Genomic DNA, 55,017 nt, shown 5'->3' with positions numbered 1-55,017 from the left:
ATCCAAGAGGATATATAGCTCTTTTAGAATTTACACAGAATTAATTACAGTCTCGGTAGATGAGAAGATTCCTTTTCTTCCATGGACGGTATTGCCTTATTGCTTCTGGTTTCCGCTGATCGCTGTTTATCCTCTGGTGGTTTTCCAGACGGATCCTTATTCATATTGCAGTTACTTGATGACCATGGTAATAGAAATCGTGTTTAGTGTAGCATGTTATTTGATCTATCCCACTTCTTTTCAGAGGCCGGTGCCGCCAGATGGCTTCTGGGGGGATTTTATGAAGCTTATTTATCATGGCAGCTACCGTGGACTGAACTGTGCACCAAGCCTGCATTGTTCCAGTTGTTTTCTGATTATCTGTACTTCTTTTATATGTGTGGGAATGAACCCGTGGATTCGGATAGTGACAGCTTCGATTGCTGTCATGATCGTATTGTCAACTCTTACAACCAAACAGCATACGTTAATCGATGTGCTGACGGCAGTTCCCCTTTTTCTGATCAGCAGGATCCTGGGAATTATGTTGGCTGACCAATATTACGTACAGTTGCTCACATTTATTGGAAAATAAAATGTAACCGCACACCCTTCAATATTAGGATGATCATCTTATTCAGGCATTTGTATGATCGGCATTGGCCATATGGTAGATCTTTTCCATATCTTTCATATTCAGCTGCATGAACACTCCAATGGTACGTGTATCCTCAAAGCTGCAGCGAAAGGCAAGATCATGGATCTGGCTGTCGGTCAGATCCAGTCCAAGCTGATGAAGGCTGGTAGGCATCTGGATGGAATGGAAGAAGTCTTCCATAGCCTGAATGCCCTGCAGGGCTGTTTTTTCAAAATCCAGCCCACAGGGAATGTGAAATACATTTGTGGCAAATTGGGCAAAGCGCTCCGGATTTTCTTTGTATACGTATCTGGCCCAGCTTCCCCATAAAGCAGAAAGACCTGCACCATGGGTCACATCGTATTGACCGCCCAGTTCATGTTCAAGTTGATGGCAGGCCCAGTCGCCGCCGCCTGTTCCACAGCCGGTAAGACCATTGTGAGACAGGGAACCGGCCCACATGATCTCTGCCCGTGCATTGTAATTCCCCGGCTCATTCATCAGGATCCGGGCGTTATAGATAACTGTCTGCATAAGAGATTCGCTGATGCTGTCAGTTATTTCCATTGTTTCAAGATTTACGAAATATCGTTCCATAGTATGCATCAGAATATCGACACATCCGCTTTCTGTCTGATACTGAGGAAGTGTATAAGTAAGCCGTGGATTTAAAATGGCAAATTTAGGACGGCACAGATCGGTTTTTACGCAGCCACGTTTTAACCAGCCGTCTTCGTTGGTGATCACAGCGGAACTGCTCATCTCACTGCCGGAGGCTGCGATGGTAAGGATCACGCCAATAGGAAGACAGGCTGTTGGAGTTTCTTTCTTCAGGAAAAAGTTCCACACATCGGTCCAGGGATTGGCAGCTCCATACCCAATGGCTTTGGAAGAGTCGATCACACTGCCTCCACCAGCCGCAAGGATAAAATCCACCTGCTCTTCCCGGCACAGACGGATCCCTTCGTAGACTTTGGAAAGCCGGGGATTAGGTACCACACCGCCAAGGGTAACATAGGATACGCCTGCTGTATCCAGACTGTCTGTAATCTCTTTTAAAAGGCCGGATCGGACTATGCTGCCGCTTCCGTAATGAATCAGAACCTTTTTATAATTGCCCTGCTTTAAAAGTTCCCCGATCTGGTAATGAGTATCTTTTCCAAATATGATACGGGTAGGAGTATAGTATTCAAAATTTCTCATAATAATCCTTTCACGTAATAATCGATGGTTTTTATATTTACATCCACTTATGTGCGAGCACAGGTGGCTTCAGACCTTTTGACACTGTAATCATCATATTCTTATTAAATCAAAAAAACAGGAATTAGTCAAAATAAATTGCAAAATCTTCATAAGAGCTTCATAAGAAAAGAAATAAATCAAAAAGTTCTTGTGAGACGGACAAATGTCTTTTTACTGTTGACATATACCATGAAACCATATATACTATAATTTGGTAACGCTTTAAAAGAAAAGAGAAAACTACCCTTATGTTATAGGAGGAGCAGGAATGTATTCATTTGAAGAAATCCAGAAAGTAGATCCTGAGATTGCAGGGCTGATCAAGTCAGAAGTTGAAAGACAGAACTCCCATATTGAGCTGATCGCATCCGAGAACTGGGTGAGTAAAGCAGTTATGGCAGCTATGGGAAGCCCTCTTACCAATAAATATGCAGAAGGATATCCTGGGAAAAGATTTTATGGTGGCTGTGTTTGCGTGGATGAAGTTGAGACTCTTGCTATTGAACGGGCAAAGAAGCTTTTTGGCTGTGAATATGTAAATGTTCAGCCGCATTCCGGTGCACAGGCCAATATGGCTGTATTTTTTGCAATGCTGAAGCCTGGAGACACAGTGCTTGGCATGAATCTGAACCATGGAGGGCATTTGACACATGGAAGTCCGGCAAATATGTCCGGAACTTATTTTAAAGCAGTTTCCTACGGTGTAAATGATGATGGTGTGATCGATTATGAAGAAGTTGCCCGTATTGCCAGAGAATGCAGACCTAAGCTGATCGTGGCAGGTGCAAGTGCTTATGCAAGGATCATTGATTTTAAGAAATTCCGTGAGATTGCAGATGAAGTAGGGGCATATCTGATGGTTGATATGGCACATATTGCAGGACTTGTGGCAGCAGGACAGCATCCAAGCCCCATTCCTTATGCAGATGTGACTACCACCACCACTCACAAAACACTTCGTGGACCAAGAGGGGGTATGATCCTCAGTGATGCGGCCACTGCCAAGAAGTTTAATTTTAACAAAGCAGTATTTCCTGGGATCCAGGGCGGTCCGCTGATGCATGTGATCGCAGCAAAGGCTGTTTGTTTTAAGGAAGCACTGGAACCGGAATTCCAGGAATACGGAAGAATGGTAGTAGAAAATGCAAAGGCTTTATGTGCTGGTCTTATGAAGAGAGGTGTGGATATTGTTTCTGGAGGAACAGACAATCATCTGATGCTTGTAGATTTAAGAAATCTGGGAGTAACCGGAAAAGAGATGGAGAACCTTCTGGATGCAGTGAATATTACCTGCAACAAAAATGCCATCCCAAATGATCCTCAGTCTCCATTTGTAACAAGTGGTGTACGCCTTGGAACACCGGCTGTTACATCCAGGGGAATGAAGCCGGAGGATATGGATGTGATCGCAGAAGCCATAGCTTTAATGCTGAAAAGCAGGGATCATCAGGAAGAAGCAAAGGCACTGGTGAAAGGACTTACCGATAAGTACCCACTGGTTGGTTAATTTTTTACAATTGCAAAGAACATTACAAAGAACCTTTTGGATTAGACGGGAATGCTCTGATACAGAAGGTTCTTTTATGTGCAGGCCTGTCTTGATTTTAAAGGGCGTGAATGTTAAGATAAGGAGAGTTGACAGAGATTCAGGAGGAACTTGATTTATGAATAAAAGAAAATGGATATCTGTGATAGCTGCGTTCTGGAGTGCCGCTGCTATTGCCCTGTCAGGAGAGTTTGTAGAAGCCAATGGCCTTTTAAGGACACTGAATAGTGAATTAAATGGGATACGTTTGGACAAACTGATCGTATTGGCAGCGCTGGTTGCGTTTTATTATAAAGTGTGGGACAGGTTCGTGGAAGAGAGTAAGTGGATCACCCATCTTTTGGCTGCGTTCTTTTCGGTGTGCATGCTGATCGGTATCAGTTATTCCACGCAGGGAAGCTGGGTATTTTTTATGGGTAACCGTAAGCAGATGGTGATTGCTTTCCTTACTTTTGCAGGGTATTTTATTCTGTTTGACGTGACTCTAAGCATATTTTATGGCTGGCTGTCCAGATTGAATCTGTATCAGATCAGGGCAAAGAAGCCGTTGCCTGCATTTGCTCAAAAGCATAGCCACTTGTGGGCGTTCCTTGTCATTTATCTTTGCTGGCTGCCGTGGATCATTATATTTTTCCCTGGCTCTGTTCCTGCAGATGGATACAGACAGCTGGATATGTACTTTGGCGGTGAGAAGTTTACTACAAGGCATGCCTGGGTGCTGACTATGTTTGTAGGACTGCTTATGAGTATTGGCAGGCTGATCAATGATAATATGGGAGTTTTTCTGATCATACTGGTCACATCCCTTCTGGAGTGCTACTGCTATTCCGGTGTATGCAGCCGTTTAAAAAAATGGAAAGCACCAAAGCAGCTGTATGTAGGTTCTGTACTGTTTTTCGGTCTGATGCCTATGTTTGGTACTTATGCCCAGACTGTGATCAAGGATAGTATGTTTAGTGCAGTATTTGCCCTTTATATGGCATTGTATGCAGAATGCGCTATTCCTGCGCTTCAGAAAAGAAGCGGCAAAAGACTGTCATCACAGCTGATACAGCTTGCCATTGTGGGGATACTTACCTGTTTCTGCAGGAATAACGGAATTTATATGGTCTTTGTTTCCATGGTTTTCCTGATCTTTTTTGTGGCAAAGAGACAGAGACTGGTGGTTCTGGCGCTGGCGATTGCAGTGTTTGGATGTTATTCAGTTTCTGAGAAAGCGGTGGCACCTGCTCTTGGTATTTCTTCTATTTCCAGCAGGGTTTATTTTTCCATTCCTTTCCAGCAGACTGCCAGATATGTACGGTCTTATCCGGAGGATGTTACAGAAGAAGAGAAAGATGCCATTAACCAGATCCTGAATTATGATCAGCTAGCACAAAGATATAATCCGGAGTTGTCTGATCCGGTAAAAGCCACTTACCGCACCGGGAATATTACAAAAGAAAAGCTGATGAATTATTTCAAAGCCTGGTTTTCCATGTTTAAAAAGCATCCTGGGGTTTATATTGAAGCAACCCTTCATAATACTTACGGATATTTTTATCCATTTTACCATAATACGGCACAGGGACCTTACCGGTTATATAATAAAACCTTTACAGAGTATCAGTTTGAATATGACTATGTGTTCCCAAATGAGGCCAGGAGTGTGATGGCTCAATATGCATATTTGTGGAGAAATGTTCCCGGGTTTGCCCAGATCAGTAATTCCGGTGCATATACCTGGATGCTCCTGATCCTTGCAGGCTACCTGTTTTACAGGAAGCGTGGAAAGGGGATATTGGCTTTGGCAGCACCGGCTTTGAATGTAGCTATCTGTGTTGCTTCTCCGGTAAATGGAATGTTCCGCTATGTGCTGCCGCTTATTGCATGTATGCCGGTAGTTGTGTACTGGTGTATTGGATACGGAGAAAAGGAATTTACAGATAAATCAGAAGAAAGCAGGTGATTGCTTGGAAAAAATTGTGATCATAGGGGACGGACCGGCAGGGATTTCTGCTGCCTTATATGCAGCCAGAGGGAATATGGAGCCATTGGTGATCAGTATGGGAAGCAGTGCCCTTGATAAAGCCGAACTGATCCAGAATTACTATGGCCTGTCAAAGTCCATGACAGGGAAAGAACTTCATGAAACCGGGATTTCTCAGGCCAGAGAGCTGGGAGTCCGTTTTATGGAGGCTCAGGTTCTGGGAGTCAGCGGATTTGATACTTTTGAAATTAAGACAACGGCAGGGAATCTGGAAGCAGAATGTGTGATCCTGGCAACTGGCAGCCAGCGTAAGACCCCAGGGATCCAGGGATTGAAGGAGCTGGAGGGCAGAGGTGTCAGCTATTGTGCAGTATGCGATGCTTTCTTCTATCGTGGAAAAGAGGTGGCAGTGCTGGGAAATGGAGAATTTGCTCTTCATGAAGCAGAAGAACTGGCACCCATGGCATCGAAGGTGACTATTTGCACCAATGGAAGTGCACCGGATTTTTCCGGAGAGGCAAAATTTCCTGTTAATACAGCAAAGATCCAAAAGATTCAGGGAGATGACCAGGTTACGGGGATTTGTTTTTCACCGGAGGTCAGTGCAATGGATACAGAATCTGCTCAGGCAAATATCCTTCCTGTGGCAGGCGTTTTTGTGGCTTCCGGAACTGCAGGCAGTGCATCCATTGCAAGGCAGATGGGGGCAGTCCTTACAGAAAAGGGCAATATACAGGTCAATGAAAATATGGAAAGTACCATTCCCGGACTTTTTGCGGCAGGAGATTGTACAGGTGGACTTCTTCAGGTGGCAAAGGCTGTTTATGAAGGCGCGAAGGCAGGACTTTCTGCGGTACAGTATGTGCGCACAAGAGCCAGGGATAAATAATAGAAGTACCAGTAAAGACCAAAAGTCTGCCGGATCATCTGAAAAGATAAGATTTACGGTATCACAAAAACAAACAATAAGGAGGAATGCTTTATGGTAAAGACAGTTACAGTACAGAATTTTGAAGAGGTAGTTCAGTCAGAGAAAACGGTTTTGCTTGATTTTTGGGCAACCTGGTGTGGTCCATGTATGCGTCAGGGGCCTATCGTGGAAGCACTGGGAGAAGAAGGCTTTGCAGTAGGCAAGGTAGATGTGGATGCACAGCCGGAACTGGCACAGAGATTCCGGATTATGAGTATTCCTACATTGATCGTTTTTAAAGACGGAAAAGAATACAAAAAAATGATCGGCCTTACATCTAAAGAAGAACTGAAGGCCCTTCTTCAGGAATAAAGGTCCAGACGGATATGAAGATCATTCTTGCTGCATGTAATGCAAAATACATCCATTCCAATTTGGCAGTATATGATCTGCAGGCTTATGCCAGGCAGTATCAGCAGCATATTCTTTTAAAAGAATATACCATCAATCAGCAGAAAGATGAGATCATGAAGGATTTATACGAGGAAAAGCCGGATGTGATCTGCTTTTCCTGCTATATCTGGAACATCTCGTTTGTAAAGGAACTGGCGGAAGACCTGAAAAAGGTGCTTCCGTCTGTACCTTTTTGGGCAGGCGGGCCAGAGGTATCCTTTGATGCAGAAGCCTTTCTTGCGGCCAATCCTGCATTTGACGGTGTGATGGTGGGCGAAGGAGAAGAAACCTTTCTGGAGCTTGCCGGATACTATGTGGATCATAGGAAAAGCCTGGAACAGATCCGGGGGATCGCATTTCGTAAAGAAAACCAGGTTCTCCATAATGGATGGAGAGAAATCATGGATCTTAGCAAGGTTCCTTTTCCATATAAGGATCTGCAGGATTTTGACCATAGGATCATTTATTATGAAAGCAGCAGGGGCTGTCCTTTTTCATGTAGCTACTGCCTGTCTTCTGTAGATAAAAAACTGCGATTCAGAAGCCTTGATCTGGTGCGGAAAGAACTGCAGTTTTTCCTGGATCATAAGGTGCCACAGGTAAAGTTTGTGGATCGTACCTTTAACTGTAAACATGATCATGCCATGGCAATCTGGAAATATATTGTTGAACATGATAATGGGGTCACTAATTTTCACTTTGAGATTGCAGCAGATCTTTTGCGGGAAGAAGAGCTGGAATTGATGGCCACCATGCGTCCGGGACTGATTCAGCTGGAGATCGGTGTACAGTCTACCAATCTGCAGACGCTTGAGGCTATTCACAGAAAAACAGATTTTTCAAGGATTTGCCAGATTGTGGAAAGAATCCACAGCTTTGGCAACATCCATCAACACCTGGATCTGATCGCAGGACTTCCATATGAGGATTATGACAGTTTTCATCATTCCTTTAATGATGTATATGCATTGAGTCCCCAGCAGTTTCAGCTGGGTTTCCTTAAGGTTCTGAAAGGGTCCCTGATGAAACAAATGGAAAAAGAGTATGGCATTGTACATAAAGAAAAAGAACCCTATGAGGTGCTTTCCACTAACTGGATTACTTATGAAGATGTTTTAAATCTGAAAAAGGTGGAAAACATGGTGGAAGTGTACTATAATAGTGGACAGTTTGAAAATTCATTAAAATATGTGGAGACTTTGTTTCCTGACAGCTTTACCATGTATGAAGCTTTAGGCAGGTTTTATGAGCAAAAGGGATATGACTGTATTTCCCATAACCGGCTGCGCAGATATGAGATCCTTCTTGAATTTATAGAAAGCCTGAAGCAGGGAGATGTACAAAAAGGTGCAGACGCACTTGTGTTGGATCTGTATCTTCGGGAAAAGCTGAAAAGCCGTCCATCCTTTGCAAAAGACCAGAAAGCAGAGGAGAAAAAGATATGGGCATACCGAAAACAGGAAAATATTCCAAAGACAGCTCATATCCAGGTGTTTTGGGATGGAAGGGTTCTTTTGTTTGATTATGAGAAAAAGGATCCGCTTACAGGTAATGCACTGACAGAAGAAATCAGATTATAGGAGGTTCGATGTGATGGGAATGTTTGATCCGAAGAAAAGAAAACTGATCACTGCGGTGATCGCTATCATTCTTGTGCTGGCAATGGTGGTTCCTACTGTGCTCTCTCTCCTGCTGTAAACAGGATAGGGGAGGAAAGCAGATGAAACTTAAAAAACAGGTCATGGAAGTGCTGCAGCAGGAAATAACAGGGAGACTGAAGCCAGGGGATGAACTGGTAGTTATTGGTGCTGTGGCTTTGGAAGGCACAAGACTTTTGGCGAAAGATAAAAAGACAAAGCTGGAGATGCGCTTTTCCCAAGGGTTTATCCAGGATATGTTATACGCCAGGGAGAGATACGGTGTCCAGGATTTAACAGAAAATGGCTTTGTGTGGAAAATGGCAGAGGCAGCAGGGGCAGATGTGATCTATCCTATGGGTGAAGGCGGATTTTTAAGCGGCCTCTGGAAAGTAGCAGAGGTATCCGGCACAGGACTTGTGGCAGATTTCAGGAAGGTTCCCGTTCGTCAGGAAACTGTGGAATTATGCGAGGTACTGGATCTGAATCTTTACAGGCTGCGCTCTGATGGCGCCTTTCTGGCAGGTATCCCATCAGGAGAGGGACTGGTGAGAAAATGTCAGGCGGCTGGACTTCCTGCTGCGGTGATCGGACAGGCAAATGCGGGAAATGACCGCCTGTTGTACAGCGGTGAGAATTTCCGTTATCTTGACCGTCCGGCAGAAGATGAACTATACCAGCTGGGAGTCAATCCCCCAGCTGATATAGCCTCCGGCAGGATTGCAGAGGTGCGCAGGAGAAGTATGTCATGCAATTGCATGACGCGCACCTCGCAGCAAGAATGCCGAGGCATTCTTGGATGATCCCCCGGCCAGCATTGTGAAATGCCAGGCTGGGGCTTTTTAAATAACAGGAGGATCCTATTATGGCTTTAAATATTGTATTACATGAGCCGGAAATACCGGCAAATACCGGAAATATCGGTCGTACCTGTGTGGCAACAGGTACCAGGCTGCATCTGATCGAGCCTCTTGGCTTTCATTTAAATGAAAAGGCTATTAAGCGTGCTGGGATGGATTACTGGAAAGATCTGGATGTGACCACTTATCTGAATTATGAAGACTTCCTGAAAAGAAATCCAGGAGCAAAGATTTATTATGCCACTACCAAGGCACCACAGACTTATACAGATGTGTCTTATGAAGAGGACTGTTATATTATGTTCGGAAAAGAAAGCGCAGGGATTCCGGAAGATATCCTGGTGGATCATCAGGATACCTGTGTAAGGATCCCGATGATAGGGGATATCCGTTCCCTGAACTTAAGCAATTCTGTGGCCATCGTGCTTTATGAGGCATTACGTCAGCATGATTTTTCCCATATGAATCTGCAGGGGCATCTAAGAAATTACGAATGGAAATAGGCCATCAGGCCTTTTCCAGAGTAAAGATAAACTCTGTTCCAATGCCTTCTGTACTGACCACATCAATATTCTGGTCATGAGCATTGATGATTTCTTTTACAATGGAAAGACCAAGTCCGGTACCTTTCCTGTCTTTTCCACGGGAAACGTCTGTTTTATAAAAACGATCCCAGATCCTGGAAAGACTATTCTTGGGGATTCCACAGCCATGGTCTTTTACGGAAATAAACACACGGTCATTCTTTTCTGTGGTTTCTACTTCAATGGAGGATTCATCATCACTGAATTTTACTGCATTGTCCAGAAGATTGTATAGTACCTGCTGAATCTGTTCCATATCTGCATTGACAAACAATTCTGTACCTGAAAGGATTAATTCCAATCGGATCCGGTGTTTGGTACATTCTCCCTCAAAAGCTTCCGCTGTTGTTTTGATGGTCTGATTAATATCGAATTTCTGTTTATGCATGATCCGCTTCTGCACGTCCAGATCATTCAGGGTAAGCAGGCTGCGTGTAAGCTTCTCCAGCCGATTAGCTTCAAAAGAAATGATATTTAAGTATTTGCCCTGCATTTCCACCGGGATGGTTCCATCCAGCATAGCTTCCACATAACCTTTGATAGATGTAAGAGGAGAGCGGAAATCGTGGGAGATGTTGGCAATAAAATGTCGCTGGTATTCCCCATTCCGATTCAGCTTTTCTGCCATATAATTCAACATATTGGCAAGATAACCCATTTCGTCATCAGAGGTAACAGGGATTTTGTAAGATAGATTTCCTCCTGCAAATTCAGTAGTACCACGAATGATCTGGGATAAAGGCCTTTGCACATGCCAGTGGTAAAGCAGCAGTAAAAGCAAGGTGGTCAGGTAAATACACAGAAAAAGGATTTGCATGATCTTAAGGAGTCCGCTGCGGTTCTGATAAAGGAAACGCATCTGATAATGGATGGCCACATAGCCTTTTGTTGACATATCAGCTGTGATGGGGGCGATCACGCTCAGCCTTGGGGAAGAGAAAAAACCATAAAAATCCCCTATCTGATAATAGCTTCCGCCCCAGGCTGTAGGATCAAAGGATTTTACAGGGGCTGGGAAATTGGAGGCTGTTTTATCTGTGTTTACAATAATTTCATTCTGATTGTTCAGGATCCAGATTTCCGTATCCTGGGCTATGGCTATAGAGGTCAGGCTTTCCTGTATGGTATCCAGATTGTAACTGGAAATATTATGAGTCACTGTTTCATTGGAGGCAATGGAAACTGCCTCCTGGTAAAAGGACTCACTTAAGGAGTGTTCCAGATGCTTTTCAATGAGACGGGAACCGCCACCGGTTACCAGCAGAAAACCGGTAATGCCAATCAGGATGTAACAGAAGATAAATTTCCTGGACAGAGAAGCTTTCATTCGCTTTTTACCTCAAATTTGTATCCGATTCCCCACACAGTTGCTATGGACCAGCTGGGGTGATCTTTGATCTTTTCACGGAGACGCTTGATGTGAACATCTACGGTACGAGTATCACCAATATATTCATAGCCCCAGATATGGTCAAGAAGCTGTTCCCTGGTAAAAACCTGATTTGGGGAGGATGCCAGGAAGTAAAGCAGTTCCAGTTCCTTGGGGGGCATATCCACCTGCCGTCCCATATAGGTAACAGAATAATTGGTAAGGTTTACTGTAAGGTCAGGATAGCTTACACTTTTCTCATTGGAAGGGACGGCAGGAGATTTTACATTAAATCTGCGGAGTACTGCCCGGATCCTGGCTACCAGCTCCTTGGAATCAAAGGGTTTGATCACATAATCATCTGCACCAAGCTCAAGGCCAAGGACCTTGTCAAAGGTCTCTCCTTTTGCAGATAGCATGATAATGGGAATATCAGATACATGACGGATCTCACGGCATACCTGATAGCCGTCAATCCCAGGCAGCATCAGATCCAGCAGGATCAGATTGGGGTGGAAAGCGTGGAATTCCTTTAAAGCCTGCTCTCCGTCATTGACGATCTTTGTCTCGAAGCATTCTTTTGTAAGATACAGGGCTACCAGCTCTGCAATATTGTTGTCATCATCTACGATCAGGATTTTCTGTTTGGATGCCATTTCATTTCTCCTTTCACTTCTTGAATTCAACAATAGTTACACCTGCATCTCCCTCGCCAAATTCACCCAGGCGATAGGATGCAACCCGTTTATTACGTCTCAGGTAATCGTGTACTCCCTTACGCAGGGCTCCGGTACCTTTGCCATGGACAACTCGTACTTTGCTTAGGTGGGCAAGGTAAGCATCATCCAGATATTTATCCAGGATTGCAATGGCTTCATCAACAGTTTTGCCAAGCAGATTAATCTCTGTGGAAACACTGGAGGACTTAGACATGCGGATCTTTCCTGCACCGGTTTTCTGAAGTGCAGAAGAGGAGATCACAGGCTCGTCTACCAGTTCCAGATCTGAAATATGAACCTTGGAACGGATGATCCCGGTTTGTACGAAAAGAAAGCCTTTGGAATCCGGACGGCTGCTGATGGTACCGGTCAGGTTCATGCTCAGGATGCGAACCATATCTCCGAGGGAAAGATCTTTGGCAGAAAGCTTTTTCTTCGGTTCCTTCGGCGCAGCCTTGATGGAAAGTGCATTGTCCGCTTTATTCATTCTTGCCCGGATATTCTGGCGTTCTTTTTCGACTGCTGCAGTATCCACATGGTCTTTCTGAAATTTATGGAAAAGCTTCATGGTCTGGTCGGCATATTCCTTTGTTTCTGCCAGGATACGTTTGGCTTCCTCGTTGGCATTTTTCAGTATCTTGTCCCTGCGCTCATCCAGCCTTTCCTGTTTGGTTTCCAGTTGTTTTTTCAGTGCTTCGATCTGTTCTTTGTATGCCTCGATCTGTGCACGTTCGTTTTCAATAGTTACTCGGCTGTTTTCCAGGGAAGTAAGTACATCCTCAAAAGATTCATCCTGTTCGCTGATCTGCTGTTTTGCTTTTTCAATGATAAAATCAGGCAGCCCAAGCTTGGAAGATATGGCAAACGCATTACTTTTGCCGGGAACACCGATCAACAGCCGATAGGTAGGACGTAAGGTTTCTACATTAAATTCACAGCAGGCATTTTCTACACCAGGGGTACTTAAGGCATATACCTTCAGCTCGCTGTAATGGGTGGTAGCCATGGTACGAATCCCTTTCTCATGAAGATAAGAGAGAATGGAAATGGCAAGTGCAGCTCCCTCTGTAGGGTCTGTACCTGCTCCAAGCTCATCAAAAAGCACCAGGGAATCACTGTCTGCTTCCTTCAGGAAAGAAACTACATTGGTCATATGGGAAGAGAAGGTACTTAACGACTGTTCAATACTCTGTTCATCCCCAATATCTGCATACACCTGATGGAAAACGGAAAGCTGGGAGCGGTCCATGGCAGGGATATGAAGACCTGCCTGCCCCATCAGGGTAAGAAGTCCTGCAGTCTTCAAGGAAACAGTTTTGCCACCTGTATTAGGACCGGTCACTACCAGAAGATCAAAATCATCCCCAAGGCGCAGATCGATAGGAACTGCTTTTTTGCGGGGAATGAGAGGATGTCGGGCCTGCTTCAGCCGGATCTTATGCTCTGTATTGAAAATGGGTTCAGTTCCATTCATATCCATGGCAAGGGATGCTCTGGCAAAAATGAAATCCAGCTGTACCATGATCTCCAGGTCATCCCGGATCTGATCTGTATAGGCAGCAGTCTGGTTGCTTAACTCTGCAAGGACTGCTTCAATTTCTTTTTGCTCCTGAAGCTCCAGCTCCCGGATATCATTATTCAGCTTTACAATGGCCATAGGCTCAATAAAAAGGGTAGATCCTGTGGAGGACTGATCATGGATCATTCCAGGAACCTGTCCTTTATACTCTGCCTTTACAGGAATACAATATCTGCCATTACGCATGGTGATCACTGCATCCTGCAGATAGTTTCTTGCACCTCCGTTGACCAGGGAAGTAAGCTGGGTGTGGATCCGGTCATTGGCGATCTTCATGCTGCGGCGTACCTTCAAAAGACCGGGACTGGCACTGTCGCTGATCTCGTCCTCGGACAGGATACAACGGCGGATCTCTGCAGAAAGAGGAGTAAGAGGGGAAAGCTGTTCAAACATTTCATCCAGTGAATCTGCCGGATGGTCACCTCGTTCATTCCGGGAGTAAGCTTTTACCCTGGATGTGTTCTCCAAAAGGCTGCAGATAGACAGAAGCTCAATGATCCCAAGTGTACTGCCGATCTCCAGGCGTTTCAGTGAACCACGCACATCTTTTACACTTCCAAAAGAGATGCTTCCTTTCTGGAAAAGACGGGACAGTGCATCCCGTGTCTGAGCCTGCATAAGCTGTATCTGTACAAGATCTACGGAAGGGAGCAGATCCCTGCAAAGTTCTTTTCCAAGAGGGGAGGAAGCCTTCTCCGTAAGCAGCTGTATGATTTTATAATATTCAAGAGATTTTAATGCTTTTTCGTTCACGTAAATACATCCTTTTTTAAAATTATTATATTTGGAGATTTCATAACTGTGAGGGTAATGAATAGTTACGAAATTCTTTATGCAACTCTGACTTTATTTTACATGATTTTATATCGGATGAAAAGGAAAATGTGAAAAATTATTCATGAAAAGTTCACACTTTCCTGATAAAATACATAAGTCTAAGTTTTGTAATGCACAGGAGAACAGCACATTATGGGAAAGGACATGAACATAAAGCCAGAAAATGAAGACTATCAGTTTATGAGAGAAACCATTAAGAAAAGACCTAACGATCGCAGGCGCTTGTTCAGCAAGGGCCTGATGCTGTTTATTGGCGGAGTCTTTTTCGGATTGTGTGCGGCAGGTGCTTTTGCCTGGGCATTGCCTGAGTTTGCAGAGCGTTTTGCAGAAGAGAAGGGACTTGTTTCTGCTGTGAAGCTGACCACTGCATCTTCAGATGGACAGGCTGAGACAGAGGAAAAAGAGAATACAGTATCAAATACAGATTTAAATACAGATTCATATACAGATTCATATACAGATTCATATACAGATATACAGGGGGGAATCGGTCTTACACAGGATACCGGCAGCCTTGAAAAAGATACAGATCCGCTGATCAAATATCAGCAGATTTACCGGAGAGTCCTGAATGTGGCCAAGAAGCCCAGAAAGGCATTGGTGAGAGTGACAGGCACATCCGGACAATCTGATCTTCTGGATGCTTCCATTCTTCACTATGAACAGGGGGAGGGGATCATTTTTCTGGAAAGCAGTTCCTGTATTTATATATTGACGAACTGGGAGCCATCTGAGAAGACCAGCAGCCTGCAGGTTACATTTGCAGATTCCAGCACTGCCAGGGCTCATTTATGTCAGACAGATGATGCAACCGGTCTGTCTGTTATGTGGGTTCGCACATCTGAGCTTTCAGACAGTACCAAGAAGGCAATTTCAGTGGTTTCCCTTGCACAGTCTTTTGTACCGGAGCAGGCAGAACCTGTGATCGCTATTGGCAGTCCTTCTGGGGAGTTTGATGGAGTGCTTTATGGCATAGTTACTTCAACATCAGGAAGGTTTTCAGCGGCAGATGCAGAGTACCAGCTGATGATTACCGATATCCAGGGATGTATAAGCAGCAAGGGTGTACTGATAAATACAAAGGGTGAGATCGTAGGTGTGATCAAAAAGAATATCAGGGAGGATGTGAATGTGATTCAGGCATTTTCCATTGCACAGCTTCGGCCTCGTATTGAACAGATGATCAATAAGCAGGCACCCCGTTATCTTGGCATATATGGTGTCAGCATTCCAGCGGCAAAGGCAGCCAGCCTTGGTATTTCAAAGGGCATATACATAGAGAAAGTTGACAAGGATTCACCGGCTATGGCGGCTGGTATCCAGCGAGGTGATATTATTACTGCACTGGACGGCAGTCCGGTAAGTGATATGCAGGAATATAGTACATATCTTCAGAACTGCGAAAACGGTTTGGAGATCAGTATGCAGATCTCCAGGTACAGCGGGGACGGAGAACTGGGGAAAGTAGAACTTACCGTTAAGGTAAATGAAAAATAGGCAGGATCAATAGAGGTCTGGATCAGAAAGAGGCAGAACATGCGTTATATTAATGAGTTACACGAAGGCGACAGGGTAAATGGAATATATCTTTGCAAACAGAAACAGTCTGCAATGACTAAGAATGGAAAACCATACGAGAACCTGATACTGCAGGATAAAACAGGTGTGATCGATGGAAAGATCTGGGATCCCAATTCCAACGGGATCGATGATTTTGACGGACTGGATTACATTGAGATCATCGGAGACGTGACCAGCTTTGCAGGAGCCATGCAGCTGAATATCAAGCGGGTACGCAGGGCGTTCTCTGAGGAATACGATCCGGCTGATTATCTTCCGGTAAGTGAGAACAGCACAGATGACATGTATCATCAGCTGATATCTATGATTGACAGTGTGAAGAATACATATCTGTCTGCACTTCTTCATAAGCTGTTTGTGGAGGAAAAAGATTTTTTAAAGTCTTTTGAGGAGCATTCCGCTGCCAAGACAGTTCATCATGGCTTTATTGGCGGTTTGATGGAGCATACATTAAGCGTGACCAGGCTTTGTGATTATATGGCAGGTGCATATCCGGTGATAAAGAGAGATCTTCTGATTACGGCTGCCCTGCTTCATGATGTAGGCAAGACCAGGGAACTTTCTTCCTTTCCATTGAATGATTATACGGATGAGGGTCAGCTTTTGGGGCATATTGTGATTGGTGCGCAGATGATCCATGATCTTGCAAAGGAGATCCCAGGATTTCCGGTTGATCTGGAGAACCAGCTGGTCCACTGTATTCTGGCTCATCATGGAGAACTGGAATACGGCTCTCCCAAGAAGCCGGCGCTTGTGGAGGCAGTTGCACTGAATCTTGCTGATAATACAGATGCAAGGATGGAAACTCTGACAGAGGTATTTGCTGCAGACAAAGGAAAGAAAGAATGGCTAGGCTTTAACAGGATTTTTGATTCCAATTTAAGAAGAACAGGAGACATGTGATTCATATGGAATATCGCAAGAATGATCTGGTAACATTGAAGATTGAGGATTGCGGCGTGGACGGTGAAGGCATCGGGAAAGCAGATGGCTTCACCGTTTTTGTAAAGGATGCTGTGATCGGGGATACAGTAAAGGCAAAGATTATCAAAGCTAAGAAGAATTATGGCTATGGAAGGCTGATGGAGATCATCAAGCCTTCTTTATTCAGAACAGAGCCAGAATGTGCATTCGCCAGACAGTGCGGAGGCTGTCAGCTGCAGACCCTTACTTATGAGAAGCAGCTTGAATTTAAAGAAAAAAAGGTTAGAGGTCACCTGGAACGGATCGGAGGTTTTACCCAGATTCCCATGGAGCCTGTCATAGGGGCAGAGCATCCTTTCCATTACAGGAACAAGGCACAGTTTCCTGTGGGGATGAATAAAGAAGGTAGGATCATTACCGGTTTTTATGCAGGCAGGACCCATACCATTATTGAGAACAGAGACTGTGCCCTTGGAGTAAAGGAAAACAAGCAGGTGCTGGATTTAGTGATCGATCATATGGAAAAATACGGGATCCAGCCTTATGATGAGGTGACAGGCAAAGGTCTTGTCCGTCATATCCTGATCCGTTATGGATTTTTTACAGGACAGATCATGGTATGTGTGATCGTTAATGGGGACAGGCTGCCAAAGGCAGAGATCTTATCCGGGCAGCTTCAGCAGATCCCGGGAATGACCAGTATTTCCATCAATATCAATAAAAAACGTAATAATGTGATCCTTGGGGACAGGCTGGAAGTTTTGTGGGGCAAGCCATATATTGTGGATAATATTGGAGATATTTCTTATCAGATCTCCCCATTATCCTTTTTTCAGGTAAATCCCTATCAGACAGGGAAGCTGTATGCAAAAGCACTGGAATATGCACAGCTTAAAGGAGAAGAGAATGTGTGGGATCTGTACTGCGGTACAGGAACCATTTCTCTTTTCCTTGCCCAGAAAGCCAGATTTGTTCGTGGGGTGGAGATCATACCGGCTGCCATTGACAATGCCAGGAAGAATGCAAAGCTGAACCATATGGAGAATCTGGAGTTTTTTGTTGGAAAGGCAGAAGAGGTACTTCCAAGGGAATATGAAAAGAATGGCACATATGCAGATGTGATCGTGGTGGATCCGCCGAGAAAGGGATGTGACGCCCACCTTCTTGATACGATCCTGAAGATGAATCCCAGCCGTGTGGTATATGTAAGCTGCGACAGTGCAACCCTTGCCCGTGATCTTCGGTATCTGTGTGACGGCGGATACAAACTGGAGAAGGTCTGCCCTGTGGATATGTTCCCAAATACCGTGTCGATAGAAACTGTATGCTGCCTGAGCAGGTAAAAGCAGAACTTGCAAAAATTCATATTTTCCATATTTCCGTTTCTTTTTGTCCATTTTAATTATGAAAAAATCAGGATATACTTACCTTACTTGATAATCATTTATGAAAAAAGGAGGATAACAAGTATGAGGAAAAACGCAAAAAGACTGGCAGCGTTGGCTATGAGCGGAGTGATGACTCTGTCTGTAGCACCGGTAGCTGTACATGCAGATGATAAGGTAGAACTTACCGGTATGGTACAGCAGTCCAGATGGTATTCCGGATTACAGAACATGGTGCAGAAGCTGGAGGAAGACGAGAATATCTCTATTGATTTTGAGGTCGTTCCGGATGATCAGTATGATAACCTGATGAAAATGAGATTAAATTCTCATGAGGCTCCGGATCTGATCGCATATCAGTTTGCTGATCTGTATGCTGCTGTAGACCCGGAAGAATTCTTTGTTCCGTTAGATGACCAAGCATGGATGTCAAAAGTAAAAGCTCCGGAAATTACAGAATACAACGGAAAGCATTACGGATATTGCTTCGAGGCATCCAATGGTTTCCAGGGACTGATCTACAATAAAGATGTTTTTGAAGCAAATGGAATCACAGAGCTTCCAAAAACCTTAGATGAGTTTTATGCTATCTGTGATAAATTAAAAGATGCTGGAGTTGTTCCTATTGCTATGCCGTCTGACACTTGGGTACCGCAGATCTGGATGACCTCTGGTATGTCACGTGCATTAGGAAGTGAGGAAGCTTGTGAGGATTTTGCAAATAAGATCTTGACAAATCAGGCTAAATTCAATGATTATCCGGAAATGGCTGCTGTAATCGATGAATATCTGGATTTATTCAAAAAAGGATATGTAAATGATGATTATATGACAGTAAGCTATGATGAGATCCTTGGACGTCTGGCAAGTGGCGAGATCGCAATGATCTATGGCGCAACAGAAATCCTGACTTCCATCGAAGAGTCTTATCCGGATGCTAATCTGACTATTTTCAATCCGCCTGTAGGCTATGATGACAAAGATGTGCTGGCATATCTTCCTACAGCTATGGGATTAGCTGTAAATAAAGATACAGAAAATCTGGATGCCATCAAGAAAGTGTTTGATCTTTGGAGCACACCGGAATATGGAAATCTGTATTTCCAGTCTCGCCCAGGATTCCCGAATATTGAAGGCATTGATGGAAATGAAAGCGCAATGAATCCGGATATCCCGAAAATCTACAATGAGTATATGGAAGATGGCAGAGTCGTTGCACAGATGAATCAGTATATTGATACACTTCAGCCACTGTTTGGAAATACTATTTGGGTTTACTATCTTGAGGCACCATCCAAAGGAGATATGGATGGAAAAGCAATTCTGGATCGTTTCCAGGAGGACGTGGATAAATTTATGACCGAAAAAGGAGCAGAAGGCTGGAACTAATACATCCTCTGCAGTTTGATTAATAAGATTAATCCAAAAGAGGACTGGAGCAAAGAGCTTTAGTCCTCTTTCCATTAAGGAGATATAATATGACCAAAAAAAAGAAATCAATTTATCCTTTGTGGGTGATTCTTCCGGCGATTGTGGTATACACCATTTTTTCCGTTGTTCCCATTGTGATCAGCCTGGTATGCTCTTTCACAGATTGGAATATGGGACGGTTATACACCCCGGTTTTCAGAGGCCTGGCCAATTATGTGGAGCTTTTAAAGGATCCTGTTTTTCTCAGGTCAATTGGCAATACATTTCTGTTTGCCCTGGCAACCACTGTACTGAAAACAGTGGTAGGATTTTTGCTTGCACTTGCAATGGTAAAAAAGATACCCGGAAGAGGGCTGATGCGAACCATTTATTATGCACCATGTGTTATCAGTATTACAGTGGTGGGAGTATTATTTAAAGCCATTTTAGCAAATAAAGGTTTATTAAATAATGTTCTTCAAATGATCGGATGTAGCGGACTTGCCCATGATTGGCTTGGAAGCTATGGCACTGCTATGGGCAGCGTGATTATGGTAGAAACATGGATGTGGGCAGGATTCAATATGTTTATTTTTATTTCCGGCTTACAGGCGATTCCGCAGGATTATTATGAAAGTGCTACCTTAGATGGCGCTACCGGTTTTGAAAAATTAAAAAATATCACACTTCCTTTGATTGTTCCATCAATGACTGTTGTAGTGACACTAAGCGTTGCCGGTGGTCTGAAAGTGTTTGATATTATTTATGTAATTACAAATGGAGGGCCGGGATTTGATACACAGGTTCTGGCAACCTATACCTACCAGTCATTCAGCCTTGGATTCCTTGGAGAATCAGCAGCTGGAAGTGTTATTCTGGCTGTCATTGTTGTGATCATATCGTTTACTATGAATCACTATCTAACGAAACGTGAGGTGGAAATGTGAAGAAAATACATGCAGAAAAATATATCCTCTTTCTATTTATGGTCGCACTGGCATTGGTGTACATAGTACCATTTCTGATGATGGGATTGGGGTCATTTAAAAATCAGGCAGAAGCTGCAAAATTTGATCTTTCCTTGCCAACACAGTGGATTTTTTCCAACTATACCCATGTGCTGGAATCCGGCAAAATCATACCTGGATATGTAAACAGTCTGATCGTTACTGTTCCAGTAACACTGATTTCCGTTTTTCTGGGAGCGATATCCGGTATTGTCATTTCCAGACGCAATGACAAATTATCTCATGGGATTTATTATTATTTCATCTTTGGTCTTACATTAACTCTGCAAACTGCATCCATCTTCTTTTTGTTGCAGGCTTTGCATATATATGGTACATTTTTATCAGTGATCTGTATTTTTATTTCGCTGAGAATTCCTTTTACGGTTATGACTTTTTGCAGCTTCGTAAAAGGAGTGCCAAGGGAAATTGATGAAGCTGCGATTATGGACGGCTGCAATTTCTGGCAGATGACTCTTAAGGTCTTAATGCCAATATTGAAACCTATCATGATAACCAATGTTGTAATTACGGCTATTGATGTATGGAACAATTTTATGATTCCTCTGTTTTATTTAGGCTCTGCTAAAAAAGCAACGGTTTCCATGGCAATTTACAGCTTCTTCGGACGGTACAACAGGGACTGGCAATTTGTTTTTGCAGCATTGATGCTGGTTGTATTGCCAATGTTAATACTTTTTATAATTCTTCAGAAACATATTATCGCTGGTATGACAGCCGGCGCAGTGAAAGGGTAAAGGGAAAATAAATGGCTACAAATTATATGATCATCGGATATGGATGGAGAGCTGACTTCTACTACAGAATCGCCAGACTTCTGCCAGAACAGTTTTCTATTTGCGCAGGTGTATTACGTACAGAAGCCCGTGCAAAAGAGGTTGCTCTTAAAGAAGGGATTTTTGCTACTGCAGATTTGGATCAGGCACTGGAACGCAAGCCGGATTTTGCTGTACTCTGTGTTCCAAGGGATTTTGCCAAGGATTACCTGGTAAAATTAATGGAAAAAGGAATTCCGGTACTTTGCGAAACACCTCCGGGAAAGAATGTGGAAGAATTAAAAGAATTATGGGAAATGTCCCAAAAATACAATGGTCGTGTACAGGTTGTTGAACAGTACTTCCTGCAGCCTTATTATGCAGGTATACTGAATATTATAAAGCAAGGCTATCTGGGATCTGTATCCAGTATTATGCTGTCTGCACTTCATGGCTATCATGCTGTTAGTGTTTTCCGGAAAGTTCTTGGACTTGAATACGAAAATTGCACGATCCAGGGCAAAAAATTCTGGTCAGAAGTTACCGCTACAAATGGCAGAAATGGTTTTGATGAAAGCGGAACTGTGATCAAGGAGGATAGAGACTGGGCATTTATGCAGTTTGATAACGGCAAAACAGCCTTTATGGACTTTGAAGGTGAACAATATTTCTCACAGATCCGTACAAGACGCTGGAATATCCGCGGCGTGCGTGGCGAGATCAATGACAATACGGTAAGATTCTTAAATGCTTCCAATCAGCCGGTGGAACAGCCTATGCAGAGAATCGATGTGGGAATTAATAATAACAGTGAATGGTCCCATAAGGGAATCATGTTCCTGGATAAGCAGGTTTATCAAAATCCTTATTATCCGGCAAGAATGAATGATGATGAAATTGCAGTAGCTTCCTGCCTTTCCCATATGAAGACTTACGTGGAAAGCGGAACAGAGTTTTACTCACTGCGTGAAGCACTTCAGGATACTTATTTATCCTTTATGCTGGAACAGGCAATTGAAACCGGAGAAACGGTCAAAACCGAAACACAGTCCTGGAGTATTTAGAAAATAGTAAAAGAGGTGATTGCTTGAGAAAATATCAGTTTCAGAAAAAAATACTGTTACGTAGTATTTTTATGATGCTTGGAGTATTTATTATCGTAACTGTTGTATTTGCCGGCTACTTTATAAAGACTCGTACAACTGAGTTTGAAGAACAGGTAGATAAACAGCTTCAGGGAATCACCTCTCAAATAGATAATACATTGCAGCTTGCCGATGATATTGCCCTGCAGATTGCTGCAAACTATCAGATCATTGATGTTTTTAATCAAATAAAGGGATATCATGGTGATAAGAATTATTTTGTGGAAAATACGGATGTTGATTATGCTGTAAAGCAGCATCTGATCTCCTACATGTTAAAACAAAATGTGCTGAAACGGATCAGTTTATTTGATGCAAACCAGGATTTTATCTATGTGGGAAGAGCTGTAGATTATGGATACTTAAAAAAGAATTGTCCAAATTCAGAGCATTTTACAGACACATTTACTTATTATTCAGAACAAGATGGAAAAGGAAGCCTGTTTCGGGTCGATTCTGCAGATCCGTATATGATGGATTCATCATCAACAATTTCCGCTCTGCGGGAAATCAAGAATTATCAGTTGGTACCTTCAGAATGTTTGGGTTACGTACAAGTCCAGATCCAGCTGAACAGTTTTAAACGAATGTGTAAGCTCCTTGGAAAAGACACGGAATGCTATATCTTAGATCAGAAAAATGACCATATTTTGTATTCTTATCAAGGCGGGAAGACAGCATCTGAAGTAAAAAAGCTTTTAAATCAAACGGATGATCTTGCAAAAGGGGAAATGTACTGCAGACTTTGGGAATCTGAACGATATGGAATCAAAATCCTCCTTGCATCTAAAAACATAGGCTTGATCCACAGCATGATCTCCACACTTGCGTGGGGATTTATTTTACTGTTTTTTCTGATTTTCATCATGATTTCAGGACAGAAACTGGTGATCAGACGAACAACAAAACCGATTGTTCAAATGTGTGACATGCTGACAGGGCTAAAGGTTGATAAAAATTTACAGAACATTCCTCTGGTAAGTGGTGATGAAACCGATGAACTAAGGCAATTGAATTATGCATTTGATAAACTGGTAATCAATTTAAAAAAGTCTATGGAAAAAGAGATGATCAGCAGAGTCAATGAAATACAGAGCCAAATGTATGCATTACAGACGCAAATGAATCCTCACTTTATCCACAATATCTTAACAATTATTTCTGCAATGTCCGGTACATCTGAATGTGAAAAAATACCGGAAGTCTGTGAAAAACTTTCAAGTATGATCCGATATATTGTAAGCAGTTCCGAGGAAAATGTGAATTTAAACAATGAAGTTCTGCATGCAGAGAATTATCTTGAATTAATGAAAATACGTTACGAAGACAAATTCCAGTATTCTATGTCCTATGTAGGGGAAATACAAAATTGCCATTTACCCAGATTTATTATTCAGCCTCTTCTTGAAAACTGTTTTGCACATGGCTTTCATAATAAAGAATTTCCATGGAAAATCGATATTCAGATTTATTGTTCTGAAGAGTTCTGGGAAGTACAGATCCGGGATAATGGATGTGGTATGGAGCAGGAAGAACTGGAAAAAATAAAGCAGGAATTGCAGGAAATGCGTAATCGCGATTTGAAATCGCTTATGAAGGAAATGAAGATTGGCGGTCTGTCTATAAAAAATGTTTATATGCGATTATTTCTGGCTTATGGGAAGCATATGATTTTTGACATAAGTAATAGAGCTGAGGGGATGTGTATCACAGTTGGAGGAAATTATGAAGATACGAGTACTGGTAGTGGAAGATGAGCCTCCCATTCAGAGGAGCATATGTCAGAAAATAGAGGAAAGCAATGAAAATTTCAAAGTGATAGCAGCCATAGACAATGGGAAGGATGCAATACAATACCTGATAGAGCATCCGGTTGATGTTATGTTTGTGGATATGAACCTGCCTATTGTAAGTGGAAAGGAGATTCTGAAATTTTGCTACAGTGAAAAGCTTCCGGTGCTGCCTGTGGTTTTAAGCGGATACACAGATTTTGAATACGTAAAATGTGCAGTAGCCAACCATGCGGTTGATTATTTGCTGAAGCCTTTAAACAGTCAGGAACTGACTATCCTATTACAAAAAATAGAGGCAAGAATCCGGAAACAGCAGCAGGAAGAAAAGGTTCAAAATCTGACAGATGCGGTAAAAGGGCTCCACACATTGCAAACAAAAGAGACCCGTCCGGAAATGGATCCTTCATATAGTATGCTTCTGGTAACTCTTGGTGCATGTCCGTATGAAAATGAAAGAAATTACAGGGAGCTTTTTGAAAAGTTAGATCTGGGAGGGAATTTCTCGCAAATTGTTCCTAAGGAGAATTTCTGGCTGGTGAATGGCAAAAATATTAACGAAAAAATTATTTTTGTACGCAGAGATCGTGTCCCGGATATCAATCATTTAAATCAATTTGTCAGAAGTCTGAAGTTTCCCGGCCTTACCATTACGGTTGTATTTTACAAAGAAGCTGTAAAAATGACAGATATTTTTGCTACATATCATTTGCTGCAGAAATATGCACGTGAACATATGATATTTTTGAAAAATTCTGTTTTGATCTACAGTCCGGAAGGTTTCAAACCGGATTTTACAGGTCTTAGGGAAAAAATTGACAGCCTGATACTTCAATGCAATAATATGAGTATCAATAATATAACAGGATCTTTTGCAGACCTACTTCATTTGTTTACTGTGCGGCCGGTTACGCAAAAAGAAGCTGTACGAAATATTAAATATTTTGTATCAGAATTATATAAAGTACACCAGGGTCACAGAGGCTTTTTTGAAGTAGAGGAAGACATACAATTTATTTTGGAAAATTATTATACAGAAGAAGAATTACTTAAAGAATTTGATTTCCTGTTAAAAGACATTTTCGGAATTGAGGTATATGATTCCAGAGATAAAAAGCTTATTGCTGTAAAGATGAAAAACTATCTGGATGAAAAATTCAGAACCAATGTTACGAATCAATTGCTGGCAGCCAGCTTTGGATTTGTACCGTCCTATTTGGTCAGCATTTTTAAAGCTTGTTATGGACTGACACCTATGGATTACCTGGTAACGAAGAGAATCGATGAGGCAAAAATTCTTCTGGCAGATGGCTCATTAAAGATCAAAGATATTGCAAGCGGCGTGGGGTATGAAGATTCTCTTTATTTTTCAAAAGTGTTTAAGAAATTTACCGGGGTTAGTCCAAAAGAATACGTAAAGTCGAACAAATAAGGCAATCGGGATTTGCTGCAGACGCATGCTGCGAGGAATTTTTGGAAATGAGTGTGAGAATCTATGGCGAAAAAGAAAATATATGCAGTGCGAAAGGGGAAAACAACCGGGATATTTTATTCCTGGGATGAATGCAGTGCTTCTGTAAATGGATATCCTGGCGCTGAATATAAAAGTTTTACCACAAAAGAAGAGGCAAATGCCTATCTGGGGAACTCTTTTGCTATACAGATCGAAGAAGAAAAAAAAGATCAAAAGAATACAGCTCTCGACGGCACAGAATCCACATTAACAGCATACGTAGATGGAAGCTTTGATCCGTCTATTGGCAAGTATGCCTTTGGGTGTATCCTGCTGACTCCGGAGGGGGAAATCATCCGGGAATCAGGTAATGGTCAGGATCCGGAATCCCTGGCAATCCGCAATGTGGCAGGAGAAATGCTGGGAGCCATGTATGCAGTTCAGTGGGCGGTCAACCATGGTTATCCGTCACTTACCATATATTATGATTATGAAGGAATCGCAAAATGGGCAAAGGGAGACTGGAAAGCAAAAAATAAACGTACACAGCAGTATGCTGAGTTTATGAATGGAAAAAGATCTTATATTCAGCTTAGCTTTCAGAAGGTAAAGGCACACTCTGGCGATCATTATAATGAAGAAGTGGACAAGCTGGCGAAATCAGCACTTGTAAACGGGAATGGGATTCCCAGGATCAGTCGTATATAAGAATAAAAAAGGCCATTGGCAAAGGGATCAACCCTTCAGCCAGTGGCCTTTCCATGTATAAAGGATCATAAGCACCATTCCAAACGCCCAGGAGACGGGATATAAAATAAATACACCCTCAATAGAACCAAAGCATGGAAGAATAAACTGTACCCAGAGGATACGGAACAGGCACAGGGAAATCAGAAGGATCACCATTGGAGGAATAGTTTTACCTGTACCACGTACTGTTCCTGCCAGCCCATGCAGGATCCCCAGCAGAAAATAGAAGGGGCAGAAATACTTCATGGCCAGCTTTCCAAAGTTTACCACAGAAGGATCGGATGAGAACATCTTTAACAGAGGATCCGAAAAGGTCATCAGCAGGAAGCCTGTAGTCAGGGTGTAAAGAATCTCCATGGCGAGAGTGACCCAGATACCTTTCTTTACACGCTGGATCTTACCTGCACCATAGTTCTGCCCTACAAAGGTAGTAGCGGCCATGCTGAAACTCATAACCGGCATGATATTAAAACCGTCAATTTTCATATAAGCACCAAAACCTGCCATTGCAGAAGCACCATATCCGTTTACACTGGATTGTACCAATACATTAGAAAAAGAAATGACCATGTTCTGGATTCCGGTAGGAAGTCCGACCTGGATGATCCTTTTCACCATATGCTTGTGCAGCCGGATCTTTTTAAGACTAACCTGATAATCGGACTGTACACGGATTAGATAGAGGATGGCCAGCACACCGGATATAAGCTGGCTGATGTCTGTGGCGATGGCAGCACCTGCAACACCCATGTGAAATCCGCGGATCAGAAGCAGGTCAAGAAAAATATTGATGATAGATGCACAGCCAAGATAAAGCAGGGATCGTTTGGAATTGCCTGCAGCATTCAGGATCCCGGCAGCCATATTATAAATTACATTAAAGACAACACCGCCGAAGTACAGACGAAGATAGGTAACAGAGTTACCAAGCACTTCTTTGGGTGTCTGCATCTGCAACAGGATAGGCTTGGTAAGGAGCATGCCGCCTGCTGTCAGGATCAGTCCCAGGAAAAAGGCAATGGCAAGTGCTGTATGCACTGCGTTCTGTACTTCTTTTTTGTTATTGACACCAAGATACTGTGATACGATTACGCCTGCACCTACAGAAGCACCCTGGCTAAATGCAATCAGAAGGCAGATCAAAGATGTGCTGGAGCCTACTGCGGCCAGTGCATTACTGCCAACATAATTTCCTACAATAATAGAATCTGCAGTGTTATAAAGCTGCTGCAGAAGATTTCCAAGGATCAAAGGTACAGAAAAGAAAAAAATCTGCCTGGCAATGCTTCCCTCGGTCATCAGCTTATTTTCATTTGTTTTTACACTCATTATAATTTCCTCCCCCAAAATATTATAGGCTTTGCTGCCAGGAAAGACAATATATATTTTATGTTACGTATATGTTAGGATTTAGAATATTCCACTTAAAAAATATTGTACAGGATGGAACCTTTTGCCTGATCTTAGCATCTAATGTACAGAACGTGAAGAAAACATGCTGCTGAACAAAGAGAACATCAGACATATTCCCTTGTACGCAGAGCATGAAAAACATGTTCCTGTACGTACAGATCTTCAGAAAGGAATAAAAGGGACAAGCAGGTGAATGAATTAGTAAATCAAGCAAAAAGAGGAGATCCGGATGCATTTACAGAACTGATGCGGTCTCAGATGCAGAATATGTACAAGGCTGCCAGAGCGATTCTGAACCGGGATGAGGATGTGGCAGATGCCATATCTGATACTATCCTGGCGTGCTGGGAGCATCTGGGAAGCCTGAAACAGGCTGGGTATTTTCGTACCTGGATGACCAGGATCCTGATCAACAAATGCTATGAGCAGATCAGGAAAAACAAGCCGGTTTCTGTGCAGGATCAGGTTCCGGACTATGGATATTGGGAAAATAAATACGAGAATATCGAGTGGACACAGACACTGGATTCATTTCCCCAAAGGTATCGGCTGGTGATGATCCTTTATTATGTGGAAGGATTTAAGATCAATGAGATCAGTAAGATGCTGGATATGCCAAAGGGAACAGTAAAAAGCAGACTGGCCAGGGGAAGGGAATATCTGGCAGATTCTTTCAAGTTGTGCAGGGAGGGCAATTAAATGAAGAAAAATAAGGCGATGTATACATTACAGCAGGATGTTAAGATTCCGGATATTGTGGAGACGAAAGCAAGTCAGACCTTTGCAAGGATACAAAGGGAAGCAAGAACGGGAAATGAGAAGATCATTGTTTATGATAAAAAGATCAGAAGTCCAAAGAAAAAATACGCAGTGCTGGCAATGATTGCAGTGCTTGCTGTAGGTACAGTTTCTGTTTATGCCGCATATATCAACTGGAGCCAAGGGCTGAAAGAAGAACTTCAGATCACACAGGAGCAGCAGGAAAGTCTGCAGGAAAATGGTATGGCAGCTTTTGCAGATACATCTGTAACGGATGCAGGAATCACAGTATCGGCTCAGCAGAGCATTACAGATAATTATTATACCTATCTGTCTTTTAAGGTAGAGGGGTATCATCTGGAGGATGGAAAACAGCCGGATTTTGAAAATGTTTTTGTGACAGTGGATGGGAAAGAGGATTTTAATTCAGGTTCAAGCTTCTACAATGGGATCATTGCAGGAAATGACGGTATGGGCGTATATGCAGACGGATCAGCTTTGGAAACCAGGGCAGATGGAAGTACTATCCAGCATTATGTAATGGATGACGGAAGCATGGAGTATCATATGGTGCTTGCGAAAAGTGATGAGAAAGGATACTTTATCGGCAAAAAACTGCATGTAGAGTTCAAGAATCTGGGAACTGTGGCTAAGGCAGAATATTTTCCGGATATTACCGGGAAATGGGATCTGGATATGACTCTTGGAGGAGCTGACACTTCGACGATCATCCAGACAGATGAAAAGATTGGCGATACAGGCCGCACTCTTACCAGTGTGGAGCTTTCTCCAGTATCCATCCGTGTTTCCTATGATGCGGATCAGGAAGCCCAGGTGGAAGAGGTGCCTATGCCCACAGGGCTGGTTTTAAAAGACGGTACAAAGCTTGAGGGTGTATATGGAGGTCCTGGTTCATCTGGAATGGATGGCAGTAAGTATATTTGTACTTATGCTTTTGAACGTGTGATCGATCCGGATCAGGTGGCTGCTGTGTTGATCCCGAAAAATCTGGAGGGATCAGCAGAAGGGCAGGATACAGATTATTATCAGGTTGCCATACAGTAGGGTGAGAGCAGGATCGGACTTAACAGTAACCAGCAGTAGTGAACGCAGTAGTGAACCGGGCTGCGGGCTTGATGATCCAGGATAGAACTGCTACAATGGAACCTGAAAGATTTGAAAGAAAGAAGATTACGGACATATGGATAAAGAACAGGTGGTACAAAATGTGCAGGCACAGCTTTTTTTGATGCAGGACCTGAAATATAGGGATTTTCACAGCAGCCTGATGCCTACGATTGACAAAAAGAAAGTGATTGGAGTAAGAACGCCCCAGCTTCGTCAGTTTGCTAAGAGTTTTGGCAAAACAGAAGAAGCACAGATATTTATGCAGGTGCTTCCTCATCGGTATTATGAAGAAAATAATCTTCACAGCCTTCTGATCCAGCAGATCAGGGATTATGATCAATGTCTGAAAGAAATGGAACGTTTTCTCCCGCATATTGATAACTGGGCCACCTGTGACATGCTTTCATTAAACGTGGTAAAAAAACATCTGGATCAGTTTATTGAAGTGGTTTATGGATGGATGCAGTCAGACAGGACCTATACCATCCGGCTTGGGATCGGTATGCTGATGCGTTATTATCTGGACGACAGGTTTCAGGAGGAATATGCAGAAAGCGTAGCAAAGGTACAGTCTCAGGAGTACTATGTAAATATGATGCGTGCCTGGTATTTTGCTACAGCACTGGCCAAACAGTATGATAAGATCCTGCCGTTTCTTCTGGAAAAGCGTCTGGATGTGTGGACACATAATAAAACGATCCAGAAAGCAGTGGAAAGCTACCGGATCACACCTAAGCAGAAAACATATTTGAAAACACTGAAGATAAAATAATGAAAGAAGAATATTTATCAGATGATATTAAAATAATAAAAGAATAGTATTCATCAGATGGTATCCCACAAGGTGTATTTAAAGGGAAACAAAAGCGGGAATCCTGGTATCCTTTGCCAACTTGTGTTATACTAAAAGGAAGTTGGGTAAAGGGGGACTTTATTTGAAAGAATATGAAGTGATCTGGGAGATTTTTAATAAATGCCCCAGAAATCAGATGCGGGATGTGTTTGTGGAGGAGATAGAGCTGGAAGACCCGGAAGAGTATGTAAAACAGAAATTTCAGGGAAAAGAAGTCACCTATGAAAAATCAGTTCTTGCAGACGGTACAGAGATCTTTGATATTATTACCTCAGGGATCAAACAAAGATGTTCCTTTACAGAGATTTGATCTAGGTGTTATAATGCAAGATAGGCTTTTTATACAGGAAAGCCTGTGATACAGGAGGGACTATGAGTGATCATATAGAACATGCACATACTCATGTGCTAGAGGATGGAACAGTTGTCAGCCATACTCACGGACACACCCACAGCCACGAACAGACCAAAGCTGTGCTGAACCGCTTATCCAGAGCTATTGGACATCTGGAATCTATCAAACGAATGGTAGAGGACGGCAGGGACTGCAGCGAGGTGCTGATCCAGTTATCCGCTGTCAAGTCAGCTATCAATAATACAGGAAAGATCATTTTACAGGATCATATAGAGCACTGTATTGTGGATGCAGTAGAGCATGGAGACAGGGAGGCGATCAAAGAACTGGAAAAGGCTATTGATCGCTTTATGAAATAGTGTGAGCTGTCAGCATATTATGTAGTATTATGAATAGAGTAAATATCAGGAGGAACCAGAAAAATGGCAAAAGAATGCAGCAATTCAAGCTGTGACAAAACAAGCTGTGAGGGATGCAGCCAGAAGAACAATCCCAAAAGCTTTCAGGAGAAAATGAATGCCTGTTCAGATGTAAAGCATGTGATCGGCATTGTCAGCGGTAAGGGCGGTGTAGGTAAGTCATTTGTTACCGCTTCCCTGGCGAATCAGATGGCAAAGAAAGGATATAAAGTAGGTATCCTGGATGCAGATATTACCGGACCGTCTATTCCTAAGATGTATGGTCTTAAGGGAGCTGCACAGGCAGACGATAAGGGGATTTATCCTATGGAGACAAAGAATGGGATCAAGGTTATGTCCATTAACCTGCTGCTTCCTACAGAGGAAACACCGGTTGTCTGGAGAGGACCGATCCTTGCCAATATGGTGAAGCAGTTCTGGACAGATGTGATCTGGGGAGATGTGGATTATCTTTTTGTAGATATGCCGCCAGGAACAGGTGATGTACCGCTGACTGCTTTTCAGTCTCTTCCCCTTGAAGGGATCGTGATCGTAACATCTCCACAGGATCTGGTGCAGATGATCGTTAAGAAAGCTTATAATATGGCCGGTATGATGAAGGTACCGGTACTTGGGCTGGTAGAGAATTACAGCTATGTACAATGTCCGGATTGTGGCAGGAAGATCTATGTTTTTGGCGAAAGCCATATTGATCAGATCGCTGCAGGATTAGATATTCCGGTACTTGGGAAAATGCCTATTGATCCTGCTTATGCAGCAAAGGCTGATGAGGGAGCTTTTGATCAGGTAGATAATCCTTATGTAGAGGCTGCTTATGAGGTAATGCCGAAATAATCGTATCTGTTTCTTGTTCTCACAGTTATAAATAATCAATAAATGTACGGGCTGCTTCGGAAAGAGGCAGCCCTGTTTGTGTTACAAGGACAATCTGTCTTGGAGGCAGCGTTTCTTCTAAAGGCACACATACAAGGGATGCATCTGGTACCATGTAATCCGGCACACAGGCAATCCCAAGGCCGATTCTGGCCAGATCCAGCAGCAGATCATTGCTGTTCAGTACGATTTCAGGGGAAAGATTAACCCCTTTGGAGGAAAATACCCGGTTCAGATATTCGCCGGTGGTGCTGTGGGGGGACAGCATCATAATAGGGTAATTCAGAAGCTTCTCCAGGGTCAGGGCAGTGTTCCCAATAGGAAAGGCATCAGGATTTGCAACAAAAACATCATGAAAATTACAAAGGACTTTCTGCTGGAAGCTGGTGGTAAGCCGGGAATTGGGGAAATTGCACACGATCAGATCCACCTGCCTGTTTTCCAGAAGCTCTACGCATCCAATAGAAGTGCTGTTTGTGATCTTGATCCGTACATCAGGATGATCCTGATGAAATTTCTGCAGGTAGCTGATGAGAAAATAGCGGCAGATCGTGTCACTTGCTCCGATCCGAAGATGACCGGTGAGCAGCTTTTCATCAGAAAGAAGAGCTTCTCCTTCCCCCAGCATTTCCAGTGCAGGCTTTACATGTTGAAGAAGCAGTTCACCTTCAGCAGTCAGGATCACTTTCTTGGTGCTGCGGATAAAAAGGGTGTGCCCCAGTTTCTTTTCCAGAGTTTTGATGGCCTGGCTGACAGCAGACTGGGAGATATAGAGCTGGCGGGAAGCCTGGGAAAAACTTAAGGTGGTTGCTACAAAATAAAATACTTTGTATAATTCCAGATTAATGTCCATGTTGATATACCCCTGTAATGTTTTAGCAATAAGTGTTGATAATAAAAAATATAAGATATATTAATTTTACTAATGATATAAAGTATGTTACCATATCAGAAGATAATAAGCAAGAGTACCATACATTACGGATACAGCATTACAAGACGTTAAATGCTTTGCTGTATCTAATATTACCTGGATCAATGAAAGGAGTACAGGAAAAGCTATGAGCAACGTAAGAAGAGTGTATGTGGAGAAGAAACCGGCTTTTGCAGTTAAGGCAAAAGAACTGAAGCATGAGATCAGCAGTTACCTTGGGATTAAGACGGTTACTGCAGTAAGAGAGCTGATCCGCTATGATGTAGAGAATATTTCGGATGATGTTTTTGAAAAAGCATGCAGGACTGTATTTTCAGAGCCGCCTGTAGATGACCTTTATCTTGAAAAATTTGATATGGCAGAGGATGCGTCCGTATTTTCTGTAGAATATCTGCCTGGACAGTTTGATCAGAGAGCAGATTCTGCAGTGCAGTGTATCCAGTTCCTGGATGAGAATGCACAGCCGATCATCCGTTCTGCTACCACCTATGTGATTCAGGGAGCCATTACAGAGGACGAATTGGAGGCTATTAAGAACCATTGCATCAACCCTGTAGATTCCAGAGAGACAGGTATGATCAAGCCTGAGACTTTGGTGACAGAATTCAGCGATCCGGAAGACGTAAAGATTTTTGAAGGCTTTATCCAGATGCCAGAAGGCAAGCTGGAAGAACTTTACAAATCCCTGAACCTTGCAATGACTTTTAAGGATTTTCTTCATATTCAGAATTATTTCCTTCACGAAGAAAAGAGAGATCCTTCTGTTACAGAGATCCGTGTACTGGATACCTACTGGTCAGACCATTGCCGTCATACCACTTTTTCCACAGAGCTTACAGATGTGAAGTTCCAGGATGGAGATTATAAGGCTCCTATTGTAAATACTTACAACCAGTATCTGGCGGATAGAGAGGTACTTTACAAGGGAAGAGACGACAAATTTGTATGCCTGATGGATCTGGCATTGATGGCTATGAAGAAACTGAAATCCGAAGGAAAGCTTCAGGATCAGGAAGAATCAGATGAGATCAATGCCTGCAGTATTGTAGTCCCTGTAGATGTTGACGGCAAAGAAGAGGAATGGCTGATCAATTTTAAAAATGAAACCCATAACCATCCTACAGAGATCGAACCCTTTGGTGGAGCAGCTACCTGTCTTGGCGGTGCTATCCGTGATCCATTGTCCGGACGTACTTATGTGTACCAGGCAATGCGTGTAACAGGTGCAGCAGATCCTACCGTATCTGTGAAAGATACCTTAAAGGGCAAGCTTCCCCAGAAGAAGCTGGTAAGAGGTGCAGCACATGGTTACAGTTCTTACGGCAACCAGATTGGTCTGGCTACTGGTTATGTAAAAGAAATTTATCATCCGGATTATGTGGCAAAACGTATGGAGATCGGTGCTGTTATGGGTGCTGCTCCAAGGCGGGCAGTGATCCGTGAGAATTCCGATCCAGGTGATATCATTATCCTGCTTGGCGGGCGTACCGGCCGTGATGGTATCGGTGGTGCTACCGGTTCTTCCAAGGTACATACAGAGGCTTCTATTGAGGTTTGCGGCGCTGAGGTACAGAAAGGAAATGCACCTACCGAGCGTAAGATCCAGCGCATGTTCCGCAGGGAAGAGGTCAGCCATATTATTAAGAAATGTAATGATTTTGGTGCTGGCGGTGTTTCCGTTGCTATTGGTGAGCTTGCAGCAGGGCTTCGTGTGGATCTGGATAAAGTTCCCAAGAAATATGCAGGTCTGGATGGTACAGAGATCGCTATTTCTGAGTCCCAGGAGCGAATGGCAGTAGTTGTTACTCCAGCAGATGTGGATAAATTCCTTGGATATGCAAATGAAGAAAACCTGGAAGCAGTTCCTGTAGCTGTTGTTACTGAGGAGCCAAGACTTGTCCTTACATGGAGAGGAAAAGAGATCGTTAATATTTCAAGGGCCTTCCTTGATACCAATGGTGCCCATCAGGAAACTTCCGTAGAGGTGGAGATCCCGAATAAAGAGGGAAATATCCTGGAAGAGCGTCCGGAAGTAAGTGATGTAAAAGCAAAATGGCTGGGAATGCTGGCTGATCTGAATGTTTGCTCTCAGAAGGGGCTTGTGGAAATGTTTGACGGTTCTATTGGCGCAGGCAGCGTATTTATGCCTTATGGCGGAAAGTATCAGCTTACTGAGACACAGACCATGGTTGCCAAGGTTCCGGTACAAAATGGCAAGACTAATACAGTTACAATGATGAGTTACGGATTTGATCCATATCTGTCTTCCTGGAGCCCATATCATGGAGCTGCTTATGCAGTGACTGAGTCAGTGGCAAGGATCGTGGCTTCCGGCGGTGACTACAGAAAGATCCGTTTTACCTTCCAGGAATACTTCCGTCGTATGACTGAAGATCCAAAGAGATGGAGCCAGCCGTTTGCTGCTCTTCTGGGGGCTTATGCAGCACAGCTTGGCTTTGGCCTTCCTTCTATTGGCGGCAAAGACAGTATGTCCGGTACCTTTAATGATATTGATGTTCCGCCTACACTTGTTTCCTTTGCTGTAGATGTGGCAAAGATCCAGGATGTGATCACACCGGAGCTGAAAAAGGCAGGCAATAAGCTTGTATGGGTACGTGCTCCAAGAGATACCTATGATCTTCCGGATTATGATAAGATTATGGATACATATGGCAAACTGCATCAGGATATTCTGGATGGTAAAGTTGTTTCTGCATATGCGCTTGACCGTCACGGAATTGCAGCTGCAGTGAGCAAGATGGCATTTGGTAATGCTATGGGTGTTAAGATCGAGCACAATCTGGATCCAAGAGACTTCTTTGCACCAGGATTTGGTGATATTATCCTTGAGGTTCCGGATGGCAAGGTTGGGGAGTTGTCTGTACAGTATACACTGATCGGTGAGGTTACAGCAGATGGCAGATTCTCTTATGGCAATACCCAGATCACTCTTGAAGAAGCTTATAAAGCATGGACTGGCACTTTGGAAAAAGTATTCAAAACCGTTTCCGGTGAGGAAGCCAAGGGAGCATCGGATATCCTGGTTAATCCAGAGGATAAGGATGCTGTCATGGAAAATGGCCTTTATAATACAAAGAAGATTTATATCTGCAAGCACAAAACTGCAAAGCCTCGTGTCTTTATTCCGGTATTCCCTGGAACGAACTGCGAGTATGACAGTACAAAAGCATTTGAGCGCGCAGGTGCAGAAGTAGATGTAAAAGTATTTAAGAATCTTAGTGCAGAAGACATTCGTGATTCTGTGGAGATCTTTGAAAAGTCCATTGATCAGGCACAGATGATCATGTTCCCAGGTGGTTTTTCCGCAGGTGATGAGCCAGATGGATCTGCTAAGTTCTTTGCAACTGCTTTCCAGAATGCAAAGATCAAAGAAGCAGTTATGAAGCTTCTCAATGAGCGTGATGGTCTGGCACTTGGTATCTGCAATGGTTTCCAGGCACTGATCAAGCTGGGACTGGTGCCTTACGGTCAGATCTGTGGCCAGAAAGAGGATTCACCTACTTTGACCTACAATACCATTGGCAGACATATTTCCAAGATGGTTTATACGAAGGTTGTAAGCAATAAATCCCCATGGCTTCAGATGGCTGATCTGGGCGGAGTGTACTGCAATCCGGCTTCCCATGGTGAAGGTCGTTTTGTAGCAGATCAGGAGTGGATCAAAAAGCTTCTTGCCAACGGACAGGTAGCTACTCGTTACGTAGATCCGGAAGGAAACTTTGACCAGTCTGAGGAATGGAATATTAACGGTTCTTATTACAACATTGAGGGTATTACAAGTCCGGACGGACGTGTATTTGGTAAGATGGCTCATAGTGAGCGCCGTGACGATGGCGTTGCTATTAACATTTACGGACAGCAGGATCTGAAGATCTTTGAGTCTGGTGTTGCATATTTCAAATAAGAGCATTAAAAAAGGATGCAGCAATTTCTCTTTTGGGATTTTGCTGCATCCTTTGTGTTATACGCTGTTCATGATCTTATATCGATCTAGTAGAGGTAATCTTTGTTTACATATCCGTATTTCATCAGGCTGGAGGAATATACATACCAATAAGAAGAATCACTGGAATCGATCACCTGTACTGTTTCTCCATTATTTAATTTGCCAATCTCATTAGAAGAATCATAAGCTTTGGCATTACGAAGAGCCAGATAACCCTTTGCAACACTGACTGTCCAGGTGGGATAAACAGGTGCAGTACTGCCAACCAGATAATCTTTGTTTACGTACCCGTTCATATTCAATCTTGGGGAATAAACAAACCAGTAAGTAGGATCACTAGTATCCAGGATACTTACAGTATCTCCGGTATTCAGCTGGCCGATCTCATTGGATGCATCGTAGGCTTTGGCATTACGAAGAGCCAGATATCCTTTGGAAACACTGACTGTTCTGGTGAAATCTGAACTTGCTACAGCACCGGTGTACATAGAATCTCCAACCAGATAGTCTTTGTTTACAAAACCGTTCAGATTATATTTAGGAGAATATACCAGCCAGTAAGTAGGATCGCTGGTGTCCAGAAGCTGGACAGTATCTCCTGTGTACAGCTGTCCGATCTCGTTGGAAGCATCATAAGCCTTGGCATTACGAAGAGCCAGATATCCTTTGTCTACTTTGACAGCTCTGGATTCGCAGGCATAAACAGTGCTGCTGCTTACCAGATAATCTTTGTTTACATAGCCGGTACAGTTATATTTGGGAGAATATACCAGCCAGTAAGTAGGATCGCTGGTGTCATTTACCTGCACAGTATCTCCGTTATACAGCTGTCCGATCTCATTGGAAGCATCATAGGCTTTGGCATTACGAAGAGCCAGATAACCCTTGGAAACACTTACTGTCCAAGCGGCAGAATTCATTGAGATCAGGTAATTCTTATTCACATAGCCATAGGAATCATACTTGGGGGAATAAGCATACCAGTATGTTGAATCGCTGTCATCATTGACCTCTACAGTATCGCCACTATACAGCTGTCCGATCTCATTGCGGCTGTCATAAAGCATTTGCGTGCGAAGAGCCAGATAGCCACTGGGAACACTTACCATATAGGTATTGGCAGATGCCTGACAGTTCCTGCTCATCCAGGGAACAGAAAGTGCAAATACTACAGCCAGCAGTGCGACCCATTTCAAAAAGGCCGGAAGATAGTTGCATTTCTTATTTTTCATAGATCCTCCTTTCGCCTGCTGTGGCAGGCTTACATGCAGTTTCGTGCACGTTATTCTCAGATGCTGGGGGCAAAAACCTGACAGGCAGACAATTGAACTCCAGCTATCTTTATTAGATACTGGAGGCAACTGCCCCCATTATGATATCTTAAGATTGCTTCGTGCTACGCACTCCAACAATCCTGCCGGATATCATCTTTATTATTGTTTATTATAACAGATTGAAAGATATATTTGTATTCTTAATTGTTATAATGTCACAATATTTGCAAATTGCCTATTGCAAATCATGGGAGTACATATCACAAAGCAATACAAAGGTATCATAACCAGAGAATTTGCTTCCAGCCTTAAATTTATGAGGCTGGATTATAGTAATCAAAAATCTGCCTGCTCAGGCTGGCAATAGTATTTTGTGCCGAGCCGCACTCACTAAGATTCTCTGACATAAAAACCAGGATCAGTTCATTATCCACATCATAAACAATCCCTGCATCATTTTCCACATTGTCCAGTTCACCGGTTTTATTGGCAGTTTTTGCATCTGATGGCATCTGTGCCGGGATCTTATTCCGGCGTGTCTGTGCAGCCAACAGGTCGAACATGGAATCTGCATATGGGTATTCAGAGGAATTACCACTGTAAATCCCGTACAGCAGATGACCACAGTCAGCCACAGAAGTGTAATTGTCGTCATATGCATTGCTTTGAAGAAGAAGTCGTCCCATATGTGTGTTCTTAAAGCCATGTGTACTGCAGAAATCATTTACAACAGTCATGCCGGCAGAAGAATCACCTCCGCCTAGATAGCTGGTAAGAGCATTGGCAGCATCATTGTCACTGACTGTGATCATGGAATAAAGGTTGGAATCTACCTGCTGCTGGCCATATTGACTGATAAGAGTTTCATAATTCTCATAGACAGCACCCATAATATACAGCTTGATCAGACTGGCCGCCTGCATGGAATGGTCATTGACAGAGCCTTCTGACTCATTATAAAGATCGCGCACATAAACGGACCAGCTTCCATTGGAAACAGGGAGACGTTCCTGCAGCTGGGTAAGGAGAGAGGAAAGTTTTTCATCTGTAGGTGCTTCTACAGAAGAAGCCTGTCCAAATACACTGCTTTTAGAATTGTCGGATGGCGGAGATAATGTGCCCTGTCCATCAGAAGCCTGATTGGCAGATGTGGTGCCCGGAGCCGGTTCCGCCTGGTCGGAAGCTGTCGCATTAGTGTTCGGAGCCGGTTCTGATTGGTTGGATGTTGAAGAACCTGTGCTCGGTGCCACCGGTCCCTGCACTTCTGCAGCAGTGACTGCAGAAAAGCTCCCTGCTGTTACTGCTGCAGCTGTAACAAGCGGAAAGATAAATTTATATTTGCGATTATTTTTGCCTGGTTTCATACAAACCTCCTGGTATGCTAAATGAAAAGAAAGTGAAGAATTTTCTTAAGTCTTTTTAAGTATAATTCATTTGCTGCAGATTTCCAATATTTTTGCAGGAAAACATGAAGAAAAGATGGCTTTATAGCGATAAATATGAAATAATACAAGAAATCCTACACATGCAACCGCAGGTTGACAAATCTTAAAGCCGGGTATCTGGTGTGCAACTGATGGATATTGTATGCTGAGAACGTCAAAAAAAGAAATGCTTTCCCATAATGGAAGGCAGGAAGGAGAAAAAGATGATTCTGGCAGACAAAATAATGAATTTGAGAAAAAAGGCAGGTTGGTCCCAGGAGGAACTGGCAGAACAGCTGAATGTAACAAGACAATCCGTTTCTAAATGGGAGGGGGCAAGAGCAGTTCCGGATATGGAAAAGGTAGTACAGATGAGCCGTATTTTTGGTGTAAGTACGGACTATCTTCTGAAAGATGAAATAGAAGAAGATAATCCGGAAGACAATGTACAGGTCATTTCAGAACAGCCACTGCGTAAAGTGACTATGGAGGAAGCCTCTGAATATTTGGAATGTAGCAAGAAATCAGCACCTAAAATTGCTTTTGCTACTTTTTTATGTGTTATATCCCCTATTACATTGTTGCTTTTGGGTGGATTAAGTGAAACAAAAATCATAAAACTTACCGAAAATTCTGCTGGGGGAATTGGATTATGTGTCCTTTTATTGCTGGTTGCTTCAGCTACAGGGATTTTCATATCCTGCAGTGCAAAAGTGAAATGTTATGACTTTCTGGAAAAAGAGCCTTTTGAGACGGAATATGGGGTGACTGGGATGGTAAAGGAAAAGAAAAATCAGTATCATCCAACCTATGTACGCCTGAATCTTATTGGAACCGTATTCTGTATTCTTGCAGCAGTACCGTTGTTTGCTGTTATGAGCATTACAGACAAAGATATCTTCTATATAAATGCAGTTTGTCTGCTTTTACTTATGGTGGCATGTGGCTGTTATGCGTTTGTGTATGGAGGCATACGAAACAGTGCAATGGAAAAGCTGCTGGAAGAAGGGGACTATACACGCAGCAGAAAAGCAAAGAAAGGATTGATCAGTGCTGTTTCGGTAAGCTATTGGCTGATCGTGACCGCAGTATTTCTGGCAGCTATACTGCCTGCTAAAAGCAGTTATAAAAGCAGCAGTTGGATCATCTGGCCTATTGCAGGTGTTCTTTACGGAGCAGTAGTATCTATCCTGAATATTTCATTCAAACATAATGAATAAAATGGTTTGGATTTCAAAACAATCAAGTTTGATTTTGGAAGATTCTTTTGAAAAATATTAGAAATCGGTCACAGGATAATCACAGTTTTTCTTTATGATAGCAGGTATGTAAAGGGAGGTTATCATGACTGATAAAGAATACTATGACTTGGTCCAGCCGTATCATGATGCAATGAAGCTTTTACTTACCAGGTTGGAAGTGTTAAACCATACGATTTATCCATCTGCTGCCAGTAACCCGGTACATACCGTTCAGTCTCGCATCAAGAAGAAGGCAAGCATTGAGGAAAAGCTGATGCATCGGGGGCTGGAGCCTACAGTTGATAATGCCAAGAATGTTTTGCAGGATATTGCAGGTGTGCGGATCGTTTGTTATTTTACTGGAGACATCCACAATCTGGTGAACATATTAAAGAAACAGCCGGATCTGATCTTCATAAGAGAGCGGGATTATATTGAGAATCCTAAGCCTAATGGATATAGAAGTTACCATATTATTTTTGGAGTAAATGTTTGCTGTCTGGATGCAGTGGAATACTTTCCTGTGGAGATACAGTTCCGTACTATTTCAATGGACTTCTGGGCAGCTATGGAGCACAGGGTATCTTACAAAAAGGCATATGCTAATAAAGCGCAGAGAGTGGAAGAATTACTCAGATATTCCAATACTCTTGAAGAGATGGAAAAGGAATTTGAGAAATATAATGATAATCCACGGCTTTAAAGACTTGCATAATCAGAAAATCGTGGTAAAATAAGATACGGACGAAAGGCGGATTCCGAAGAGTTCGCCTTTTCGTTTAAATACAGATTGGCACTCGATGCGAATGAGTGCTGATAAAATAAGGCTTGATTTTGCATGATTCAGGCCATAAGGAGGAAACATGTATGATTAGCATACCCATTTATGATTTACTGGTATTGCCAGAGGTTACATTTTACTTTAAAAAAGATATGTTTCCCGGAAATGAAATAACCACGGAAAATGTTGGGGAAGATATACTTTTTCTGATGCTGAAGACAGATAAAAAGCCCCATCAGATACAACCGGAAGACATCTATCCGATTGGAGTGCTGGGGAAGATTGAGGCCTTAGGAGAGGATGACACTGTTAAGATCACTACCATAGAAAGGGTAATGCTGAGTCAGATCCAGGCTACAGAGATCGGGATTACAGCCACTTCCGTTCCATATCCGGAAGAGAAAGATATTGATCCAGATGAAGAGGCTGAGCAGTTCAAGAACATGAAAAAAGAATTGATGAGCTTTGCAAAGGATCTGCAGTGGGGGATCTGGGCAAGAGGTGTGATCTATCACTGGCAGAGCTTTGATGAGATGGCCTGTGCCCTTTCCAGCTACTTTGCATCTTCCTGGGAAGAAAAATATAGTTTTCTTGAACAGCAGTCCAGAAGTGAACGTATCCATAAAATCAAAGAAACTGTATATGAACTTCTGGAGATCTTCCGGGTCAGCCAGGAAGCAGAAAGCGCCCAGAAGAATTCTAATGAACAGATGTACCGTGAGTCTGCCCTGAAAAAACAGATTGAATTTCTTCAGAGACAGCTGGATGAGATGCATCCTGAGAATATCTCGGATGTACGCAGATTTGAGAAGAAAATCCAGGAGTCTGGCATGAATCCGGAGGCAAGGAAGGAAGCCGAAAAGGTTCTGAACCGGATGAAACAGGAAGGAAAAGATGGTCATGAATACGGACTTTTGTATGATTACCTGGATTTTGTTACCAGTCTTTCCTGGAAGGAAGAAGAAATGCCTTCTATAGACCTGGCAGAAGCCGAAAAGATACTGGATGAAGACCATTATGGCCTGAAAAAGGTAAAAGAAAGGATCATCCAGCAGATTGCGGTTATGGCGCTTAATAAAAAACAGGCTGGATCCATCCTGCTTTTTGTAGGTGCACCTGGTACAGGCAAAACAAGTATAGGTCAGAGCATAGCCAGAGCACTTCATAGAAAATATGTAAGGATCAGTCTTGGAGGTGTTCGGGATGAAGCGGAGATCCGTGGACACAGACGCACATATGTGGGCGCTATGCCGGGACGTATCATGGAGGGAATGCGAAGAAGCGGAGCGCAGAATCCGGTTATGGTGTTGGATGAAGTGGACAAACTGACCAGAGATTATGGCGGAGACCCATCCAGTGCACTTTTAGAAGTTCTGGATCCGGAGCAGAATTCCAACTTTACAGATCATTATATGAATGTACCATATGATCTGTCTAATGTGCTGTTTGTATGTACAGCCAATTCTACTGATACTATACCGGAACCTCTTCTGAACCGTATGGAAGTTATTCAGTTCCCCGGATATACACAGATTGAGAAATATCATATTGCCAGGGAACATCTTCTGCCAAAAGCAATGAAGAGTATGGGACTGCGTAATCAGAACCTGAAAGTGACAGACGAAGCCATATTAAAGATCATTGAAGAATATACGGCGGAGGCGGGAGTAAGAGGCCTTAAACGTCAGATCGATGTTCTTTGCAGATGCGCTGCTGTAAAATTGGTAAAGGGTGAGCAGAAAAGCATTACTGTCAGCGAGAAACGACTGCCGGAGTTTCTTGGGAAGAAAGGCATCTATCATGAAAAGATCCAGGAGGAAATGCAGTCGGGAGTTGTAACCGGACTGGCCTGGACCAGAGCAGGTGGGGAAATCCTTTTTATAGAAACTTCCTTTACAAAAGGCAGCGGCAAGGTGATCATCACCGGGCAGCTGGGAGATGTGATGAAGGAGTCAGCACAGATTGCAGTCACTTATGTGAAGTCACTTTTCCCGGAACACGCTGAGAAATTTGAAAAGAATGATCTCCATATTCATGTTCCTTCTGGTGCTGTGCCAAAAGACGGTCCGTCAGCGGGGATTACGCTGGTAATTGCACTTGCATCCCTGGTAACTGGAAAGGCTGTGGATACACAGATAGCCATGACCGGGGAGATTTCTTTGAGAGGCGGTGTTATGCCTATTGGAGGTCTTCCCGAAAAACTAATGGCAGCCCAAAGAGCAGGAGTTAAGAAGGTGTTTATTCCATATGACAACATAGAGGATCTGGAAGATGTGGCAGAAGAAGTGAAAGAAAAGATTCAAATCTGTCCGGTAAAGAAAATCAAAGAAGTGCTGGATCAGACCCTGGGCTTACAAAAAATGTAAAATTATTCTAGATTACAAATTTAGCAAAGAATATGCTATAATAAAACAACGAAACAGAAAAACTGTTTAAGCTGTAACTCACACAGAGTTTATGGAGGAAAAGTTATGAAGAAAGCAAAATTATTAGGAACATTATTATGTGCCGCATGCCTTGTTACAGGAAGCATTGCTCCTTCCGTACCGGTTATGGCAGATGGCATGAATGTTGTTACACTTGGAGCAGACCTGACACAGGACCAGAAGAACACCATGCTGAAATATTTTAAGGTCAGTGCTGATTCTGTTCAGATCATCAATGTTACTAATCAGGATGAGAGAGAGCACTTAAGTGCCTATGTTCCCATCGAGCAGATTGGTACCAGGACAGTCAGCTGTGCTTACGTTAAGCCTACCACTTCCGGAGGAATCAAGGTACGTACTGCCAATCTGAACTGGGTTACCTGTAATATGATCGCCACCAGCCTTTCTACTTCCGGGGTGAAGAATTGTGAAGTAGTTGCTGCGTGTCCGTTCCAGGTATCCGGTACAGGAGCCCTTACGGGGATCCAGATGGCCTATGAGTCAGCCAGCGGTGAACAACTGGATTCCACCAAGAAGCAGATCGCTACAGAGGAGATGGTTGTTACAGGTAATCTGGCTGAGGATATCGGACAGAACAGTGCCACTGCTGTGATCAATCAGGCGAAGACCCAGATCATTGCAGACGGTATCCAGGATGCGGATCAGATTTATAACATTGTTGTGAATATTGCAGATCAGAACGGAGTTGCTCTCTCTGATGATCAGCTTCAGACGATCGTAAGCCTGCTTCAGGAGATTGCACAGCAGGATTATGATTACAGCGATATGGAAGAGACACTGGAGCGTGTCAATGATAATGTTACCGGCCAGGGAGATACCACTTCTGATGATGATCCGGACAGTATTGTGAATAACGTAGATGAGAGTGTGCTTGGTGATGATGTGATCGCTGATTCCACAGAGGATCCTTCCCTTGCTGAGAAGACTGGCGATGACGGTTTTGCACAGGATACCAATACTGATGTTTCCACAGACGGCACCACAGACAATAGTGCTGACACCAGTACAGACAATAGTACAGATAGCAGCACAGATAACGGTACCGATGTAAATGGTGATTCCGTAAATTCTTCAGATATTCCTGACGGGGATGAGATCCTGAATATTTCTGAAGTGAATACAGATTTCCTGACAGACGATACCAAAGCACTCTTTGAGAAAGCCAAGACTTTTGGCAAGGGAGAGTATGAAGGTGATACAGAGGCACTTCAGGAGGCTATGGGATCAGATGCTGTATGCACAGTGACTCTTGACAGTGATCAGGGTGAGAAGCTGTATAATGCCGTTCTTACCAAATATCTGGAGATCCTTGGTAATGGTACAGGATCTTATGTTCCTACCGGTAATGAAGAGTATCTGACTACTGAGCTTAATATGCTTCAGGAAGACCTGAAGGTGATCTTCGGTATTGATCTGACAGATGACCAGAAGGCAGAGGCTGGTGATAAGGCAGACATCCTTGGCGATAATGTTTCTTCTGACGATAAGAACACCCTGTATAAAGATACCATGAAGTTCTTTGAGCAGCTGTATGGTGAGACCAGCATGGAAGAGACAACTGAGAATACAGATGCAGCAGTACCGGATAATACAGATACATCTTACGATACAGAAGGGACAGACACATCCATGGATAATACAGATGATACTACTATGGATGAATCTGATATGACTCCTGCTGAAGGAGACGATATGGTTTACGATGAAACCATCAATGAATAACTGTCCCCTTAAAAATAGTTAAAATTGACCATTGCCAAATCCACAGTTTCCAGGTAATATGTTGCCAGACCGGAAGGAACTGATTCAGGTTGATCCAGTCAGTCCCTGTAAGGGAGGCATATAAAGGAAAAGGAAAGGCAGTGACTAACATGAATAACAAAGAGACATCAACAATCATGAAACTTGCAGAGACTGCGATTCTTGCAGCACTTTGCTACGTATCCTTCACATTTTTACAGATTAAGATCCCTGTTCCGGGTGGCGATGCTACATCTCTTCACATCGGAAATGCATTCTGTGTACTTGCAGCATTGCTTCTTGGAGGTGTTTACGGCGGTATGGCCGGTGCTGTGGGCATGACTATCGCAGATCTGATGGATCCGGTTTATATTACAGGAGCTCCGAAAACATTTGTTCTGAAACTATGTATTGGTTTGATCACCGGTCTGGTGGCACATAAGGTTGCAAAGATCAATGAGAGTACAGATAAGTCATACGTATTTAAATGGAGTCTGATTGCTTCCGTTGCTGGTCTGGCATTTAATGTTGTGGCAGATCCGATTGTAGGATTTTTCTACAAACAGTATATACTGGGACAGCCACAGGAGATGGCTGCCGTTCTTGCCAAGCTTAGTGCAGTGACTACCTTTGTGAATGCAGTTGTTTCTGTGATCCTGGTTGTGTTCATATACAATGCACTTCGTCCGGCACTGATCAAGATGAATCTGATCCAGATCCATCCGGTACAGAAGGATAAGACAGTTTCTGCAAACTAAGTATTTTAGTAACTATTCAGTAGGAAAGAATTTATGAGGGTACTGAGCAGTTATGCTTTGTTTACTGCCACATCTTACAGGTGTGGCAGTTTTTTCTTATTTATGCGAAATACTGGAAAAAAGAAAAAGAGTGTGATAGAATGTTTCAATAAATATGCGTTTGGTGTGAAAACACCACAAGCATGATTACAGTAATTATTTAGCAGAAAGTATTTTGCGAGAGTACTGAACAGTTACGAATTACACAAAGGAGAATATATATGGGTCTTGCTGTTGTCAGTTTGAAAAAAGGAGAGGGCAGGCTGTTAAAATCCGGTGGGATGTGGATTTTTGACAATGAAATTGCTACGATCATGGGAAGTTTTGTGAATGGCGATATTGTACTGATTCATGATTTTGACGGATATCCTTTAGGAAAAGGATTTATCAATACCAATTCCAGGATCACAGTCCGGCTGCTGTCAAGGGATGAACAGACGGTGATCGATGAAGTGTTTTTTGAAAAAAGAGTACGGGATGCCTGGGAATACCGTAAGAAAGTGGTAGATACCCGCAGCTGCAGAGTGATCTTTGGCGAGGCAGATTTCTTCCCGGGACTTGTAATTGATAAGTTTTCTGACGTGCTGGTGGTTCAGTCCCTGGCACTGGGAATTGACAGATATAAAGAAATGATCATAGAGCTTCTGAAAAAGGTTCTGAAAGAAGATGGTATCCAGATCCGTGGCGTATACGAGAGAAGTGATGCCAAGGTTCGTCGCCAGGAGGGGATGGAACTTGTAAAAGGCTTTATTGGACCGGAATTCCCAACTCTTGTGGAAATTGAAGAAAATCAGGTAAAATATCAGGTTGATGTAAAGGATGGTCAGAAAACAGGATTTTTCCTTGACCAGAAATATAACAGGCTTGCAATCCAGAAGCTTTGCAAGAATGCCAAAGTGCTGGATTGCTTTACTCATACAGGTTCTTTTGCATTAAATGCAGGGATCGCAGGTGCTTCCAGTGTATTAGGGGTGGATGCATCAGCTCTTGCCGTGGATCAGGCAGCTGCAAATGCCAGGTTGAACGGTCTGGAAGATCGGGTACAGTTTTTATGCAGGGATGTGTTTGAGTTACTGCCTGAATTGGAGGAAAAGAAAGAAAAGTTTGATGTGGTGATCCTAGATCCACCTGCGTTTACAAAGTCCAGAAGTTCCATAAAGAATGCAGTGAAGGGATACAGAGAGATCAACCTGCGTGCGTTGAAGCTGGTGAGGGAAGGCGGTTTTCTGGCCACCTGCTCCTGTTCCCATTTTATGGATTATGAGCTTTTTACACAGACGATCGGTCAGGCGGCACGAAGTGCTCATAAGCGGCTGCGTCAGGTAGAATACAGGACACAAGCCCCGGATCATCCAATTCTGTGGGCAGCAGATGAGTCCTATTATCTTAAGTTTTACATTTTTCAGGTATGCAGTGACAGATAGACCTTTACAGGCTGGGATCAGGGAAAGAGACAGACTGAATAAGGAAAGAAGGATTTCATGAAAGACAAATTTTACAGATTCATGCAGGGACGTTACGGAGTTGACCAGTTTGCAAAGTTTACTATGGGTGTGGCACTGGTTTCTATTGTGCTGGCGATTTTTGTAAACACAGGAAGCAGCGCAGGTTCTCTTTTGGATATGTTAGGCCTTGTAGCCATTGTGTATACATATTTCAGGATTTTTTCCAGAAATATTTCCAAAAGAGCACAGGAGAATCAGAAGTACCTGTCAGCTACTGCCAAGTTGCGTCAGAGACTGAACAAAGAAAAGAATATGATGAAACAGAGAAAGGACTACCATATTTATACTTGTCCTTCCTGCGGACAGAAAGTCAGGATTCCAAGAGGAAAAGGAAAGATAGAGATCAGCTGTCCAAAGTGTCATAGCAAATTTGTGAAGAGGAGCTGATATGTTCGGATATATTGTGGTAAATAAGCCGGAATTAAAAATTAAAGATTTCGCTTTATACAAATCCTTTTATTGTGGGCTTTGCAGGGAACTGAAAAGAAAATATGGGGTTTTCGGACAGCTGTCCCTTACCTATGATATGACCTTTGTGGCACTTCTGCTTAGCGGATTATATGAGCCTGAGACAAAGAAAGGAACCACCCGTTGTATTCTGCATCCTGTTCACAAAGAGACAGTACGGAAGAACCGTTTTACAGAATACGCAGCAGATATGAACATCATCCTTACCTATTATAAGTGTGTGGATGACTGGAAAGACGATAGGGATCTTTTGAAGCTTGCATATGCAAAGGCCCTGAAAGGGAAGAACCGAAGGCTTTCTGTCGAATACGATAAAAAAGTGCACAGGATCATCCAGCTGCTGGAACAGCTATCGGATCTTGAAAAGAAAGATGAGAAGGATATTGATCAGGTATCCGGTATTTTTGGAAAGATCATGGCTGAGATCTTTGTGTATCAGGAAGATGTGTGGGCAGATACTCTTCGGAAGATGGGTTTCTATTTTGGAAAGTTTATTTATATTCTGGATGCGTATGATGATGTGGAAGCAGATCTGAAAAATGGAAATTATAATCCTTTTTCAAAGCGCTTTAAAATAAAAGGGTTTGAGGATGAGGTACAACAGCTTCTGATCATGATGCTTGCAGAAGCCTGTCGTGAATTTGAAAAACTACCTATTATAATATATGGAGATATTCTGAGGAATATTCTGTATTCCGGGGTATGGGTAAGGTTTGAGGCGATTACCAGAAAAAGGAGAGAAGAACAGGAGAAAGAACATGTTTGATCCATATAGTGTTCTGGGAGTATCACAGGATGCCTCAGACGAGGAAATCAAAAAGGCATACAGACGTTTAAGCCGGAAATACCATCCGGATGCGAATATTAATAACCCTGACAAAGACAAGGCTGAAGAGAAATTTAAGGAAGTTCAGCAGGCCTATGACCAGATCATGAAAGAACGGGAATATGGAAGCAGAGGGGCTGGCAGTTATGGAGGCTTTGGAGGTTTCGGTCAGCAATCCGGCGGGTACGAAGACGAGGAGAGCATCCGCAGGCGCGCTGCGGCTAATTTTATCCAGAGCGGACATTATCAGGAAGCTGTGAATGTACTGCGATCCCTTTCCCAGAGAAACGGAGAATGGTATTATCTTTCATCTATGGCCAATATGGGACTTGGTAATAATGTAAATGCCAGAAACGATATAGAGCAGGCGATTCGTCTGGATCCTGGCAATGCCCAGTATCAGATGCTGAAGAACCGGATGGATGGGGGCGGTACCTGGTACCGGCAGCAACAGGATCCATTTGGAGGCATGCCTATGGAGGGCGACGACATGTGCTTGAAGATGTGTTTAGCCAGTACAGCTTGTAATCTGTGCTGTCCGGGAAGTGGTGTGATCTGCTGTTAAAGGCAGGATTTTCGGAACAGACGGTTATAATAGAGATAAAGAGGAGAAAAAGTAATGAGTGTTAGAATTGGTATTTTAGGTTATGGAAATCTTGGCCGTGGAGTAGAATGTGCCATCAAACATAATCCGGACATGGAGCTTGTGGCAGTATTCACGCGCCGTAATCCGAAGGATGTGACTATTCTCACAGAAACAGCCAAAGTCTATTCTGTTAATGATGCAGAAAAAATGAAGGATCAGATCGATGTTTTGATCATCTGCGGAGGCAGTGCTACAGATCTTCCTATACAGACACCAAAATATGCACAGTGGTTTAATGTGATCGACAGCTTTGATACACATAAGAGGATCCCGGAGCATTTTGCGGCAGTGGATAAATCCGCATCAGAAAATGGACATGTTGGGATCATTTCTGTTGGCTGGGATCCGGGTATGTTTTCGCTGAACCGTATGTATGCCAACGCAATTCTTCCTGGAGGCTGCGATTATACATTCTGGGGCAAAGGAGTAAGCCAGGGGCACTCTGATGCTATCCGCAGGATCGAAGGCGTGAAGGATGCCAGACAGTATACCATCCCGGTAGAAGCTGCACTTGAATCAGTACGAAATGGTGAGAATCCTCAGCTTTCCACAAGGGAAAAACATACCAGAGAGTGCTTTGTGGTTGCCAAGGAAGGAGCAGATCTTGCACGTATTGAACGTGATATCAAGACCATGCCAAATTATTTTGATGAATATGATACAACCGTTCATTTTATTTCAGAAGAAGAATTAAAGAAGAACCACAGTGGTATTCCTCACGGCGGTTTTGTGATCCGTACCGGAAAGACCGGATGGAATGATGAAAACAGCCATGTGATCGAATATAGCCTGAAGCTGGACTCAAATCCGGAATTTACTTCTTCCGTACTGGTTGCTTATGCGCGGGCTGCGTATCGGATGAATCAGGAAGGACAGAAAGGATGTAAAACAGTTTTTGATGTGGCACCAGCCTATCTTTCTGCTATGAGCGGAGAAGAACTAAGGAAGCATCTTCTGTAAGGCTTTTTTGTGATATTCATTGCTTTGGAAAATGTTACAAAAATTATAATATGAAATTGTCACAATTGTTAAAAAAGAGCAAAGATTATTATCAATCTTGCTCTTTTTTTGCTAAGAAAAAGAAAATGATTATTGTGAAAAGTTTACATACTTGTACTTTTGTATTGACGATTAAAAAATACCGTTGTATAATCTATTACATAAAGCTGTAACATTTTTGTAAAAGATTAAAGGCGATATCATGTTTAAATAAGAAAAGGAAGATTATGTATGCGAAACGTATGTAAGAAATTTAAGATTTGGGGAGTGCTTTTGCTGCTGATTCTGGCTGCGGCAGGATTTTCTGCCCATAAGTCCCAAACAGAAGTTGAAGCTGCTGTTAAAACCGGATTTCGGACGTATAGCGGGAAGACATACTACATTGATTCAGATGGAAGCAAGCACAAGGGCTGGCTGAACCTGAATGGTAAGAAATATTATTTTAACCGTAAGACTGGTGTTCAGGTCAAGGGCTGGGCACAGGATCGCAAGGGACGTAAACGTTATTTTACAAAAAGAACTGGCGTTATGGTCACTGGCTGGGTGAAAGTATCCAAGGGAAAACGCAGATATTTTAACCCACGTACTGGCTACATGCAGACCAAATGGCTGACTTTGAATAATAATAAATATTACTTTTTCGCAAAGTCAGGGATCGCAGCTACAGGATTTTTAAGAGACTCCAAGAGAAATACCAGATATTTCTACAAGCCTAGCGGTGCTATGGCTGTTGGATGGGTCAGTGCGTCAACAGGTACTGTGAGATATTTCCAGTCTTCTGAGAAGTCCTCTTTGGATGGAATCATGGCAGTTGGCTTTACCCAGATCAATGGGGCTACATATTATTTTGCTTCCGGTACAGGTAAGATGGCTACCGGGTGGAAAGATATTAAGGTAGGAAAGAAAACTAATAAGTATTATTTTGATCCTTCGTCCGGTGTGATGTATACAGGAATACAGACAGTGGACGGGGTACAGCAGGAATTTGGTGAAGATGGTATTTATATAGGACAGGCTGTGAACGATCCTAATGCTACAGCTTCCACTGGCACAAAGACCATCAAGAATTATCTGGCAGGTGCTCTTCAGCCTGTAGGGCAGGCTTTGTATGTATGGGGTGGCGGTTGGAATGATTCTACCCGTAAGGGTGTAAGTCCTAAATGGAAACAGTGGTATAATAAGTGGTTATCCAATCCATCCGGATATGATTATAACAATTACCGTGACTTGACAGCTGTCAACAGAGCAAAGGGTCTTGACTGTTCCGGTTTTGTGGGCTGGTCTGCTTATCAGGTTATGCAGTCCCAGTCTAATGTAGGATCAGGCTATACAGTTGTATCTGGTGAGATCGGTTCTTATTATAAGAGCATTGGATGGGGTACGATTGTGAATCAGTCTTATCTGTCAAAGACCGAATGGAAAATGAAGCCGGGTGACATTGGATATAATAGTGGTCATACATGGATCGTTCTTGGGCAGTGCAGTGATAAGAGCTTAGTGATCATACATTCTACGCCTCAGGCAGGATGTCAGATTGCAGGTACTACCACTCCTACTGGTAATTCTAATAGTGAGGCAGTTGTACTTGCCAACAAGTATATGGCTAAATATTCTGGATTTACTAAATTTAATTACCATCCATCTTGCGGCAATTACATCCGTAATGGTAATTACCTTAGATGGAAGAGCAGCGTACTCAGCGATCCGGATGGGTATGGGAATATGACTGCTGACCAGATTCTGTTGAATCTGTTTGGATATTAAGATTGAACCGGAATGCAGAAGGCATTCTTGGATACAGCCACGCAGGCGCAGGGAAGACCGGCCTGTGTGGTTTTTTATATCAGCTGGGAGCACCTTTGATATTTGTTGCACTTTAATTTCTATTTGTTACAAAAAAATTAAATTTATTAAAATTAGGGGTTGCAATGATGGTAACGATATGTTAATATGTATAAGAATTAAAAATAATGTTGCAGAAATATTACGTATTAAAACAATAAAGTTACGAGGGTGATAATCATGAAGAAAAGAATCGTATGTCTCACACTTGCACTAATGATGTGTGGTACACAGGTAGTAAGCGTAAGCGCTTCCAGAGAAGATGATCTGAGAGAAGAACAGGCTTGGACAAGCCAGCAGCTGGATGCTACATATGCTCGCATGAGTGCACTCTGGGATCAGAAGCAGCAGCTGGAGGGCGAGATCGCAACACTGGATGCCAATCTTGTAGATGTGATGGTCAATATACAGACTTTAGAGACAGATATTTCCAATAAAGAGACTGAGATCGTGAAAACAAAACAGGACCTTGGCAAAGCACAGAAAGCAAAAGAAAAACAGTACGATGCAATGAAAAAGCGTATTCAGTATCTATACGAAAAAGGCGGAAGTGATGCCTGGTTCCAGATGATGATGAATGCAGACAATCTTGCAGATCTTCTTACAAGAGCAGAGTATACACAGAAGATGTATGAGCAGGACAGAAAGAGCCTGGAAGTGTATTCTAATACTATTGAGCAGGTAAAGCAGCTGGAGGAAAAGTACACTGGTGAGAAGGCCGAATTAGAAGGCATGAAGCAGGAGTACGAAGCTGAGTCACAGAATCTTCAGGCACAGCTGGATGAGAAGAGAGCTACTTCCGCAGACTGTGAGAATGAGATCGCATATGCACAGCAGCAGGCTACTGAGTACGCAAATCTTCTTGCAGCACAGCAGGCTGAGATCGAGCAGCTGGAGGCAGAGCGTATTGCAGCAGAAGAAGAGGCAAGACGTCAGGCAGAAGCAGCAGCTGCTGCACAGGCATCTGATGATGGCAATTATGATTCCACCCAGCACGATGAAGAGGGGAATGCAGTAAGCAGTTCTGAATCATCAGGCTCTGGTGAGACTCAGTATGATGAGTATGGTAATGTGATTGATTCTGAGAATACAGTAGATCCAAGCGAATATCAGAGTTCTTCTGAGTCGAGCTCCTCTGATTCTTCTTCCAGTTCCGGTTCTTCATCTTCTGGCTCTGGTTCAGGATCTTCTGTTGTAAATTATGCTACTCAGTTTGTTGGCAATCCATATGTATGGGGCGGCACCAGCCTTACCAGTGGTGCAGACTGCTCCGGCTTCGTACAGAGTGTATATGCTAATTTTGGCGTCAGCCTTCCAAGAACTTCTTATGAGCAGCAGAATGCTGGAACAGAAGTTTCTTATGCAGATGCACAGCCAGGCGACCTGATCTGTTATGGCGGTCACGTGGCAATTTATATGGGCAATGGACAGATCGTACACGCTTCCAATGCGAAGGATGGCATTAAGATCAGTAATAATGCAGCTTACAGAACCATTACCTCTGTAAGACGTCTTGTATAATAGCAAATAGTAAGAGATTCAGAACATATCCCCTGAGTCTGGTATGTATTTATTTATGCATTCCGGAACTCAGGGATTTTTATCTCAGTCGAGAAGACTCCCACCTCTTTCAGGTGTGAGTAACAGATGCTCGACTTGAATGCGTAAATTCCGGAGGGGCGCTTTGGAAACTTGTATGGAAAAATAAACATTGACAAATATATAGTCCTGTCTTTGACAGTTACTAAACAAAAAGAATCGCTGTACCTCTTGATTTTACT

45 protein-coding genes are annotated in these 55,017 nt (G+C 43.0%); 37 read left to right on the top strand and 8 right to left on the bottom strand.

Translation table 11 applies throughout. The features are described 5' to 3' along the window. Positions 1-574 (top strand): phosphatase PAP2 family protein (locus G5B11_RS10890; RefSeq protein WP_173728169.1); only part of this gene is annotated, 574 nt, incomplete at its 5' end. A gap of 42 nt (positions 575-616) precedes the next feature. Here the strand turns inward: G5B11_RS10890 and G5B11_RS10885 are convergent. After that, positions 617-1,819, bottom strand: a complete 1,203-nt coding sequence (locus G5B11_RS10885; RefSeq protein ID WP_173728167.1) for an iron-containing alcohol dehydrogenase — start codon at positions 1,817-1,819, stop codon at positions 617-619. Positions 1,820-2,129: 310 nt separating this feature from the next. Between G5B11_RS10885 and glyA the strand changes: the two genes are divergently transcribed. The 7 genes from glyA to G5B11_RS10850 all read left to right on the top strand — a co-directional run bounded on the left by glyA (position 2,130) and on the right by G5B11_RS10850 (position 9,739). Next, a complete protein-coding gene (glyA, locus tag G5B11_RS10880) occupies positions 2,130-3,368 on the top strand; it encodes a serine hydroxymethyltransferase (protein ID WP_173728165.1) in 1,239 nt (412 codons plus the stop codon). A 157-nt stretch (positions 3,369-3,525) separates the two neighbouring features. Further along, a complete protein-coding gene (locus tag G5B11_RS10875) occupies positions 3,526-5,355 on the top strand; it encodes a DUF6020 family protein (RefSeq protein WP_173728163.1) in 1,830 nt (609 codons plus the stop codon). A 4-nt stretch (positions 5,356-5,359) separates the two neighbouring features. After that, on the top strand, positions 5,360-6,265 hold the full coding sequence (locus G5B11_RS10870; protein ID WP_173728160.1) for an NAD(P)/FAD-dependent oxidoreductase: 906 nt from the start codon (positions 5,360-5,362) through the stop codon (positions 6,263-6,265). A 93-nt stretch (positions 6,266-6,358) separates the two neighbouring features. Continuing rightward, positions 6,359-6,658 (top strand): thioredoxin, encoded by a 300-nt coding sequence (trxA, locus tag G5B11_RS10865; RefSeq protein WP_158419995.1) that lies wholly within the window; start codon positions 6,359-6,361, stop codon positions 6,656-6,658. A gap of 14 nt (positions 6,659-6,672) precedes the next feature. Continuing rightward, complete coding sequence (locus tag G5B11_RS10860) at positions 6,673-8,319, top strand: B12-binding domain-containing radical SAM protein (RefSeq protein WP_173728158.1); 1,647 nt, start codon at positions 6,673-6,675, stop codon at positions 8,317-8,319. A gap of 140 nt (positions 8,320-8,459) precedes the next feature. Continuing rightward, on the top strand, positions 8,460-9,179 hold the full coding sequence (locus tag G5B11_RS10855) for an AIR synthase-related protein (protein WP_173728155.1): 720 nt from the start codon (positions 8,460-8,462) through the stop codon (positions 9,177-9,179). A 59-nt stretch (positions 9,180-9,238) separates the two neighbouring features. Then, positions 9,239-9,739, top strand: coding sequence for a tRNA (cytidine(34)-2'-O)-methyltransferase (locus G5B11_RS10850; protein ID WP_158419998.1), 501 nt, complete (start codon positions 9,239-9,241; stop codon positions 9,737-9,739). A 4-nt stretch (positions 9,740-9,743) separates the two neighbouring features. On the opposite strand, the gene G5B11_RS10845 is transcribed toward G5B11_RS10850, so the two are convergent. Genes G5B11_RS10845 through G5B11_RS10835 form a run of 3 tightly spaced genes read right to left on the bottom strand, consistent with a single transcriptional unit; the run spans position 9,744 to position 14,240 of the window. Beyond that, on the bottom strand, positions 9,744-11,147 hold the full coding sequence (locus tag G5B11_RS10845; RefSeq protein ID WP_158419999.1) for a sensor histidine kinase: 1,404 nt from the start codon (positions 11,145-11,147) through the stop codon (positions 9,744-9,746). Continuing rightward, on the bottom strand, positions 11,144-11,845 hold the full coding sequence (locus G5B11_RS10840) for a response regulator transcription factor (RefSeq protein ID WP_158420000.1): 702 nt from the start codon (positions 11,843-11,845) through the stop codon (positions 11,144-11,146). The genes G5B11_RS10845 and G5B11_RS10840 overlap by 4 nt, the downstream gene beginning before the upstream one ends. Before the next feature lie 13 nt (positions 11,846-11,858). Beyond that, positions 11,859-14,240 (bottom strand): endonuclease MutS2, encoded by a 2,382-nt coding sequence (locus G5B11_RS10835; protein WP_173728154.1) that lies wholly within the window; start codon positions 14,238-14,240, stop codon positions 11,859-11,861. Between the two features lie 216 nt (positions 14,241-14,456). Here G5B11_RS10835 and G5B11_RS10830 point away from each other — a divergent pair, with 216 nt between their 5' ends. The 10 genes from G5B11_RS10830 (at position 14,457) to G5B11_RS10785 (ending at position 26,503) form a co-directional block, all read left to right on the top strand. Next, positions 14,457-15,821, top strand: a complete 1,365-nt coding sequence (locus G5B11_RS10830) for a S1C family serine protease (RefSeq protein WP_173728152.1) — start codon at positions 14,457-14,459, stop codon at positions 15,819-15,821. A gap of 39 nt (positions 15,822-15,860) precedes the next feature. After that, positions 15,861-16,808 carry a 3'-5' exoribonuclease YhaM family protein gene (locus G5B11_RS10825; protein ID WP_173728150.1) on the top strand — a complete coding sequence of 316 codons (948 nt, stop codon included), beginning with the start codon at positions 15,861-15,863 and terminating at the stop codon, positions 16,806-16,808. A gap of 5 nt (positions 16,809-16,813) precedes the next feature. Further along, positions 16,814-18,172 (top strand): 23S rRNA (uracil(1939)-C(5))-methyltransferase RlmD, encoded by a 1,359-nt coding sequence (gene rlmD / locus G5B11_RS10820; protein WP_173728148.1) that lies wholly within the window; start codon positions 16,814-16,816, stop codon positions 18,170-18,172. A 126-nt stretch (positions 18,173-18,298) separates the two neighbouring features. Then, on the top strand, positions 18,299-19,603 hold the full coding sequence (locus G5B11_RS10815) for an ABC transporter substrate-binding protein (RefSeq protein ID WP_173728146.1): 1,305 nt from the start codon (positions 18,299-18,301) through the stop codon (positions 19,601-19,603). Positions 19,604-19,692: 89 nt separating this feature from the next. Continuing rightward, positions 19,693-20,571, top strand: a complete 879-nt coding sequence (locus G5B11_RS10810; RefSeq protein WP_158420006.1) for a carbohydrate ABC transporter permease — start codon at positions 19,693-19,695, stop codon at positions 20,569-20,571. Further along, positions 20,568-21,389, top strand: coding sequence for a carbohydrate ABC transporter permease (locus G5B11_RS10805; RefSeq protein ID WP_158420007.1), 822 nt, complete (start codon positions 20,568-20,570; stop codon positions 21,387-21,389). The genes G5B11_RS10810 and G5B11_RS10805 overlap by 4 nt, the downstream gene beginning before the upstream one ends. Positions 21,390-21,400: 11 nt before the next feature. After that, the gene (locus G5B11_RS10800; protein ID WP_173728144.1) at positions 21,401-22,471 is read left to right on the top strand and encodes a Gfo/Idh/MocA family protein; all 1,071 of its coding nucleotides are present in this window, start codon (positions 21,401-21,403) and stop codon (positions 22,469-22,471) included. 23 nt (positions 22,472-22,494) lie between these two features. Further along, positions 22,495-24,309: a cache domain-containing sensor histidine kinase gene (locus G5B11_RS10795; RefSeq protein WP_173728142.1), complete on the top strand. Its 1,815-nt coding sequence runs from the start codon at positions 22,495-22,497 to the stop codon at positions 24,307-24,309. Continuing rightward, positions 24,278-25,774, top strand: coding sequence for a response regulator transcription factor (locus tag G5B11_RS10790; protein ID WP_158420010.1), 1,497 nt, complete (start codon positions 24,278-24,280; stop codon positions 25,772-25,774). Before G5B11_RS10795 ends, G5B11_RS10790 begins: the two co-directional genes overlap by 32 nt. Positions 25,775-25,837: 63 nt before the next feature. Beyond that, positions 25,838-26,503: a ribonuclease H1 domain-containing protein gene (locus G5B11_RS10785; protein ID WP_173728140.1), complete on the top strand. Its 666-nt coding sequence runs from the start codon at positions 25,838-25,840 to the stop codon at positions 26,501-26,503. A 27-nt stretch (positions 26,504-26,530) separates the two neighbouring features. Here G5B11_RS10785 and G5B11_RS10780 read toward each other — a convergent pair whose 3' ends face one another. Beyond that, positions 26,531-27,874, bottom strand: a complete 1,344-nt coding sequence (locus G5B11_RS10780) for an MATE family efflux transporter (RefSeq protein WP_173728138.1) — start codon at positions 27,872-27,874, stop codon at positions 26,531-26,533. Positions 27,875-28,147: 273 nt separating this feature from the next. On the opposite strand from G5B11_RS10780, the gene G5B11_RS10775 reads away from it, so the two are divergent. The 6 genes from G5B11_RS10775 (at position 28,148) to G5B11_RS10750 (ending at position 32,306) form a co-directional block, all read left to right on the top strand. Next, positions 28,148-28,657, top strand: coding sequence for an RNA polymerase sigma factor (locus G5B11_RS10775; protein ID WP_173728136.1), 510 nt, complete (start codon positions 28,148-28,150; stop codon positions 28,655-28,657). Next, complete coding sequence (locus tag G5B11_RS10770; protein WP_173728134.1) at positions 28,658-29,782, top strand: DUF4179 domain-containing protein; 1,125 nt, start codon at positions 28,658-28,660, stop codon at positions 29,780-29,782. 136 nt (positions 29,783-29,918) lie between these two features. Next, on the top strand, positions 29,919-30,617 hold the full coding sequence (locus G5B11_RS10765; RefSeq protein WP_173728132.1) for a DNA alkylation repair protein: 699 nt from the start codon (positions 29,919-29,921) through the stop codon (positions 30,615-30,617). A gap of 163 nt (positions 30,618-30,780) precedes the next feature. Continuing rightward, the gene (locus G5B11_RS10760) at positions 30,781-31,008 is read left to right on the top strand and encodes a hypothetical protein (RefSeq protein WP_158420016.1); all 228 of its coding nucleotides are present in this window, start codon (positions 30,781-30,783) and stop codon (positions 31,006-31,008) included. Positions 31,009-31,070: 62 nt separating this feature from the next. After that, the gene (locus G5B11_RS10755) at positions 31,071-31,412 is read left to right on the top strand and encodes a metal-sensing transcriptional repressor (RefSeq protein ID WP_158420017.1); all 342 of its coding nucleotides are present in this window, start codon (positions 31,071-31,073) and stop codon (positions 31,410-31,412) included. 63 nt (positions 31,413-31,475) lie between these two features. After that, a complete protein-coding gene (locus tag G5B11_RS10750; protein ID WP_158420018.1) occupies positions 31,476-32,306 on the top strand; it encodes an Mrp/NBP35 family ATP-binding protein in 831 nt (276 codons plus the stop codon). Positions 32,307-32,331: 25 nt separating this feature from the next. Here the strand turns inward: G5B11_RS10750 and G5B11_RS10745 are convergent, their stop codons facing one another. Continuing rightward, positions 32,332-33,198: a LysR family transcriptional regulator gene (locus G5B11_RS10745; RefSeq protein WP_173728130.1), complete on the bottom strand. Its 867-nt coding sequence runs from the start codon at positions 33,196-33,198 to the stop codon at positions 32,332-32,334. 208 nt (positions 33,199-33,406) lie between these two features. On the opposite strand from G5B11_RS10745, the gene G5B11_RS10740 reads away from it, so the two are divergent. Continuing rightward, positions 33,407-37,204: a phosphoribosylformylglycinamidine synthase gene (locus G5B11_RS10740; RefSeq protein WP_173728128.1), complete on the top strand. Its 3,798-nt coding sequence runs from the start codon at positions 33,407-33,409 to the stop codon at positions 37,202-37,204. Positions 37,205-37,290: 86 nt separating this feature from the next. Here G5B11_RS10740 and G5B11_RS10735 read toward each other — a convergent pair whose 3' ends face one another. Continuing rightward, complete coding sequence (locus tag G5B11_RS10735; RefSeq protein WP_173728126.1) at positions 37,291-38,478, bottom strand: SH3 domain-containing protein; 1,188 nt, start codon at positions 38,476-38,478, stop codon at positions 37,291-37,293. A gap of 356 nt (positions 38,479-38,834) precedes the next feature. Further along, positions 38,835-39,884, bottom strand: coding sequence for a serine hydrolase (locus G5B11_RS10730; protein ID WP_173728125.1), 1,050 nt, complete (start codon positions 39,882-39,884; stop codon positions 38,835-38,837). A 284-nt stretch (positions 39,885-40,168) separates the two neighbouring features. Between G5B11_RS10730 and G5B11_RS10725 the strand changes: the two genes are divergently transcribed. The 12 genes from G5B11_RS10725 to G5B11_RS10670 all read left to right on the top strand — a co-directional run bounded on the left by G5B11_RS10725 (position 40,169) and on the right by G5B11_RS10670 (position 54,757). After that, entirely contained in the window at positions 40,169-41,164 is a 996-nt protein-coding gene (locus G5B11_RS10725; RefSeq protein WP_173728123.1) for a helix-turn-helix domain-containing protein, read from the top strand. Positions 41,165-41,288: 124 nt separating this feature from the next. Beyond that, positions 41,289-41,888 carry a GTP pyrophosphokinase gene (locus tag G5B11_RS10720; protein ID WP_173728121.1) on the top strand — a complete coding sequence of 200 codons (600 nt, stop codon included), beginning with the start codon at positions 41,289-41,291 and terminating at the stop codon, positions 41,886-41,888. 164 nt (positions 41,889-42,052) lie between these two features. After that, on the top strand, positions 42,053-44,332 hold the full coding sequence (gene lon / locus G5B11_RS10715; protein WP_173728119.1) for an endopeptidase La: 2,280 nt from the start codon (positions 42,053-42,055) through the stop codon (positions 44,330-44,332). Positions 44,333-44,437: 105 nt separating this feature from the next. Continuing rightward, positions 44,438-46,135 (top strand): DUF1002 domain-containing protein, encoded by a 1,698-nt coding sequence (locus G5B11_RS10710; RefSeq protein ID WP_173728117.1) that lies wholly within the window; start codon positions 44,438-44,440, stop codon positions 46,133-46,135. A gap of 149 nt (positions 46,136-46,284) precedes the next feature. Next, positions 46,285-46,911, top strand: coding sequence for an ECF transporter S component (locus G5B11_RS10705; protein ID WP_173728115.1), 627 nt, complete (start codon positions 46,285-46,287; stop codon positions 46,909-46,911). Between the two features lie 260 nt (positions 46,912-47,171). After that, positions 47,172-48,374, top strand: coding sequence for a class I SAM-dependent rRNA methyltransferase (locus G5B11_RS10700; RefSeq protein WP_173728114.1), 1,203 nt, complete (start codon positions 47,172-47,174; stop codon positions 48,372-48,374). 57 nt (positions 48,375-48,431) lie between these two features. Continuing rightward, positions 48,432-48,842 (top strand): hypothetical protein, encoded by a 411-nt coding sequence (locus tag G5B11_RS10695; RefSeq protein WP_158420027.1) that lies wholly within the window; start codon positions 48,432-48,434, stop codon positions 48,840-48,842. 1 nt (position 48,843) lies between these two features. Continuing rightward, entirely contained in the window at positions 48,844-49,689 is an 846-nt protein-coding gene (locus G5B11_RS10690) for a DUF5685 family protein (RefSeq protein WP_173728112.1), read from the top strand. Then, positions 49,682-50,314, top strand: coding sequence for a J domain-containing protein (locus G5B11_RS10685; protein ID WP_173728110.1), 633 nt, complete (start codon positions 49,682-49,684; stop codon positions 50,312-50,314). The genes G5B11_RS10690 and G5B11_RS10685 overlap by 8 nt, the downstream gene beginning before the upstream one ends. A 54-nt stretch (positions 50,315-50,368) precedes the next feature. Continuing rightward, positions 50,369-51,355: a diaminopimelate dehydrogenase gene (locus G5B11_RS10680; protein WP_173728108.1), complete on the top strand. Its 987-nt coding sequence runs from the start codon at positions 50,369-50,371 to the stop codon at positions 51,353-51,355. A 270-nt stretch (positions 51,356-51,625) separates the two neighbouring features. Next, on the top strand, positions 51,626-53,158 hold the full coding sequence (locus G5B11_RS10675) for an N-acetylmuramoyl-L-alanine amidase family protein (RefSeq protein ID WP_173728106.1): 1,533 nt from the start codon (positions 51,626-51,628) through the stop codon (positions 53,156-53,158). A gap of 258 nt (positions 53,159-53,416) precedes the next feature. Then, the gene (locus G5B11_RS10670) at positions 53,417-54,757 is read left to right on the top strand and encodes a C40 family peptidase (RefSeq protein WP_173728104.1); all 1,341 of its coding nucleotides are present in this window, start codon (positions 53,417-53,419) and stop codon (positions 54,755-54,757) included. Positions 54,758-55,017 lie beyond the last annotated feature (260 nt).

This window comes from Blautia glucerasea (genome assembly GCF_013304385.1).
Taxonomy (GTDB): domain Bacteria; phylum Bacillota; class Clostridia; order Lachnospirales; family Lachnospiraceae; genus Blautia_A; species Blautia_A ammoniilytica.
Note: the sequence above shows the minus strand (reverse complement) of the source record. Positions and strands in the feature narration are given on the sequence as shown.

Bases quoted from the DNA above. Each gene is read 5' to 3' on its own strand.
- G5B11_RS10885 (WP_173728167.1), bottom strand. From the start codon at position 1,819: ATGAGAAATTTTGAATACTATACTCCTACCCGTATCATATTTGGAAAA.
- glyA (WP_173728165.1), top strand. From the start codon at position 2,130: ATGTATTCATTTGAAGAAATCCAGAAAGTAGATCCTGAGATTGCAGGG.
- G5B11_RS10875 (WP_173728163.1), top strand. From the start codon at position 3,526: ATGAATAAAAGAAAATGGATATCTGTGATAGCTGCGTTCTGGAGTGCC.
- trxA (WP_158419995.1), top strand. From the start codon at position 6,359: ATGGTAAAGACAGTTACAGTACAGAATTTTGAAGAGGTAGTTCAGTCA.
- G5B11_RS10860 (WP_173728158.1), top strand. From the start codon at position 6,673: ATGAAGATCATTCTTGCTGCATGTAATGCAAAATACATCCATTCCAAT.
- G5B11_RS10855 (WP_173728155.1), top strand. From the start codon at position 8,460: ATGAAACTTAAAAAACAGGTCATGGAAGTGCTGCAGCAGGAAATAACA.
- G5B11_RS10845 (WP_158419999.1), bottom strand. From the start codon at position 11,147: ATGAAAGCTTCTCTGTCCAGGAAATTTATCTTCTGTTACATCCTGATT.
- G5B11_RS10840 (WP_158420000.1), bottom strand. From the start codon at position 11,845: ATGGCATCCAAACAGAAAATCCTGATCGTAGATGATGACAACAATATT.
- G5B11_RS10830 (WP_173728152.1), top strand. From the start codon at position 14,457: ATGGGAAAGGACATGAACATAAAGCCAGAAAATGAAGACTATCAGTTT.
- G5B11_RS10825 (WP_173728150.1), top strand. From the start codon at position 15,861: ATGCGTTATATTAATGAGTTACACGAAGGCGACAGGGTAAATGGAATA.
- rlmD (WP_173728148.1), top strand. From the start codon at position 16,814: ATGGAATATCGCAAGAATGATCTGGTAACATTGAAGATTGAGGATTGC.
- G5B11_RS10815 (WP_173728146.1), top strand. From the start codon at position 18,299: ATGAGGAAAAACGCAAAAAGACTGGCAGCGTTGGCTATGAGCGGAGTG.
- G5B11_RS10810 (WP_158420006.1), top strand. From the start codon at position 19,693: ATGACCAAAAAAAAGAAATCAATTTATCCTTTGTGGGTGATTCTTCCG.
- G5B11_RS10800 (WP_173728144.1), top strand. From the start codon at position 21,401: ATGGCTACAAATTATATGATCATCGGATATGGATGGAGAGCTGACTTC.
- G5B11_RS10790 (WP_158420010.1), top strand. From the start codon at position 24,278: ATGAAGATACGAGTACTGGTAGTGGAAGATGAGCCTCCCATTCAGAGG.
- G5B11_RS10785 (WP_173728140.1), top strand. From the start codon at position 25,838: ATGGCGAAAAAGAAAATATATGCAGTGCGAAAGGGGAAAACAACCGGG.
- G5B11_RS10780 (WP_173728138.1), bottom strand. From the start codon at position 27,874: ATGAGTGTAAAAACAAATGAAAATAAGCTGATGACCGAGGGAAGCATT.
- G5B11_RS10770 (WP_173728134.1), top strand. From the start codon at position 28,658: ATGAAGAAAAATAAGGCGATGTATACATTACAGCAGGATGTTAAGATT.
- G5B11_RS10765 (WP_173728132.1), top strand. From the start codon at position 29,919: ATGGATAAAGAACAGGTGGTACAAAATGTGCAGGCACAGCTTTTTTTG.
- G5B11_RS10755 (WP_158420017.1), top strand. From the start codon at position 31,071: ATGAGTGATCATATAGAACATGCACATACTCATGTGCTAGAGGATGGA.
- G5B11_RS10750 (WP_158420018.1), top strand. From the start codon at position 31,476: ATGGCAAAAGAATGCAGCAATTCAAGCTGTGACAAAACAAGCTGTGAG.
- G5B11_RS10745 (WP_173728130.1), bottom strand. From the start codon at position 33,198: ATGGACATTAATCTGGAATTATACAAAGTATTTTATTTTGTAGCAACC.
- G5B11_RS10740 (WP_173728128.1), top strand. From the start codon at position 33,407: ATGAGCAACGTAAGAAGAGTGTATGTGGAGAAGAAACCGGCTTTTGCA.
- G5B11_RS10735 (WP_173728126.1), bottom strand. From the start codon at position 38,478: ATGAAAAATAAGAAATGCAACTATCTTCCGGCCTTTTTGAAATGGGTC.
- G5B11_RS10730 (WP_173728125.1), bottom strand. From the start codon at position 39,884: ATGAAACCAGGCAAAAATAATCGCAAATATAAATTTATCTTTCCGCTT.
- G5B11_RS10725 (WP_173728123.1), top strand. From the start codon at position 40,169: ATGATTCTGGCAGACAAAATAATGAATTTGAGAAAAAAGGCAGGTTGG.
- G5B11_RS10720 (WP_173728121.1), top strand. From the start codon at position 41,289: ATGACTGATAAAGAATACTATGACTTGGTCCAGCCGTATCATGATGCA.
- lon (WP_173728119.1), top strand. From the start codon at position 42,053: ATGATTAGCATACCCATTTATGATTTACTGGTATTGCCAGAGGTTACA.
- G5B11_RS10710 (WP_173728117.1), top strand. From the start codon at position 44,438: ATGAAGAAAGCAAAATTATTAGGAACATTATTATGTGCCGCATGCCTT.
- G5B11_RS10705 (WP_173728115.1), top strand. From the start codon at position 46,285: ATGAATAACAAAGAGACATCAACAATCATGAAACTTGCAGAGACTGCG.
- G5B11_RS10700 (WP_173728114.1), top strand. From the start codon at position 47,172: ATGGGTCTTGCTGTTGTCAGTTTGAAAAAAGGAGAGGGCAGGCTGTTA.
- G5B11_RS10695 (WP_158420027.1), top strand. From the start codon at position 48,432: ATGAAAGACAAATTTTACAGATTCATGCAGGGACGTTACGGAGTTGAC.
- G5B11_RS10690 (WP_173728112.1), top strand. From the start codon at position 48,844: ATGTTCGGATATATTGTGGTAAATAAGCCGGAATTAAAAATTAAAGAT.
- G5B11_RS10685 (WP_173728110.1), top strand. From the start codon at position 49,682: ATGTTTGATCCATATAGTGTTCTGGGAGTATCACAGGATGCCTCAGAC.
- G5B11_RS10680 (WP_173728108.1), top strand. From the start codon at position 50,369: ATGAGTGTTAGAATTGGTATTTTAGGTTATGGAAATCTTGGCCGTGGA.
- G5B11_RS10675 (WP_173728106.1), top strand. From the start codon at position 51,626: ATGCGAAACGTATGTAAGAAATTTAAGATTTGGGGAGTGCTTTTGCTG.
- G5B11_RS10670 (WP_173728104.1), top strand. From the start codon at position 53,417: ATGAAGAAAAGAATCGTATGTCTCACACTTGCACTAATGATGTGTGGT.